The sequence below is a fragment of the Allobosea rubneri genome, assembly GCF_032464875.1.
GTDB classification, from domain to species: domain Bacteria; phylum Pseudomonadota; class Alphaproteobacteria; order Rhizobiales; family Beijerinckiaceae; genus Allobosea; species Allobosea rubneri.
In genome coordinates this window covers 1-56,444 of the sequence record NZ_JAWDID010000035.1, presented here as the reverse complement: position 1 = coordinate 56,444, position 56,444 = coordinate 1, and the positions used below count along the sequence as shown (strand labels likewise).

At 68.0% G+C, this 56,444-nt stretch carries 49 protein-coding genes; 35 read left to right on the top strand and 14 right to left on the bottom strand.

Features of this window, described 5'->3' with window-relative positions; translation table 11 throughout:
* Positions 1-198: 198 nt before the first annotated feature.
* Complete coding sequence (locus RKE40_RS20155) at positions 199-636, top strand: VOC family protein (protein ID WP_316020000.1); 438 nt, start codon at positions 199-201, stop codon at positions 634-636.
* A 9-nt stretch (positions 637-645) separates the two neighbouring features.
* On the opposite strand, the gene RKE40_RS20150 is transcribed toward RKE40_RS20155, so the two are convergent.
* Both RKE40_RS20150 and RKE40_RS20145 read right to left on the bottom strand, forming a co-directional pair.
* Entirely contained in the window at positions 646-1,770 is a 1,125-nt protein-coding gene (locus RKE40_RS20150) for an Mrp/NBP35 family ATP-binding protein (protein ID WP_316019999.1), read from the bottom strand.
* A 34-nt stretch (positions 1,771-1,804) separates the two neighbouring features.
* The gene (locus tag RKE40_RS20145) at positions 1,805-2,035 is read right to left on the bottom strand and encodes a sulfurtransferase TusA family protein (RefSeq protein ID WP_066467968.1); all 231 of its coding nucleotides are present in this window, start codon (positions 2,033-2,035) and stop codon (positions 1,805-1,807) included.
* 136 nt (positions 2,036-2,171) lie between these two features.
* Here RKE40_RS20145 and RKE40_RS20140 point away from each other — a divergent pair, with 136 nt between their 5' ends.
* Positions 2,172-3,449, top strand: coding sequence for a c-type cytochrome (locus RKE40_RS20140; protein WP_316019998.1), 1,278 nt, complete (start codon positions 2,172-2,174; stop codon positions 3,447-3,449).
* Positions 3,450-3,469: 20 nt separating this feature from the next.
* Here RKE40_RS20140 and minE read toward each other — a convergent pair whose 3' ends face one another.
* From minE to minC, 3 genes are read right to left on the bottom strand one after another with little or no spacing between them, the layout of a single operon-like run.
* A complete protein-coding gene (minE, locus tag RKE40_RS20135) occupies positions 3,470-3,733 on the bottom strand; it encodes a cell division topological specificity factor MinE (RefSeq protein ID WP_066467971.1) in 264 nt (87 codons plus the stop codon).
* Complete coding sequence (gene minD, locus RKE40_RS20130) at positions 3,730-4,545, bottom strand: septum site-determining protein MinD (protein WP_066467972.1); 816 nt, start codon at positions 4,543-4,545, stop codon at positions 3,730-3,732. Before minD ends, minE begins: the two co-directional genes overlap by 4 nt.
* A gap of 34 nt (positions 4,546-4,579) precedes the next feature.
* Positions 4,580-5,332 (bottom strand): septum site-determining protein MinC, encoded by a 753-nt coding sequence (gene minC / locus RKE40_RS20125; RefSeq protein WP_316019997.1) that lies wholly within the window; start codon positions 5,330-5,332, stop codon positions 4,580-4,582.
* A gap of 489 nt (positions 5,333-5,821) precedes the next feature.
* Here minC and RKE40_RS20120 point away from each other — a divergent pair, with 489 nt between their 5' ends.
* Entirely contained in the window at positions 5,822-6,565 is a 744-nt protein-coding gene (locus RKE40_RS20120; protein WP_316019996.1) for a nucleotidyltransferase domain-containing protein, read from the top strand.
* Positions 6,566-6,589: 24 nt separating this feature from the next.
* On the opposite strand, the gene RKE40_RS20115 is transcribed toward RKE40_RS20120, so the two are convergent.
* Positions 6,590-8,629: a 4Fe-4S dicluster domain-containing protein gene (locus tag RKE40_RS20115; RefSeq protein WP_316019995.1), complete on the bottom strand. Its 2,040-nt coding sequence runs from the start codon at positions 8,627-8,629 to the stop codon at positions 6,590-6,592.
* A 130-nt stretch (positions 8,630-8,759) separates the two neighbouring features.
* On the opposite strand from RKE40_RS20115, the gene RKE40_RS20110 reads away from it, so the two are divergent.
* The 12 genes from RKE40_RS20110 (at position 8,760) to RKE40_RS20055 (ending at position 20,122) form a co-directional block, all read left to right on the top strand.
* A complete protein-coding gene (locus tag RKE40_RS20110; protein ID WP_316019994.1) occupies positions 8,760-9,503 on the top strand; it encodes a biotin/lipoate--protein ligase family protein in 744 nt (247 codons plus the stop codon).
* Positions 9,504-9,621: 118 nt separating this feature from the next.
* The gene (locus RKE40_RS20105; RefSeq protein ID WP_316019993.1) at positions 9,622-10,173 is read left to right on the top strand and encodes a DUF6505 family protein; all 552 of its coding nucleotides are present in this window, start codon (positions 9,622-9,624) and stop codon (positions 10,171-10,173) included.
* Positions 10,170-11,180 carry a DUF6352 family protein gene (locus RKE40_RS20100; protein WP_316019992.1) on the top strand — a complete coding sequence of 337 codons (1,011 nt, stop codon included), beginning with the start codon at positions 10,170-10,172 and terminating at the stop codon, positions 11,178-11,180. The genes RKE40_RS20105 and RKE40_RS20100 overlap by 4 nt, the downstream gene beginning before the upstream one ends.
* A gap of 10 nt (positions 11,181-11,190) precedes the next feature.
* Entirely contained in the window at positions 11,191-11,703 is a 513-nt protein-coding gene (locus RKE40_RS20095) for a DUF3305 domain-containing protein (RefSeq protein ID WP_316019991.1), read from the top strand.
* Entirely contained in the window at positions 11,703-12,434 is a 732-nt protein-coding gene (locus RKE40_RS20090; RefSeq protein ID WP_316019990.1) for a DUF3306 domain-containing protein, read from the top strand. Before RKE40_RS20095 ends, RKE40_RS20090 begins: the two co-directional genes overlap by 1 nt.
* 102 nt (positions 12,435-12,536) lie before the next feature.
* Positions 12,537-13,328 (top strand): Cro/CI family transcriptional regulator, encoded by a 792-nt coding sequence (locus RKE40_RS20085; RefSeq protein WP_316019989.1) that lies wholly within the window; start codon positions 12,537-12,539, stop codon positions 13,326-13,328.
* 26 nt (positions 13,329-13,354) lie between these two features.
* Positions 13,355-13,549, top strand: a complete 195-nt coding sequence (locus tag RKE40_RS20080) for a hypothetical protein (RefSeq protein ID WP_066468738.1) — start codon at positions 13,355-13,357, stop codon at positions 13,547-13,549.
* A gap of 13 nt (positions 13,550-13,562) precedes the next feature.
* On the top strand, positions 13,563-16,541 hold the full coding sequence (locus RKE40_RS20075) for a formate dehydrogenase subunit alpha (protein WP_316019988.1): 2,979 nt from the start codon (positions 13,563-13,565) through the stop codon (positions 16,539-16,541).
* 14 nt (positions 16,542-16,555) lie between these two features.
* Complete coding sequence (fdh3B, locus tag RKE40_RS20070; protein ID WP_066467986.1) at positions 16,556-17,152, top strand: formate dehydrogenase FDH3 subunit beta; 597 nt, start codon at positions 16,556-16,558, stop codon at positions 17,150-17,152.
* An 86-nt stretch (positions 17,153-17,238) separates the two neighbouring features.
* The gene (locus tag RKE40_RS20065) at positions 17,239-18,246 is read left to right on the top strand and encodes a formate dehydrogenase subunit gamma (RefSeq protein WP_316019987.1); all 1,008 of its coding nucleotides are present in this window, start codon (positions 17,239-17,241) and stop codon (positions 18,244-18,246) included.
* Between the two features lie 90 nt (positions 18,247-18,336).
* Positions 18,337-18,867 (top strand): molybdopterin-guanine dinucleotide biosynthesis protein B, encoded by a 531-nt coding sequence (gene mobB / locus RKE40_RS20060; protein ID WP_316019986.1) that lies wholly within the window; start codon positions 18,337-18,339, stop codon positions 18,865-18,867.
* A gap of 1 nt (position 18,868) precedes the next feature.
* Complete coding sequence (locus RKE40_RS20055; RefSeq protein ID WP_316019985.1) at positions 18,869-20,122, top strand: molybdopterin molybdotransferase MoeA; 1,254 nt, start codon at positions 18,869-18,871, stop codon at positions 20,120-20,122.
* A gap of 59 nt (positions 20,123-20,181) precedes the next feature.
* Here RKE40_RS20055 and RKE40_RS20050 read toward each other — a convergent pair whose 3' ends face one another.
* The 3 genes from RKE40_RS20050 to RKE40_RS20040 form a co-directional block, all read right to left on the bottom strand.
* A complete protein-coding gene (locus tag RKE40_RS20050) occupies positions 20,182-20,952 on the bottom strand; it encodes a TIGR02186 family protein (protein WP_316019984.1) in 771 nt (256 codons plus the stop codon).
* A complete protein-coding gene (locus RKE40_RS20045) occupies positions 20,949-21,878 on the bottom strand; it encodes a sulfite exporter TauE/SafE family protein (protein WP_316019983.1) in 930 nt (309 codons plus the stop codon). Before RKE40_RS20045 ends, RKE40_RS20050 begins: the two co-directional genes overlap by 4 nt.
* Positions 21,879-22,015: 137 nt before the next feature.
* On the bottom strand, positions 22,016-25,519 hold the full coding sequence (locus RKE40_RS20040) for a hypothetical protein (RefSeq protein ID WP_316019982.1): 3,504 nt from the start codon (positions 25,517-25,519) through the stop codon (positions 22,016-22,018).
* A gap of 369 nt (positions 25,520-25,888) precedes the next feature.
* Here RKE40_RS20040 and RKE40_RS20035 point away from each other — a divergent pair, with 369 nt between their 5' ends.
* From RKE40_RS20035 to RKE40_RS20010, 6 genes are all read left to right on the top strand, one after another.
* A complete protein-coding gene (locus RKE40_RS20035; RefSeq protein ID WP_316019981.1) occupies positions 25,889-26,353 on the top strand; it encodes a MerR family transcriptional regulator in 465 nt (154 codons plus the stop codon).
* Between the two features lie 259 nt (positions 26,354-26,612).
* The gene (locus RKE40_RS20030) at positions 26,613-28,409 is read left to right on the top strand and encodes an acyl-CoA dehydrogenase C-terminal domain-containing protein (RefSeq protein WP_316019980.1); all 1,797 of its coding nucleotides are present in this window, start codon (positions 26,613-26,615) and stop codon (positions 28,407-28,409) included.
* A gap of 47 nt (positions 28,410-28,456) precedes the next feature.
* A complete protein-coding gene (locus tag RKE40_RS20025; RefSeq protein ID WP_316019979.1) occupies positions 28,457-28,933 on the top strand; it encodes a hypothetical protein in 477 nt (158 codons plus the stop codon).
* A 55-nt stretch (positions 28,934-28,988) separates the two neighbouring features.
* Positions 28,989-30,197, top strand: coding sequence for an acetyl-CoA C-acetyltransferase (locus tag RKE40_RS20020; protein WP_316019978.1), 1,209 nt, complete (start codon positions 28,989-28,991; stop codon positions 30,195-30,197).
* Positions 30,198-30,208: 11 nt separating this feature from the next.
* The gene (locus RKE40_RS20015; RefSeq protein WP_316019977.1) at positions 30,209-32,413 is read left to right on the top strand and encodes a 3-hydroxyacyl-CoA dehydrogenase NAD-binding domain-containing protein; all 2,205 of its coding nucleotides are present in this window, start codon (positions 30,209-30,211) and stop codon (positions 32,411-32,413) included.
* Positions 32,414-32,424: 11 nt separating this feature from the next.
* Entirely contained in the window at positions 32,425-33,198 is a 774-nt protein-coding gene (locus RKE40_RS20010; RefSeq protein ID WP_316019976.1) for a class I SAM-dependent methyltransferase, read from the top strand.
* Positions 33,199-33,226: 28 nt separating this feature from the next.
* On the opposite strand, the gene RKE40_RS20005 is transcribed toward RKE40_RS20010, so the two are convergent.
* Entirely contained in the window at positions 33,227-34,129 is a 903-nt protein-coding gene (locus RKE40_RS20005; RefSeq protein ID WP_316020003.1) for a LysR family transcriptional regulator, read from the bottom strand.
* A gap of 129 nt (positions 34,130-34,258) precedes the next feature.
* Between RKE40_RS20005 and RKE40_RS20000 the strand changes: the two genes are divergently transcribed.
* Together RKE40_RS20000 and RKE40_RS19995 are read left to right on the top strand one after the other, a co-directional pair.
* Positions 34,259-35,032 carry an SDR family oxidoreductase gene (locus tag RKE40_RS20000; RefSeq protein WP_316019975.1) on the top strand — a complete coding sequence of 258 codons (774 nt, stop codon included), beginning with the start codon at positions 34,259-34,261 and terminating at the stop codon, positions 35,030-35,032.
* Positions 35,033-35,186: 154 nt separating this feature from the next.
* Positions 35,187-35,681 (top strand): peptide deformylase, encoded by a 495-nt coding sequence (locus tag RKE40_RS19995; protein ID WP_316019974.1) that lies wholly within the window; start codon positions 35,187-35,189, stop codon positions 35,679-35,681.
* A gap of 12 nt (positions 35,682-35,693) precedes the next feature.
* Here RKE40_RS19995 and RKE40_RS19990 read toward each other — a convergent pair whose 3' ends face one another.
* The 3 genes from RKE40_RS19990 to aptA form a co-directional block, all read right to left on the bottom strand.
* Complete coding sequence (locus RKE40_RS19990) at positions 35,694-36,899, bottom strand: ABC transporter substrate-binding protein (protein ID WP_316019973.1); 1,206 nt, start codon at positions 36,897-36,899, stop codon at positions 35,694-35,696.
* A gap of 182 nt (positions 36,900-37,081) precedes the next feature.
* Positions 37,082-38,185 carry a serine hydrolase domain-containing protein gene (locus RKE40_RS19985; protein ID WP_316019972.1) on the bottom strand — a complete coding sequence of 368 codons (1,104 nt, stop codon included), beginning with the start codon at positions 38,183-38,185 and terminating at the stop codon, positions 37,082-37,084.
* Positions 38,186-38,198: 13 nt separating this feature from the next.
* Positions 38,199-39,539: an omega-aminotransferase AptA gene (gene aptA / locus RKE40_RS19980; protein ID WP_316019971.1), complete on the bottom strand. Its 1,341-nt coding sequence runs from the start codon at positions 39,537-39,539 to the stop codon at positions 38,199-38,201.
* Positions 39,540-39,715: 176 nt separating this feature from the next.
* Between aptA and RKE40_RS19975 the strand changes: the two genes are divergently transcribed.
* The 3 genes from RKE40_RS19975 (at position 39,716) to RKE40_RS19965 (ending at position 44,137) form a co-directional block, all read left to right on the top strand.
* Positions 39,716-41,539 carry a hypothetical protein gene (locus RKE40_RS19975; RefSeq protein ID WP_316019970.1) on the top strand — a complete coding sequence of 608 codons (1,824 nt, stop codon included), beginning with the start codon at positions 39,716-39,718 and terminating at the stop codon, positions 41,537-41,539.
* A 166-nt stretch (positions 41,540-41,705) separates the two neighbouring features.
* The gene (locus tag RKE40_RS19970; protein ID WP_316019969.1) at positions 41,706-43,148 is read left to right on the top strand and encodes an EAL domain-containing protein; all 1,443 of its coding nucleotides are present in this window, start codon (positions 41,706-41,708) and stop codon (positions 43,146-43,148) included.
* Positions 43,149-43,279: 131 nt separating this feature from the next.
* The gene (locus RKE40_RS19965) at positions 43,280-44,137 is read left to right on the top strand and encodes a TIGR01459 family HAD-type hydrolase (RefSeq protein ID WP_316019968.1); all 858 of its coding nucleotides are present in this window, start codon (positions 43,280-43,282) and stop codon (positions 44,135-44,137) included.
* A 198-nt stretch (positions 44,138-44,335) separates the two neighbouring features.
* On the opposite strand, the gene RKE40_RS19960 is transcribed toward RKE40_RS19965, so the two are convergent.
* The gene (locus tag RKE40_RS19960) at positions 44,336-44,719 is read right to left on the bottom strand and encodes a response regulator (protein ID WP_066468028.1); all 384 of its coding nucleotides are present in this window, start codon (positions 44,717-44,719) and stop codon (positions 44,336-44,338) included.
* 270 nt (positions 44,720-44,989) lie between these two features.
* On the opposite strand from RKE40_RS19960, the gene RKE40_RS19955 reads away from it, so the two are divergent.
* From RKE40_RS19955 to mutL, 9 genes are all read left to right on the top strand, one after another.
* Positions 44,990-45,436: a MaoC family dehydratase gene (locus RKE40_RS19955; protein WP_390893459.1), complete on the top strand. Its 447-nt coding sequence runs from the start codon at positions 44,990-44,992 to the stop codon at positions 45,434-45,436.
* An 81-nt stretch (positions 45,437-45,517) separates the two neighbouring features.
* Positions 45,518-46,501 carry a bifunctional riboflavin kinase/FAD synthetase gene (locus tag RKE40_RS19950; protein ID WP_316019967.1) on the top strand — a complete coding sequence of 328 codons (984 nt, stop codon included), beginning with the start codon at positions 45,518-45,520 and terminating at the stop codon, positions 46,499-46,501.
* Positions 46,502-46,707: 206 nt separating this feature from the next.
* Positions 46,708-49,716, top strand: coding sequence for an isoleucine--tRNA ligase (ileS, locus tag RKE40_RS19945; protein ID WP_316019966.1), 3,009 nt, complete (start codon positions 46,708-46,710; stop codon positions 49,714-49,716).
* 38 nt (positions 49,717-49,754) lie between these two features.
* Entirely contained in the window at positions 49,755-50,243 is a 489-nt protein-coding gene (gene lspA / locus RKE40_RS19940) for a signal peptidase II (protein WP_316020001.1), read from the top strand.
* A 71-nt stretch (positions 50,244-50,314) separates the two neighbouring features.
* Entirely contained in the window at positions 50,315-50,971 is a 657-nt protein-coding gene (locus RKE40_RS19935) for a hypothetical protein (protein WP_316019965.1), read from the top strand.
* Positions 50,972-51,136: 165 nt separating this feature from the next.
* Positions 51,137-52,429 carry a M16 family metallopeptidase gene (locus tag RKE40_RS19930; RefSeq protein ID WP_316019964.1) on the top strand — a complete coding sequence of 431 codons (1,293 nt, stop codon included), beginning with the start codon at positions 51,137-51,139 and terminating at the stop codon, positions 52,427-52,429.
* 44 nt (positions 52,430-52,473) lie between these two features.
* On the top strand, positions 52,474-53,766 hold the full coding sequence (locus tag RKE40_RS19925; protein WP_316019963.1) for a M16 family metallopeptidase: 1,293 nt from the start codon (positions 52,474-52,476) through the stop codon (positions 53,764-53,766).
* Between the two features lie 139 nt (positions 53,767-53,905).
* On the top strand, positions 53,906-55,222 hold the full coding sequence (locus RKE40_RS19920) for a glucose-6-phosphate isomerase (RefSeq protein WP_316019962.1): 1,317 nt from the start codon (positions 53,906-53,908) through the stop codon (positions 55,220-55,222).
* A gap of 169 nt (positions 55,223-55,391) precedes the next feature.
* The coding region (gene mutL / locus RKE40_RS19915) for a DNA mismatch repair endonuclease MutL (protein WP_316019961.1) at positions 55,392-56,444 on the top strand (1,053 nt) is incomplete at its 3' end.

The window sequence follows — 56,444 nt, the reverse complement described above, 5'->3', positions numbered from 1 at the left end:
GAGCGACAAAGTCCGCCTCGGCGCCGAAGGCCGCGGCGCTAGCGAGCCGATCGCCGCCAATGCCACCGCCGATGGCCGCGCCCGCAACCAGCGAGTCGAGGTGCTGGTGCCGCGTGCGCCATGAGGCAGGGCAGGCGTCAAGAAAGCGCCGGCTTTGTCGGCTCCCTCGTCAGCGCGACAGGATGAAGGGGATTCGCAATGGAGCAGGATGTCAGCCTCGGCTTGGCGATCTTCGTCGAGCACGGCCGGGAGCGGGAAGCGGCCGACTTCTACGGCAGCGCCTTTGGCGCGAGGCAGTTTCAAGCCCACCATATCGACGGGGCGTTGGCGGGCGTGGAAATGCGCCTCGGCGCGACCGTGATCGCCGTAGCCGGCGCCAATCCGCGGCGCGAAGCCGAGCCTTCCCGTGGCGGCCCCTTCTTTCCCAAGGTGGCTGGGGGCGTCAGCACGATCATCCAGCTGACCGTCCCCGACATTGATGGCTGTTTCGCGCAGGCGATCGCGGCCGGGGCGACGCTGCGCGACGAGGTCCAGACCGATGTCGCGGGGCGGCGGGTCGCTTCGCTGTTCGACCCTTTCGGCCACATCTGGGTACTGATCGAGCGGGACGCGTCGGCCGGTCGCCGCGCGGCGTGACGACCCCGTCTATTCGATGACGATGCGCGGCGCCGCGCGCACCGGGCCGCTCAGCCCGTCCCGGACCTGTCGCGCGATTGCGAGATAGGCCTTGGCGTGGGCGCTGTCCGGGTCGCTCGCGACGATCGGACGGCCGCCATCGGAGGTTTCGCGGATCGGCATCGCCAGCGGGATCTCGCCGAGGAAGGGCACGCCCTGGCGCTCAGCCTCGTGCCGCGCGCCGCCATGGGCGAAGATGTCCGAGCGGTGGCCGCATTCCGGGCAGACGAAATAGCTCATGTTCTCGACGATGCCGAGGATCGGCACCTCGACCTTCCTGAACATGGCGACGCCGCGGCGGGCATCGAGCAGAGCGAGGTCCTGCGGCGTCGAGACGATGACGGCGCCGGCGAGCGGGGTCTGCTGCGCCATGGTGAGCTGGGCATCGCCGGTGCCCGGCGGCATGTCGACGACCAGCACGTCGAGCTCGCCCCAGGCGACCTCGCGCAGCATCTGGGTGATCGCCGAGATCACCATCGGCCCGCGCCAGATCATCGGGGTTTCCTCGTCGATCAGGAAGCCGATCGACATGATCTTCAGCCCATAGGCCTCCATCGGCGCGAGCGTCCGGCCCGAGACCAGCCGTGGCTTGCCCGAGATGCCGAAGATCTTCGGCACCGAGGGGCCGTAGATGTCGGCGTCGAGCACACCGACCTTGAGGCCGAGCGTCGCCAGCGCCACCGCGAGATTGGCTGTCGTCGTCGACTTGCCGACGCCGCCCTTGCCGCTGGCGACGGCGATGATCTGCTTGACCCCGGGCACGCCGGCGGCCTTCGGCACGGCGCCGCCCGGCCCCGCCTGCGCCTGGCGGCGGGCCTGGGTCGCGGCCGATGCGGCAGCCGACGGTGCCTTGTCGGCGGTCAGCCCGACCAGCACCTGCCGCACGCCCGGCAGGCCGCTGACGGCGCTTTCGGCGGCCTTGCGCACCGGCTCCATTGCCGCCGCCTCGGTCGCGTCGATGCCGATGGCGAAGATCACCTTGCCGTCGTCGATCAGCACGTCGCCGATCCGGCCGGATGCTGCGAGCGATTGCCCGCTCGCCGGCAGCTTCACCAGTTCGAGCGCGCGCAGAATGTCGTTTCGGGAGAGGGCCACGGTTGCGGGCTCCGGTTGGTGCAGGCTGGCGGCGTCAGGCCGCGGCCTTGCGGATATGGAAGACGAGCAGGCCGTCCTCGGCGCTGCTTTGCTCGATGGTGTCGCCGGTCTCGCGCATCAGGTTCGGGATGTCGATCGCCGCCATCGGATCGGTGCATTCGACCAGGAAGAGCGCGCCGGGCTCGGCCCCTTTCAGCGCCTTGCGCACGCGCAAGGCGGGGAGGGGGCATTTGAGGCCCCGCAGGTTGAGCGGGATCGAGGTCATCGGCGCAGCCTGTCGAAAACGATGCATTTCATATGACGGCTTTTTGCGCGGGGGCAACTGCGGCGGTTTATCTCTCCGCTGTGGCTGCGTGCGGGCCATGCCTTGCCAAGGCCGCAAGCTGGGACATGATCGCGGCATGAGAACACTTTGGACCGCCCTTCTCGGACTGCTTGCCCTCCTGCCCGCCGGCGCCCCCGCGCAGGAATTGCGCGGCCATGGCGGCCCGGTGCGGGCTGTCGCCGTCTCGCCCGATGGCAGGCAGGCTCTGACCGGCTCCTTTGACCAGTCGGCGATTCTCTGGAACCTCGCCAGCGGCAGCGCCGAAAAGGTGCTGCGTTTCCATCAAGGCGCTATCAATGCCGCGGTGGCTATCGCAGGGCTCGGCTTTGCGACCGGCGGCGAGGACGGCAAGGTCGCGCTCTGGCAGGGCGCCGCCGCGGATCCGGCGAAGGTTTTCGACGGGCACAAGGGGCCGGTCGCGGCGCTGGCGCTTTCGCCCGACGGAGCACAGCTCGCCTCCGCCTCCTGGGACGAGACAGTGCGGATCACCTCGCTCGCCGATGGTGCAGTGCGGGTGCTCGAAGGCCACAAGGGCCCGGTCAACGGCGTTGCCTTCCTGCCGGGCGGCGGGCTCGTCTCCTCCGGCTATGACGCGACGCTGCGAATCTGGCCGGCCGATGGCGGTGTGCCTGTCGTCATGACCGTGCCGGCACCACTCAATGGCGTCGTCGTCGCACCAGATGGCGAGATCGCCGTCGCAGCCGGCGATGGCCGCCTGCGCCTGTTCGGGGCGGATGGAACTGGGCGGGCCGAGATCGTCATCGGCGAGACGCCGCTGATCGCGCTCGCCATCTCGGCCGATGGCACGACGATCGCGGTCGGCGGGCTGCGCGGCCAGGTCGCGCTGGTCGAGCGCCGGACGCGGACGATCCGCGCCACGCTGATTGGACCCGGCCTGCCGGTCTGGTCGCTTGCCTTCCTGCCCGATGGACGCGAGCTCCTCTCCGGCGGGGCCGACCGGCTGGTCAGGCGCTGGAACGCAGTGACCGGCGAGCATATCGGCACTGTCGTGCCGCGGGCCGGGGAGGACGCGCTCGCGGCCTTCAAGGGCGAGCGCGGGGCCGAGGTCTTCCGCGCCTGCGCCGCCTGCCACACGCTGACGCCGGCCGATGGCAACCGGGCGGGCCCGACTCTGCACGGTATCTTCGGCCGTCGCATCGCCACCGCCCCGGGCTACGCCTTCTCGGCGGCGCTGAAGGACATGGACATCGTCTGGACCAAGGAGACGGTGTCCAGGCTGTTCGAGGTCGGTCCCAATGCCTACACGCCGGGCACCAAGATGCCCGAGCAGACGATCGGCTCGGCCGCCGACCGGCAGGCGCTGGTCGACTGGCTGGAGAAGGTGACGCGCTGAGCCAAAAGAAAAGGCGGCCCTCAGGCCGCCTTCTTGCCCGCGTCGAACGGGATCTCGATGTCGACGGCGAGGGTCGAGACCTTGGCGCCGCGCTCCATCTTGACGGTGACCTTCTCGTCGTCGATCTGCACGTGCTTGGCGATGACCCGCAGGATCTCCTCGCGCAGCTTGGTGACGAGGTCCGAACCGCCGACCGTGGCGCGTTCATGGGCGAGCAGCACCTGCAGCCGATCGCGCGCGGCAGGGGCCGACTGGGAGCGGGAAAACAGGCGACGGAAGTTCATGCCGCTTTCCTTCCGAAGATCTTGCCGAAGAAGCTGCGCTTTTCGCCGGGAACGGCGATCGGCAGGGTCTCGCCCTTGAGACGACGGGCCGCCTCGAAATAGGCGATCGCCGGGGCGCTGCGGTTGTCGGCGAGGGTGACGGGCGAGCCGACATTGGAGGCGCGCAGCACATCCATGCTTTCCGGGATGATGCCGAGCAGCGGGATCGACAGGATCTCGAGGACGTCGTCGACCTTCAGCATGTCGCCGCGCTCGGCACGGACCGGGTCGTAGCGGGTGAGCAGGAGATGCTTCTCCATGCGCTCGCCATTCTCGGCCTTGAGCGTCTTGGAATCGAGCAGGCCGATGATCCGGTCGGAATCGCGGACCGAGGAGACTTCCGGATTGGTCACGACGATGGCGACGTCGGCATGGCGCATGGCGAGAGTCGCGCCGCGCTCGATGCCGGCCGGGCTGTCGCAGATCACCCAGTCGAAGGCGGATTTCAGAGCGGCGATGACCTTCTCGACGCCTTCCTGCGTGAGATTGTCCTTGTCGCGCGTCTGCGAGGCGGCGAGCAGATAGAGTGTCTCGACCCGCTTGTCGCGGATCAGCGCCTGCGCCAGCTTGGCTTCGCCCTGGATCACGTTGACGAGGTCGTAGACCACCCGCCGCTCGGCACCCATGACGAGGTCGAGATTGCGCAGGCCGACGTCGAAGTCGACGACCACGACCTTGTCGCCGTTCTGCGCGAGCGCGGCGCCGAGTGCGGCCGAGGAGGTCGTCTTCCCGACGCCGCCTTTGCCCGATGTGACTACGATGACCTTGCCCATTGACCTCTCCCGTTGATGTGGACGCGCCGTCATTTCAGGCGAGTGATCCGACCTTGAATGTCTCGCCTTCCAGCCAGAACTGGACGGTCTTGCCGTGGAGGTCGGCCTCCAGGTCCTCGGCCGTCTTGTAGTAGCCGTCGATCGCGACGAGTTCCGCCTCGAGCTTGCGGCAGAAGATGCGCGCCGAGGCGTTGCCCATCGTGCCGGCCATCGCTCGTCCGCGGAGCGTGCCGTAGATGTGGATCGAGCCGCCGGCGATGACTTCGGCGCCCGATGCGACCGAACCGACGATGGTCACGTCGCCTTCGGTGAAGATGATCGACTGCCCCGAGCGCACCGGCTGGGTGATGACGATCGAAGGCGTCGCCTTCACGGGCTGCGGCTCGGCGGGAATCGCGACCTCTGCGGGCTCCGCGCTTTCCGCGACCGCGGCTTCCTGGACCGGCTCGGCGGTCGGGGCCTCGAAATCCGAGGCCTCGCGCCCGCCCGACATCGCCGGCGGCAGGTCCGGGCTCAGCCAGGACGGCCGCGCACCCTCGATGCCCATGATCCGCACCTTGCGGGTCGAGAGCTGGGCGACCAGATCGCGCAGCTGCTGGCGGTCGATCTCGAGCCCTTCGAGATCGAGAACCACTGGCCGTCGCAGGAAGAAACCGGCGGAGCGGCCGGCGAGATCGTCGAGCCGCGCCAGCCAATCCTCGAAGGGCAGCTCCGGGTTCAGCGTCAGCGCGAGATAGGACCGCCCCTTGAGGCGTATCGGCCGAGATTGGGTTAACACGTTGGTCATCTTGGTTAATTTTGCGTTTCCCGGATGTAGCCAGGGAATGGTTAACAAGCGGTAAAGCTTTTCGAGCTGACCTATCGGGAGGCGGTCGCTAAAGATCTCGCCTCAGAGAAGAAAATTATTTCTTTTCAGAATGATAGACAGAATTTGCAGTCCTATTGAAACCCTCCGGGGCGCGTCCCCTGGGGCTTCATTGGGCCGCTGCTCAGTGACCATGCGATCGTGCTGCACGGGGCAAGCATTTGCAGCGGCTTGCGCGGGCTTCCGCCGATCTCGGTCGAGCTTGCTCGGTCCGAGATCGGCGTGAAGCGGCGCAGCCGAGGGCAGACTGGAATCGGCAGCAATCCCTCGAATCGCCTCGGTCGGCTACGGCATTTGACATCGCCGCTACCGATCCCGACCGGAGCGGGAGGTTCGCCACTTGCCGTCTCCGGCCGCAGGCGGACATTCGCGCGAACAGCGGCTATCACCGGGGCTCGATCGGAGTGAATGATGGTTTCGACTCGCCCCACGCCGTCCGAGGCACTGGCTGTCGCGGAAGCCGTGCTCGCCTCGCGCTATGCCGATGCTGCCTTCGCCTTTGCGGCGGGGTCGATCATGCGTGGCCAGGGAACCTGGCTTTCCGACATCGATCTCGTGGTGGTCTACGACCATCTCGAAGCCGCCCGGCGCGAATCCTTCATCGCAGGCGGCTTGCCGATCGAGGCGTTCGTGCACGATCCCGAGACGCTCGCCTGGTTCGTCAATGCGGATGTCGCGCGCGGTTGCCCGAGCATTCTCAACATGGTCGCAGAAGGCGTGATCCTGGGGAGAGCGCATGATCGCGCCGCAGCCCTGCAACGGGATGTCGCGAGGCGGCTCGCGGAGGGGCCGCCGCCACTGGCCCAGGCACAGCTGAACGTGCTGCGCTACGAGATCACCGATGCGATCGACGATCTACGCGGCGAACGCAGTCCCGGCGAGACCATGGCGATCGGCGCCGCGCTGCATCCCCGGCTGGCGGAACTCGCCTTGCGTGGGCGGGGGCGCTGGAACGGCACGGGAAAATGGGTGCCGCGACTGCTTCAGGCGGCCGATGCCGGCCTTGCCGACCGCTTCGAGGCGGCCTTTCGCGCCCTGTTCGCGGCGGGCGCTAGCGACCTCGTCATCGCGCTGGCCGAGCAGGAACTGGCGCCGCATGGCGGCCGGCTCTTCGATGGCGATTGCCGCGCAGCGTCCCCTGCCTGGCGCGCCTAGCGCGTCCCGGGCCGACCGATCCTGTTACTGCAGCGGGTCCTCGCCGCGTTCGGCGCGCTCGCGCAGATAGTCGTCGGTGGTCCGCACCGGCGGGCGCTGCGGCGCCAGATGCGGGTCGAAGCTCTCATTGACCACGACCTCGACCCGGCAATCCTCGCACATGCGCAGGATCGAGGCGCGCTTGGCGCCTTCGCCGGCGAACATCCAGTGCCGGTTCTCCAGCTTGGCGGCGATCTTCTCGATCGTGCTCTTGACGCCGAACGCCTTGCCGCAGGCGATGCAGTGGAACGGCTCCTCCTGCTTGAGCACCCTCCGGCCGGATTTCCAGGCATCGAAATCGATGCGCGGCTCCAGTGTGATCACCTTTTCCGGGCAGGTCGCGGCGCAAAGCCCGCATTGCACGCAGAGGTCTTCCTGGAAGCTCAGCGTCGGTCGCTCGGGATCGTCGCCGAGCGCGCCGACCGGGCAGGCGGAGACGCAGGCGAGACAGAGCGTGCAGCCATCGGCGTCGAGATTGACGGTGCCGAAGGGCGCGCGGGCCGGCATCGCCACGCTGCCGACCTGTTCCGGCGCTGCTGCATGAAGTTCGCCGACGACCTGGCGCAGCAGAGGGCGCCCGTCGCCCATCGGCCGGAAGCGCGCGGGGGTCGGCGCGGTCCGGCCCGGCGCGACCCGCGCGAGCGCCGCGGCGAGCGCCTCGGGATCGTCCGTCTCGATCAGCGCCGCGCGCGCCTCGCCGAAACCGAGCGCACCGGCGAGTGCGTTGGCATAGTCGAGATTGCGCGTGAGGCCGGAGAGATCGTGCTTCGGCTTTGCCCGCCCGAGCACGCGAACCGCCGCGGCGCCGAAGGCGAGCGCGGCCGCGAACGTCTCCATGCCGATCTGGGTGATCTCGTTGACGCGCAGCGGCAGGACGCGCGCCGGCAGGCCATCGCCATGGCGGGCGAGCGCGTCGATCAGCGGCTCGCCGTGATCGGCGTCATGCAGCAGCACGACGGGCTCGTGCCCGCCCGCCTCGGCATAGGTGACGAGCAAAGTACGCAGCTTCCGCAACAGCGCATCGGTAGGCGGCAAGGCGTAGGTCACCGCGCCCGTCGGGCAGACCGCGGCGCAGGCGCCGCAGCCGGCGCAGATCTCGGCGGAAATCGCGACATGGTCGCCGGCCGGAGTGATCGCGCCGGTCGGGCAGAGCTCGAGGCAGCGGGTGCAGCCCGTCCGGCTGGCGCGCGAATGGGCGCAGAGCCCCTCGCTCAGCGCGACATAGCGCGGCTTGTCGAATTCGCCGACGAGCTGGGTCGCCGCGAAGGCGAGGCGCTCGACCGCGGCGGGATCGCGCGGGTCGGCGCGCAGATAGCCGGCGCGCAGGTCTCCGGCGGGGAAGAGCGGGGTGCCGCCGCTGATGTCGATGACGACGTCGCAATGCGAGACCGCGCCGTTGCGCGGGGCTTCGAAGACCAGCTTCGCCCGGGAGGAAGGGGAGGGCGCGGCATAGTCGTCGACGCTGAGCTCGAAGGCGCCGAGCCAGCCGGTCGCGCGTCCGATCGTGCCTTTGAGCACCGGGAAATTGTCGAGCCGCGGCGGTGCGATCTCGCCCGGCCGCGTCAGCAGCACGGTGACGTCGAGATGCTCGGCGAGGCGCTGCGCCAGCGCGATCGCGCCGTCGTCGCGGCCATAGACCAGCGCCACGCCCTTGCTAGCGAGGGTGGTGAATGTGGCAGGCGGTAGCGGCTCGCTCGCGGCCGCGAGCAGCGCCGCCATTTTCGGGCCGGCGGATTTCGCCTCCCGCGACCAGCCCGCGGCTTCCCGGATGTTGGCGAAGACGAGGTCGCCGGCGTAGTCGAGATCGGCCGCCACTTCCTCGAACAATGGCGCTTCCTGGGTACAGGCGACGGTGATCGCCTCGCTCTTGGCGAGCATCTCCTGGAAGCGTTCGATCTGGCTGCGGCAAAGATGGCGGTGCTGGCTGATGCCGGCGCCCTTGCAGCCGCGCTGCAGGGCGGCGCCGTCGAGCGGCATCGTGTCCTCGCACGAGCAGACCATCAGCGTGCGTGCGACTTCGGTCATCGGGGCCGTATTCCTCGAAAGCTGGCGAGCGCGTCTTTCGTCGCCCTTGCGATAATCCATGCTTATATGGAATTGGAACGACTCCAAAGAAGCAAGTCCGCTTCGCACGGGTCGCAGGGATGCGGGAGAGATGGCGGCAGGGGTGGCTAGGTCGGACGATCTCAGGCGCGAACCGGTGTTGCCGCCGGGGTTTTCGCTGGTAACCCTGCGCGAATCCGGCGACGCCTTCGGCCATGCTCAGGCGATAGCGGCCGAGGCCGGCGCTGCGACCTTGGTCTGGGTGCGACGTTTCGACATCGTCGAATTCGCGGTCGTGCTGGAGCCGGACGCGATTCTCGCCGAGGCCCGGCTCGCCCATTATCTCGCGATGAATGCGCTTGCCGACGCGCTCGCGATCCATTCGCCGCCGGAGCGCCCGCTGCTGTTCCGCTGGCCCGATGCCCTGACCTATGATCTCGGCCTGATCGGCGGCGGCCGCCTGGCCTGGCCGGCGGATTGCCCCGAGAACCAGGTGCCGGACTGGCTTGTCTTCGGCGCCATGGTCCGCGCCACCACCATGTCACCCTTCCAGCCCGGGCAGACCGGCGTCGGCATGGCCGAGGAGGGCTTCGAAGAGGTCGATGCGGTCGATCTGATCGAGGCCTTCGCCCGCCATCTCATGCTCGGCGTCAGCCGCTGGCAGGAGGAGGGGGCCAAGCCGGCGGCGAGGCGCTGGCTCGACCGGCTGGAGAAGGTGACGGGCGTCCGCCATGGCATCGAGCCCAACGGCGATCTGGTCGCGACCTCGCAGCATGGCGTCGAGCGGAAGGGCCTCGTCGAGGCGCTGGCCAAGGTCGATTGGCTCGATCGCGAGAGTGGCGGGCCGAAGCTGTGAGCGCGATCGTCATTGCGAGGAACGAAGCGACGAAGCAATCCAAGGGCGGCAGAGCTCTATTCCTTCCTAGATTGCTTCGCTTCGCTCGCAATGACGGCCATTGCCGAGGCGTCGCGCCATGACGTCCCTCAAGCTTCCACGCGCCATCCGGCTCGACCCGTCCGACGGATTCGTCTTCCGTCGCGCGGCGGAGCCCGGCGAATGGCTGGTCAGCGGCTCCTTCCTGTTCGATCCGCAGCGCGTCGCGGAGTTCGATGCCAAGGGACGGGCCGCCTTCCGTTCCGGCTTCCTCGGGATCGACAGCTTCGGCTGGAGCACGCTCGCGGTCGTCACCGAAGCGACGGCGGAGGAATATGAGCAGGCCCTGCTGCTGCTCGCCGGGCGCTTCGTCGAGAAGCTCGGCGCTCCCGATCTTCCCACTGCACGGGCTGCGGCCGGCGAGGAACTCGCTTTCGCCGCCTCGCTCTGCGACCATCCCGCCCAGACCCTGCTCGCTTTGCATCGGACGCTGGAGGATGGCGAGATCCGCGAGCGCTTCCGGGTCCTGCTGCCGCGCGACGACCGGCCGAAGGACGCCTTCCGGGCCTTCGAATTCGTCGAGGTGGAGGGCGAGGACGAGGTCGTCGAGCGGGTCGATCTGATGAATCTCGGCAAGGGGAACGCGCCATGACGCATTTTTGGGCGAGCTCCGGCCATCTGCTGCTCGATCGTGAGCCGGGCGGCGGCCTCGTGGTCACCGATGATTTCCTGAAAGCCTATCTGGCGCGGCCGGAAGTGCTGCCGCCGGAAGAAGCTTGCGACGCCGAGCGAGCACTGCATGCCAGGCTGATGGCGTCGCCGCAGGCGGATGTCGGCGAGCGCGAGATCGCGGCGCTCGCCGATGCCGATGCGCGCGAGAACTGGCGCTTCCTGCTCGGCTGGCGCGACGGGCTGCTGGCGGCGCCGACGCTGGAAGCCGCCTATGCCGGCATCATCCGAAAGGGTGTCTCCGGCGTGCCGCCGCTGTTCCTCGACCAGCTCGTGCACGTCATCCTGCGCGCTGCGCTCGACGAAGAGGACGATCCTTTCGTTGTCCGCGCCGCCGAATGCCTGTTCCGGCCGCAGCGCGTCACCTTTCACGAGAACACCATCCTGCTGGCCGATGCCGAGATGATCGAGGGCCATGAGGCGGACCGACACGCCTCGCCGCTGCTCGCCATGCTGGGCGGGCCGGCTGCGACCGCGCTCGATCTCCTCAAGAGCGCCAATTCGGCGCAGTATTGGCAGCGCTCGGACGCCTTCGACATGGTGCTCGATCTCGGCGGCAAGCCTTCGGGTCGCGCCGCGCTCGGCCGGGCGCTGGCTCATTGGATTCGCCAGATGCACGGCTTCGACGTCGCGATCGAGGCGGTCGAGAGCGTCAAGGATGCCGACTGGCGTTGGTTCGTCGGGCTCGATGCGCAGGCGACCGCCGTGGGCAATGCACTCTGGCGCGGCGAGAGCCTGGAGCCGGAAGCCGCCTCGCGGCTGATCGCGCTCTACCGGCTCGACCTGCCGCCCGAGGTGCCGGTCGTGCCGGCGGCAAAGGGGCGGCCGGTCTATCTGCTGGCGGCGATGGGACAGGACAAGGTCCTGCGCCTGAAGCCGCAGAACCTCGTCGTCGGCCTGCCCCTGGCCGAGCACGAGATGGCGAACTGAGGAGGCTGCGATGACCCAGCTCTATCATGAGGTCGGCATCGTGGTGGAACGCCGCACCATCGACTCGCCCTGGGCCGACCATGCCTGGGCACCGATCGCGGTGCTTCCCGAACCGCCCGATCTCGCGCCCTGGGCGAAGCTCACCGGCACGCCGGAGCGCCAGCAATTCTATCTCGGCCCGGCGACCTTGACGCTGCATTCGGTCGACACTGCGCATTTCCGCGAGAACTTCGAGAGCGGGCAAGCCAAGCTCTGGGTCGCGGTCCGGCCGACCGGGATCGAGCCCGCGCTCGAAATGGTCGGCGTCACCGCCGACCCGTTCGAAGGCGAGGTCTTCTGCGAGAATGTCGACGATGTCGTCGAAGCCGTGCCGATGCCGGCCGCGGTCGCGCGGCTGGTGCTGGCCTTCTTCGAGGAGCACCATGTCGAGCGCGAATTCGTCAAGCGCAAGCGCTCCGAGCACGATCCGCGTAAGGGTGGCGGTCCCCGGCCGCGTCCCGGCCTCGAGCGCGGAGAGGGCTGATGGCCGCCCGCGGCGAGGGTGATGGGGACGACGGCTTCCTCGGCCGCTGGTCGCGCCGCAAGCGCGCAGCCGCCGCCGAGCAGGCCGCGCCGCCCGCTGCGCCCCTGCCGGTGCCGAGTTCCGCGCCGGAACCCGCCTTGCCGCCGGAGCCTGAGCCCGAAATGGTCGAGCCGCCCTCGCTCGATCTCGTCGACAAGGATTTCGACCTCGCGCACTGGCTGAAGCAGAACGTTCCCGAGAGCTGGAAGCGCGCCGCGCTGCGCCGGGCCTGGGAGAGCGATCCGGCGATCTCGGGCTATCTCGATCCGGCCCGCGACTATGCGCTCGACTGGAACACGCCGGGCGGCGCGCCGGGCTACGGACCTCTGAGCGCCTCGGACAATGTCGAGGAGATGATCGCCAACATCTTCGGCAAGCAGCCCGAGCCGGCTGCCGAATCGACCGTCGTCGATCCCGCGGCGGTGCGTGATGATGCCGCAGATGATCGACTTTCGTCTAACGAGGGCGTGGCCGGTGCCGTGGGTGCACCGCAGCAGGAGGACGCCGAGCCACCGCGGCAGCTGCCGTCACTTCGCCGCAGCGATGCGCCGGATGTAGCGAAAACTGTCGAAAATCCTTCTGAATTGCCGTCTCCGCCGGCCGCTGGCGCTGCTGCGGTGCGGGATGAGCCCTGGTCGCAGCCATCTATGGCCCGGCCGCGCCGGCGCGGTGGAGGGGCGACACCGCTCTAAGTTTCAGTTGAGAACAATTGAAATCTGCGGTGATAAGGGAGCATTATCACCGGCGCTCGAACGCGCCTGAAGACGCGGCAGCAGGGGGAGGTGGCATCGTCTATGCGGGACCAGGCTCTTGAACGGGCAATCGGAGCGGCAGGCGGGGTGAGGGCCCTGGCGCGTGCGCTTGGAGTCTCGCAGCCGGCGATCTCGAGCTGGAAGCGCGTTCCGGCCGACCGGGTGCTATCGGTCGAAGCCAGCACAGGCGTCCCGCGCGGCGAGCTTCGGCCCGATCTTTACCCGCAGGAGCCGATCATCGTTTCCTCGACGACGCCGGAGCTCGACGAGATCGACGCGGCCCGGGCCGATGAATGCGAGCTGATCGGTGCCCTGCTCTGGCGTGCGCCGACGGCCGAGACACTGGCGGCGCTGCAGGGCCTGCGCGGCGACGCGTCGCCGCTGGGCATGGCCCATCTCGCTCTGGCCGAAGCTGCGGCCGAGACGACGCCGGAGGCGGTGCGCGACGAGTTCTTCGAACTCTTCATCGGCGTCGGCCGCGGCGAGCTCCTGCCCTATGCCTCCTACTACATGACCGGCTTCCTGCATGAGCGCCCGCTGGCGCTGGTGCGCGAGGATATGGGCAAGCTCGGGCTTGCCCGCGACGAGCGTGCCGGCGAGCCGGAAGACCACATCGCCGTGCTGATGGACATCCAGGCCCAGCTGATCCGCGGCGAGGCCGCCGGCGAGGGCGTCGATGAGCGCTCCTTCTTCGAGCGCCACATCCAGCCCTGGGGCGAGCGCTTTTTCGCCGATCTCGAGGTTGCCCGGACGGCGCGTTTCTACCGCGCCGTCGGCCGGGTCGGCAGCCTCTACCTTTCGATCGAGATGCAGGCCGCGAGCCTGCCCGCATGATGAAGCCCGGCGCGGAGGAGACGACGATGTCGCAGAAGAGCAAGGAAACGGGGCTCGACCGCCGCAACTTCTTCAAGGCGCTCGGTGCTGGCGCCACTGCGGCTGTCGCGCCCGTTGCCGTGACGCCGGCCGCTGCCGTCGACCCGGGCAAGGAAGAGACGAAGTCCCGCTATCGCGAGACCGACCACGTCAAGAACTACTACCGCACCAACCGCTACTGAGGAGGCTGGCGTCATGCTGATCAAGCGCAAATCCGGCGATGTCCAGCGCGGCCGTCTCCAGTCCGCTCTCGGTGGGCTCGCCGCCGGGGTGATGGACCGCCGCTCCTTCCTGCGCCGCTCCGGCCTCGTTGCGGGCAGCGTCGCGGCTGCCAGTGCCCTGCAGATCGGCGCGGTCCGCAAGGCCGAGGCGGCGAGCCCCGGCCCGGCGACCGGAACCAAGATCGTTAAGAACGTCTGCACCCATTGCTCGGTCGGCTGCACCGTCAAGGCCGAGGTTGCCAACGGCGTCTGGGTCGGCCAGGAGCCTGCCTGGGAAAGCCCGATCAACCGCGGCACGCACTGCGCCAAGGGCGCCTCCGTGCGCGAGCTCGTCCATGGCGACCGCCGCATCAAGTACCCGATGAAGCTGGTCGACGGGAAGTGGCAGCGCCTGTCCTGGGATCAGGCGGTCAGCGAGATCGGCGACAAGATGATGGAGATCCGCGCCAAGTCCGGCGCCGATTCCGTCTATCTGCTCGGCTCCGCCAAGTTCTCCAATGAAGGCTCCTACCTCTTCCGCAAGTTCGCGGCATTCTGGGGCACCAACAACGTCGATCACCAGGCGCGCATCTGCCACTCGACCACGGTCGCGGGCGTTGCGAACACCTGGGGCTACGGCGCCATGACCAACTCCTACAACGACATCCGCAACTCGAAGACCGTGCTCTTCATGGGCTCGAATGCCGCCGAGGCGCATCCGGTCTCGATGCAGCACATTCTGGCGGGCAAGGAGACCCAGCGCGCCAACGTCATCGTCTTCGACCCGCGCTTCACCCGCACGGCGGCGCATGCGACCGACTATGTCCGCTTCCGCTCCGGCACCGACATCGCGGTGATCTGGGGGCTGATGTGGCACATCTTCCAGAACGGCTGGGAGGACAAGGCCTTCATCGCCAGCCGCGTGCACGGCATGGACGACGTCCGCAAGGAGGTCGAGAAATACGATCCCAAGACCGTCGAGGACATCACCGGCGTTCCCGCCGAGCAGATGAAGCGCGCCGCGCAGACCTTCGCCACGGTCAAGCCCGCCACCTTCGTCTGGTGCATGGGCGTCACCCAGCACTCGGTCGGCACGGCGAACGTCCGCGCCATCTGCAACCTCCTGCTCGCGACCGGCAATGTCGGCGCCCGCGGCACCGGTGCCAACATCTTCCGCGGCCACTGCAACGTGCAGGGCGCGACCGATTTCGGCCTCGATGTCTCGAACCTGCCTTGCTATTACGGGCTGGTCGAGGGCGCCTGGCGCCATTGGGCCCGGGTCTGGAACGTCGATTACGACTATTTCGTCTCGCGTTTCGACGAGGTTCCGGCCAAGGGCGGACGCCCCGCGCGCACGCGCAAGGCCAATATGGAGACCTCGGGCCACACCTCGACCCGCTGGTTCGACGCGGCCAATCTGCCGGCCGAGCAGGTCGACCAGATGGACACCCTCAAGGCCATGTTCGTCATGGGCCATGGCGGCAACACCATCCCGCGCATGCCCGATGCGGTGAAGGGGCTGGAGAAGCTCGATCTTCTCGTCGTCTGCGACCCGCACCCGACCAACTTCGTCTCGCTGGGCGGCCGCAAGAACGGCACCTATATCCTGCCGATCTGCACGCAGTTCGAGACCTCGGGCTCGCGCACCTGCTCGAACCGCTCGCTGCAATGGGGCGAGAAGGTCGTCGAGCCGATCTTCGAATCCGCCAGTGACTACGCGGTCATCTACAAGCTCTCGCAGAAGCTCGGCTTCGCCGAGGCGATGTTCAAGCCCTACGAGATGGTGCAGGGCAAGATCGGCCCCGAGCCGACCGCCGAGTCGATCCTCAAGGAGATCAACCGCGGTGGCTGGTCGACCGGCTACACCGGCCAGTCGCCGGAGCGGCTGAAGCTGCACATGGCCAACCAGGACAAGTTCGACCTGGTGACATTGCGCGGCGCCAAGGGCTCGCCGGTCGAGAATGATTTCTACGGCCTGCCCTGGCCGTGCTGGGGCACGCCGGAGTTCAAGCATCCCGGCACGCACATCCTCTACAACACCTCGCTCGAGGCCAGGGATGGCGGCGGCACCTTCCGCCCGCGCTTCGGCCTGACCCGCGAGCGCACCCTGCCCGATGGCAGCAAGGTCAACGACACCCTGCTGGCCGAGGGCGGCTCGTTCTCGCTCAACTCCGAGATCAAGGACGGCTACCCCGAGTTCACGATGGGCGTGCTGAAGAAGCTCGGCTGGGACAAGGACCTGACGCCGGCCGAGATGGAAGTCATCACCGGCATCGGCGGCAACAACATCGACGCGGTCTCCTGGTCGATCGACCTGTCCGGCGGCATCCAGCGCGTCGCGATGGAGCATGGCTGCGTGCCCTATGGCAACGGCAAGGCGAGAGCCAATGCCTGGAACCTGCCCGACCCGGTGCCGACCCATCGCGAGCCGATCTACTCGCCGCGCGTCGATCTGGTGGCGAAGTGGCCGGCCCGGCCCGACGAGCGCACCTTGCGCATTCCCAACCTGCACACCTCGATCCAGAAGGCGGCGGTCGAGAAGGGCATCGCCAAATCCTTCCCGATCGTCCTCACCTCGGGCCGCCTCGTCGAATACGAGGGTGGCGGCGAGGAGACGCGCTCGAACAAGTGGCTGGCCGAATTGCAGCAGGACATGTTCGTCGAGATCAATCCTGCCGATGCCAGCGAGCGCGGCATCCGCGACGGCGCCTTCGTCTGGGTCTCCGGTCCGGAGAATGGCTCGAAGGCGAGGGTCAAGGCCCTAGTCACCGACCGTGTCGGCAAGGGCGCGGCCTTCATGCCCTTCCATTTCGGTGGCGTCTTCCAGGGCGTCGACCAGCGCGGGAATTACCCCCCGGGGCTGGACCCGATCGTGCTCGGCGAGTCCGTCAACACGGTCACCACCTATGGCTACGACCCGGTGACGGGCATGCACGAAGGCAAGGTGACGCTTTGCCAGATCGCGGCGGCGTGAGGAGGCACTGAACCATGGCCCGGATGAAATTCCTCTGCGACGCCGATCGCTGCATCGAGTGCAACGCTTGCGTCACCGCCTGCAAGAACGAGAACGACGTGCCCTGGGGCATCAACCGCCGGCGCGTCGTCACCATCAATGACGGCAAGCCGGGTGAGCGATCGGTCTCGATGGCCTGCATGCATTGCACCGACGCACCTTGCGCCGCGGTCTGCCCCGTCGACTGCTTCTACACCACGGCGGATGCCGTGGTGCTGCACAACAAGGATCTCTGCATCGGCTGCGGCTATTGCTTCTACGCCTGCCCGTTCGGCGCGCCGCAATATCCGAAGCTCAGCAACTTCGGTTCGCGCGGCAAGATGGACAAGTGCACCTATTGCGCCGGCGGCCCGGAAGCCGATCTCTCGCCGGCCGAGTTCCAGAAATACGGCTCGAACCGTCTGGCCGAGGGCAAGCTGCCGCTCTGCGCCGAAATGTGCTCGACCAAGGCGCTGCTCGCCGGTGACGGCGAGATCATCGCGCAGATTTACAAGGAGCGTGTGGTCAAGCGCGGCTACGGTTCCGGCGCCTGGGGATGGCAGACCGCCTATCGGGAAACCATCGCCATCTGACTTCTGGGGGGAGGGGCGTGCCACGGCCGGAAAGGTCGGGTGCGTTCCCCCTCAGTTCTGCTCCGCCTTCGCGAAAGGACGCCGCAATGTCGTTCGGTGCTCATCTCCGCTTCCTGCTCAGCGGGCTTCTGCTCGCGTTGGCGCTCGCCGTCGCGGCTCCCGCCAGCGCCCAGCAGGTCAACCCGACCGCCAATTCCGTCCGGGAACAGCAGTTCCTCGACGCGCTGAAGCAGAATCCGTCCGCGGAACTGCGCGGCCGGATCACCATCCCGGACACCAGGGCCGCCACGCTGGAGCGTCCGGCCGGGCGTGACTGGCGTGCCTTCCATCAGGGCACCATGACCCGCATCGGCGCCGTTGCAGTGCTCGGCATGCTGGTCGTGCTGACCGCGTTCTACCTGTTCCGCGGCCGGATCAGGATCGAGGCCGGCCCTTCCGGCCAGACGATCACGCGCTTCAACGGCTTCGAGCGCTTCATGCACTGGCTCACCGCCGGCTGCTTCATCATCCTGGCGCTGTCGGGGCTGAACGTCACCTTCGGCAAGGCGCTGCTGCTGCCGCTGATCGGGCCGCAGGCCTTCACCAATCTCTCGGTGGCGGCCAAATGGTCGCATAATTTCCTGGCCTGGCCGTTCATGCTCGGCGTCGCGCTGATGTTCCTGGTCTGGATCAAGGACAACATCCCGAACCTCGGCGATCTGCGCTGGTTCGCGGCGGGCGGCGGCCTGATCGGCAAGGGCCATGCGCCGCCGGCGCGGCGCTTCAATGGCGGCCAGAAGGGGATCTTCTGGGCGGTGGTGCTCGGCGGCGCGGCGCTCTCGGTCTCCGGCATCTACCTGCTGTATCCGAGCTTCTCGGGCGGCGTGCTCGACATGCAGTTCTGGAACGTCGTCCATGGCGTCGTCTCCGTGCTGATGATCGCGGTGATGCTGGCGCACATCTATATCGGCTCGATCGGCATGGAAGGCGCGTTCGACGCGATGGGCTCGGGCGAGGTCGATCTCAACTGGGCGAAGGAGCATCATGCGCTCTGGGTCGCCGAGGAAATCGAGAAGGGCCGGGCGCCCGGCGCCACCCTGCAGCCGGCGGAGTGACAATCGGCGCGCTTGACCCGCAAGGGTGATCCGCAGGATGACAGCCGGGCGCGTTTCGCGCCCGGTTCTGTTTTGGGGATGTCGTTGTCGATGCGCGTGATCGGGCTGGCGGGCTGGAGCGGAGCCGGCAAGACGACCCTTCTCACCCGGCTGATCCCGGAATTCGCCAATCGCGGCATCGCCGTATCGACGATCAAGCACGCCCACCACGCCTTCGACCTCGACACGCCGGGCAAGGATTCCTGGGCCCATCGCGAGGCCGGCGCCTCGGAGGTCTTGATCTCCTCGGCAAGGCGCTGGGCGCTGCTCCACGAATTGCGGGACGAGCCGGAGGCCAAGCTGCCCGAATTGCTCGCCCGGCTCTCGCCGGTCGACCTCGTCATCGTCGAGGGCTTCAAGCGCGATCCGCACGCCAAGCTCGAAGTCTATCGGGTCGCGAACGGCAAGCCGCCGCTGCATCCGCAGGACGCCAGCATCGTCGCGGTGGCGAGCGACACGCCCTTCCCGCAGGCCGGCCGGCCCGTGCTCGGGCTCGACGATATCCCGGCGATCGCCGATCTTCTGTTCGCCCGCGCCCAGCCATTGGCTGAGGTGCTGGAGCGGGCGCGCGAGGAGGCCTGAGATGGCGCAGCTTAGCGAGGACGCCAAGGTCTTCGGGCCGTTGATGACGATCGAGCAGGCGGCCGCGCTCGCTGCTGAACGCATCAGCCCCGTCTCTGGGATCGAGACCGTTCCGCTCGAGCGGGCCGACGGCCGCGTGCTGGCCGCCGATGTCGCGGCGCCCCGCGACCTGCCGCCCTTCGCCAACTCTGCGGTCGATGGCTATGCGGTGCGCTTCGCCGATCTCGCTCCGTCCGGTGATACTCGGCTGCCGCTCTCGGGCCGGGTCGCGGCAGGAGCCGACGCCGCCGGTCTCATCGTCGCCGGCTTCGCGGTTCGCGTCTTCACCGGCGCGCCTATGCCCGCCGGCGCGGACACCGTCTTCATGCAGGAGGACGTCGCGGTGGAGGAGGGCTTCGTGCGCCTCCCAGCCGGGCTGAAGCTAGGCGCCAACGCCCGCCCGGCCGGCGAGGACGTCGCCACAGGCGCACCGGTTCTGGCTGCCGGCCGCCGGCTGCGCCCGCAGGATCTCGGCCTGCTCGCCGCTCTCGGCCTCACTGAGGTCGCGGTGCGCCGCCGTGTCCGGGTCGCGGTGTTTTCGACCGGCGACGAACTGAACGAGCCCGGCACCCCGCTACCGCCGGCCGGAATCTATGACGCCAATCGCAGCGTGCTGCGGGCGCTGGTGGCCCGAGCCGGGGCCGAGGTCATCGATCTCGGCATCCTCAGGGACGAGCCTTCGAGCCTCGGCCAGCGCTTGCGCGCCGCGGCGCGCGATTGCGACCTGATCTTGACCTCGGGCGGCGTCTCCACCGGCGAGGAGGACCACGTCAAGACGGCGGTCACGCAGGTTGGCGAACTCGCCTTCTGGCGCATCGGCATCAAGCCAGGCCGCCCGGTCGCAATGGGACTGATCGACGGCAAGCCTTTCCTCGGCCTGCCGGGTAACCCCGTCGCTGTCTTCGTCACCTTCGCCTTCGTCGCCCGGGCGGTCATCGCGCTGCTCGCCGGTACGACGCCAGCGCGCCCGCAAGCCCTGCCGGTCAGGCTGGACTTCCCCTATCGCAAGAAGGCCGGCCGGCGCGAATATGTCCGCGTCTCGCTGGCGCCGGGCGCCGACGGCATTGCGGTCGCCAGCAAGCACCCGCGCGATGGCGCCGGTATTTTGACCTCGCTGACCGAGACCGACGGTCTGGTGGAACTAGCCGAGGAACTGACCTCGTTGGCGCCGGGAGCGATAGCGCCTTTCTTCGCCTATGATCTCCTGACCGTTTGAGACTGGCCCGTCCTGCCGGCATGCCCGCGCCGCTGTGTGGCGCTGGCATGCGCACCGGCTCAGTCGCGGCGGAAGATCGTCGTCGCCAGCCAGCCGAAGAGCAAAGCGAGCGCGGCCGTCGCGAGACCGTAGAGCAGCGGCCGCTCATGCGCCGCCGAGGCCAGGCTCTGTTCCATCCCGGTCTTGACCACCTCGAAGTTGGTGGTCTGGCGCGCCAACGCCGCTCCGCCCGCATAGAGCACGATCTCGATCTCGTAGGAGCCGGTCGGCGCGGTGGCGGGCACGTTGATCGGGGCGCTGAACAGCGTCGGCGAGAGGAAGGTGACGCCGCGTTCGTTCTCGGCGTAGAGCCCCTTGTCCTCCATGATGCGGATCAGCGCATCGCGATACGGGCCGATCCCGAACTCGAACACGTTGGTGGCCGGCGTTCTCTGCGCGTTGGCAAGTCCGACACGCTCGCGCCGTGCGGCCTCTTCCGACAGGATTTCGGAGATCGGCCGGTTGGTCGAGACCGTCAGAAAGACCGGACGTTCGGGGAAACGGCGCTGCTGGCGGTTGACCCAGAGCGGACCGACCCTTTCCTTCTCGCGCACGATCAGCATTCGCGGCGGGCCGCGCACGGTGACGACGATGTCGTAGGGGTCGGCGCGGCCGGCGGTACGCCCCTCGCGCTCGACCAGGCCGAAGACCGTGAGCTGGTCGCCGGTATAGTTCGAGGTGATGGCGATCTGGTGTGTCGACAGCGCCGCGATCAGCGTCTCTGCCTTTGCCGGCTGACCGGCGGCGAGCGCGAGCCCCGCCGCGAGCAGCGCGTTGCGGAGCCAGCTCATCGCGCGCTCTCCGGTATGACCACCGAGAAGGGCTCGGTCGGCGGCAGGAAGAGCTCGATGGCGAAGCGCAGCCCGACCGAGAGGATCAGCAGGGCCAGCAGCAGCCGGAACGAACCGACATTGAGGTTGCGCGCTGCCCGTCCGCCGAATTGTGCGCCGATCACGCCGCCGATCAGCAGCAGGATCGCCAGCACGATGTCGACCGACTGGTTGGTGACGGCATGCAGCACCGTGGCGCCGGTCATTGTGATGAGGATCTGGAACAGCGAGGTGCCGACCACGACGGCGGGCGGCACCCGGAAGAAATAGAGCAGCGCCGGGACCAGGATGAAGCCGCCGCCGACGCCGAGCACGGCGCCGATGAAGCCGATCACGATCGCCAGCCCCGCGATCGGGATTACGCTGGCATAGAGCTGCGAGCGGTAGAAGCGCATGCGCCATGGCAGGCCCATCCAGGCCGGGTGCATGCCGGCCCGCCTGCGCAGGCGGGCGGGCTTGCCCTGCCGGTCACGCAGTGCGGCACGCACCGCATCGAACAGCATCAGGCCGCCGATGCAGGTGAAGAGCGTGACATAGGCCAGGGTGATGACGAGCTCGAGCTGGCCGAGGCGGCGCATCGAGTTGAAGAACAGAACGCCGAGAATCGTGCCGACGATACCACCGCCGACTAGGACGCTGCCTAGCTTCAGATCGAGCGCGTTTCGTCGCCAATAGGTCAGCACACCGGTCATCGACGATCCGGCGACCTGGGCCGCCACAGTCGCGACCGCCACGGCCGGCGGGATGTCGAGAAAGATCAGCAGCGGTGTCAGCAGGAAGCCGCCGCCGACGCCGAACAACCCGGAAATGAAGCCAACCGCGCCGCTCAGGCCCAGAACGAGCAGGATACTGATCGGCAACTCTGCGATCGGAAGATAAATCTGCACCCTTCTCAACCCTGTCAGCCGGCGCGACGCTTCCCATGCGAAGGCGTCGAAACGGTGACGCTAGAGCAAAATCCCTTTCAGATTGCTTTGCTCTGAGAAGATTTCGCTCGCCGAGCCGCGCTTCTTTTGCGCGCGCATCAGCCGCGTGTCGGCTTGGCCGGCTTCCTGGCTGCTGCTGCCGGGGTGTCTTCCCAGCCCTTGGCGGGGGCTGCGACCTCGTTGGCGAGCGCCTCCAGAGGCTTCGGCTTCCAGGCCTCGACCGCTGCCTTGGCGGTGGCAAGGTCGGCTGCGGACAGGCGGCCGGCGACTTCGTCGCGCTTGCGGCCGGCATCCTCGTCGCCCTGCGCCGCCGCGATTGCGAACCAGCGATAGGACAGGCCGAGATCGGCCGGAGCGCCGAGCCCGCGCCCGAGCAGGACTGCGAGGTTGTACTGGCTGTCGCGGACCCCGAACTCGGCGGCACGGCGGAACCACTCCGTCGCGGTCGCATAATCGGGCTTGCCGTTGGCGCCCTCGGCATAGAGCACGGCGAGATTGTGCATCGCCTTGGCGTTGCCGCGCTCGGCGGCACGCGAATACCAGAGCCGGGCGAGCGAGGCGTCGCGGCTCGTGCCGATGCCCTTCTCGAACATGTTGCCGAGGCGGAACTGTGCCGGAGCCAGCCCCGCGACCGCGGCCCGCTCGAACAGGTGCAGCGCGAGCTTCGGGTCGCGGCCGGCGCCGGGCTTGTCGACCGCCAGGGCCGCGAGCTCGTAGACGGCCCGGGCATCGCCGGACTGTGCCGCCTTGCGCATGCCGCTCGTTCCGAGCGTGGCCGGGATCTCGTTGAGGCCGGTCACGCTCTCGGGCGGCTCGGCGGCGGTGGCGGGCGGCAGTGCCGCGACCATCGGTGCGGGCGCGGCGCTGGCTTCCGCCTGCGGAGCCGGGCCCGTCTGCGGCGCGGCCAGAGCCTGGGTGGTGCCGAGCTGGATCGGCGCCAGGATGGCGTTCTGGTCCTTGCTCGGCGCCGCCGATGCGGTCGTCTCGACGCTGTCCTTTTCTGCAGCCGCGGGGGGCGGCGTGATCTGCGCAGACGCGTTGGCGACCTGCTTCTTGGCATCGCTCGCCGGCGGGCCGGACAGGACATGGGCGGCGCCCATGGCGAGGATGACTGCGGCCAGACCGAGCAGCAGAGGCCGGCGGCGCTTCTCCATGATCTCCTTGAGGCGCCCGCCCGTCGGGGCGGACTTGCCGGGCTTGGCCGGCTCGGGCGTCACGACGGGGGCGGCGTTTGCCGCTTCCGAGGCAGCCTTGGCCGAGCGCCGTGCCGCCGCGATCAGGCTCTGGCGGACCGATTGCTGGTCGCTCGGAGCCGTGCTCGCCTCGACACGCGGGCGACCGGAGCCCGGCTCGAGCGGCACGTCGAAGGCGGCTGCAGGCCCGCGCGAGGCGACGAGCCGCTCTTCGGTCTTGGCGCCGAGCTGGGTGGCAGGCGGCATGGTCGCCGTGTCGATGGTCCGGGCGCGCGGCGGCAGCGGCGGCACGCTGCGCGCGCCCTGGCCACGTTCGCCGCCGAGCTCGGCTTCGAGGCTCGCCAGCCTGGCGATCACCGTCTCAAGGGTCTGATGGACGGCGCCGATCGCATCCTGGGTCTGGCGGCCCGAGGAAACATGCGTGTCGCGCAGGCCCGTGACCAGGTTGCTGAGCTCAGCGAAGCCAGCCCCGCGCGTCGGCGCGATGTCCGCCATCGCTGCTCGGGCAGCGCGCTCCGCGGCGGCGGCGGTGTCCTCGCGCATCGACTGCAGATGGACCACGAGGTCCTGCAGGGTCCGCTCGATGCCGGTCTCGGCCGAGCGGGTCGCAGCCGCCTCGTCGAGCCGGTGGGCCAGACCCGCGATCTGCTGCTCGAGCGCATCGAAGGAGTCCGAACCGGCGCCGGGGCGTCCGGCTTCGTCGATCTTGCCGGCGAGCTGACGCAGCATGTCCTCGACCGGCCGCATGTCGACCTGGGCCACCGGCACGCCGCCATCGTCGACGATGCGGGCGAGGCTGCTGGACGCCGCGAGCGCGTCGATCCGGCCGGCGAGGGCCTCGATCTGCTTCTCGACATTGGACGGGCCCTGGCGGGCGATGGTCTCGAGCTGGTGCTGAAGCGCGTCGATACGCTCGTCGAGCGGATTCGCGGAGCGATCCGCGAGGCTCTCCAGCCGGATCACCAGCGCTTCGATGCGGCCCGAGAGCTCGTTCGAAGCCGGACGGCCCATGGCATCGAGCTCGTCGAGTCGGGCGATGAGCTGGTTGACCTGGCCGTCGATGACCGAGGCCTTCATCGAGGGCAGCGTCTCGATCTTCTGCGCCAGCGACTCGACCTGGCGCGAGAGCGCGAGCAGGGGCGCATTGTCGCCGGACCGCTCACGCGAGCGGTCGCTCAGCAGGGTGTCGCGCACATCCTCGATGGCGAGCGAGAGATTGCGGAGTTCGCGCCCGTCCGGCTGCGCGTCGCGCAGGCGGCCGATCTCGGAGGAGAGGGAGGAGAGCTGTTGCGAGAGGTCGTCGAGGCGCCGGCCGTCGGTGCCGGCGGACATCAGGTCGCGCAGCTCAGCGATCTCGCGCAGCACAGGCGCGATCGCGGCGCGATCGCCGCCGCGGGCGACGAGAGCGTCGACCTTTGCGGCGAGATGCGCGATCTCGAGCTCGAAGCGGCTGAGGCCGTCCTGCGAGCGGTTGTCCGACAGGCGCGTGATCTCCGCCTCGATCCGCGCCAGCGGCTTCAGGACGGGGGCGAGCCGGTCGCGGCCGTCGAGCCGCTCGAGGCGCGAGCCGAGATCGCCGATCGCACGTTCGAGCGGCTGGAAGGCGGCGCGCTGCTCCTCGATTCGGGCGGCAGGCGAGACGACGGGCTGGGCCGGCGCGATGCGGGCGCTGAGATGGCGCAGATCCTCGCGCAGGCCGGCGAGCGTCTGCGCCGCATTGCCGCGGTCATGATTGCTGCGCTCATGGGTCGCAGGCGCGTCCGGTTCGCCGTCGAGCGTGCGCTGGCGAGAGCGGATGTCGGAAACAGCCGCTGCCAGCCCGTCGCGGGTGAGGAAGGGGCGCGCCTGGGCAGCCGGCGGCGGCGTCGGAGCGGCGGCCTTGCGGCTAGCTTCCGCCGTCTTGCGTTCGATCTCCGCGATGCGCTCGCCCATCGTCTTGATCGCGTCGGCGATGACGTTGGTGGCGCGCTCCTGTCGTTCGGCGGTGGCGCGCTCGCCCATCGACAGCCGGTTTTCGGTCTTCTCGATCCATTTGGCGATCGAATCGAGGGCGCCGGCGGTCTTGGTGCCGGTGTCGCGCGTCAGGCGCTCGGCCATCGCGGCCTGGGTGATGAAGGCGTCGATCCGCTCGCGCGACAGCTCGGGTGCTGCTTTCGGCGCGGGAGCGGGCGCGGGCGTGCTGGCGGTCTGCATCTCGCCCTGCGAGAGCCTGGCGAGGCGCTCCGAGAGCGCGGCAATGTCGAGCTGTTCGGTCTGGGGCGGCGGGGCTGCGTCGCTCTCGGCCTCGTCCCGGATCTTGTTGTCGAGCCATTCGCCGAGCGTCATGCCCGCGCGGCGCGCAGCGGCCTTTGCCGCGTCGCGGGTACGCGGGTCAACGCCCTTCACGCTCCAGGGCAGGCTAGTCGCCATTGTCACGCTCGCCTACGGGGCCGGTCCTCACTCCGGGATGCGCAGCCCCCTGCGCCGCAGCTTCCCTTCGCGACACCATGAAACGTGAATGTCCGGTTGCCGCGGGCATTCGTCATGGTCGCGCTACCGACTTTTCGCAGTCACGGTAAACGGACGGTTAAGAAACCGGCCACGGAGGTTAATTTTCTGGAAACAGCCCCCGAAAAAGGCCGCCTGGGCGGTCTACGTAACGGTAACTTACCTACGGAGAGGGGGAAATTACCTGACGTAAGGGAGTGTTGCGCCTTATGTCCCGCCGCAATACGGATCGCTGCAGCCATCGCAGCCGCCTCAGCGCCGTTGCCCCAAAACGTCCTTCGAGGATCACATATGTCGCGCCAAAGCTCCGCTCTGGCGGCCGCTTCAGTTCATGACGGCCGTAACCCGATTCCCGCCAACGAGGCGTCCAACGACGCTGCCGGCGGCTTCACCATCAGCGACCTCGCCCGCGATTTCGGCGTAACCCTGCGCACGCTGCGCTTCTATGAATCGCGTGGCCTGCTCTCGCCGGCCCGCTCCGGCATGACCCGGATCTATTCCGGCCGCGATCGCGCCCGCCTCGCTTTGATTCTCAAGGGCAAGCAGCTCGGCTTCACCCTCGTCGAGATTCGCGCCATGCTCGCCAATGAGGAGAGCAAGGGCAGCGAGGGCGAGGAGAAGTCGGCCTCCGTCGGCGGCCTGCAGCTCACCCGCACCCAGATCGCCGAGCAGCTCGAGCTGCTGCGCACCCAGCGCACCGAGATCGAGGCTGCGATCGCGGAGCTCGAAGGCACGCTCGCCCGCCTCGGCGCCTGATCTGCCGCGCTGCGGCCATTGGCCGCCAGCCATCGTTGTGACGCCTCGGACCCCAGGGTCCGGGGCGTTTTTCGTTTGCCGGTCGTGTGAAGCTGGATAGCCTGCGCCCTGCGAGCTAGCCTTCGGCCTAAAAATCCCGGGCTCCCCCTTGGCAAGGGACGGCATAATAGTTTATATATGAACTATCTCGGGGCGCCGCCGCCATCTTGAGCCGGCAGGCTGCCTCGCCAGAATGCGACCATCTTGCAGGGAGGATGAGATGCCGGTCTACAAGGCCCCCGTTGAGGACACGCTGTTCCTCCTGAACGACGTCTTCCAGTTCGAGCGCTACAACAATCTGCCGGGCTTCGCCGACGCGACGCCGGACCTGGTCGAGGCCGTGCTCGGCGAAGGTGCCAAGCTCTGCGAGGAGGTGCTCCAGCCGCTGAACCATTCCGGCGACCAGGAAGGCTGCAAGCGCAACGCCGATGGTTCGGTGACGACGCCGAAGGGCTTCAAGGAAGCCTATCGCGCCTATTCCGAGGGCGGCTGGATCGGCCTCGCCATGGATCCGGAATATGGTGGGCAGGGCCTGCCGTACACGCTCGGCGCGGTGATGAACGAGTACGCCTCGGCCGCCAACATGGCCTTCGCCATGTATCCTGGCCTGACCATGGGCGCGATCGCGGCGCTCTATGTCCATGGCTCCGACGAGCAGAAGCGCGCCTATCTGCCGAAGATGATCGAGGGCGCCTGGTCGGGCACGATGAACCTGACCGAGCCGCATTGCGGCACCGATCTCGGCCTGATCAAGGCCAAGGCCGTGCCGAATGGCGACGGTTCCTACGCGATCACCGGCACCAAGATTTTCATCTCGGCCGGCGAGCAGGACATCACCGAGAACATCATCCACCTCGTGCTCGCCCGGATCGAGGGCGCGCCGGCCGGCGTCAAGGGCATCTCGCTCTTCGTCGTGCCGCGCAATGCGATCGGCGCGGACGGCAAGGTCGGGGAGAACAACAAGGTCTCCTGCGGCTCGATCGAGCACAAGATGGGCATCCACGCCAATTCGACCTGCGTGATGAACTATGACGGCGCGCAGGGCTGGCTGATCGGCACCGAGAACAAGGGCCTCAACGCCATGTTCGTGATGATGAACGAGGCCCGCCTCGGCGTCGCGATCCAGGGCCTGGCCCAGTCCGAGGTCGCCTATCAGAACGCCGTCGCCTACGCCAAGGACCGCCTGCAGGGCCGCTCCCTGACCGGCGTCAAGAACCCCGACAAGGCCGCCGATCCGATCATCGTCCATCCGGACGTGCGCCGCACGCTAATGTCGATCAAGGCCTTCAATGAGGCCGCTCGCGCCTTCGTGCTCTGGAACGCGATCAAGTCGGACGTCGCCCACCGCTCGACCGATGCCGCCGAGCGCCAGGCGGCCGACGACCAGCTCGGCCTGATGACCCCGGTGCTGAAGGGCGTGCTCACCGATATCGGCTTCGACAACGCCGTGAAGGCCCAGCAGATGTATGGCGGCCACGGCTACATCGCCGAGCACGGCATGGAGCAGTTCGTGCGCGATGCCCGCATCGCCATGATCTATGAAGGCGCCAACGGCGTTCAGGCCATGGACCTCGTCGGCCGCAAGCTCGGCCGCGACGGGGGGCGCGCCATCATGGCCTTCTTCAACGAGGTCGGCGCCTTCGTGAAGGAGAACGAGGGCGACGAGGCGCTGAAGCCGCTGCTCGCCCCGCTTGCCGCCTCGCTCGGCCATCTTCAGCAGGCCACGATGTGGTTCATGAACAACGCGCTCGCCAAGCCCGACAATGCCGGCGCCGGAGCGCATGACTACATGCACCTGCTCGGCCTGGTCTGCCTCGGCTATATGTGGGCGAAGATGGCCAAGGTCGCGCAGGACAAGCTCAGGGCCGGCGCCAATGGTGCGACCGAGCTCATGAACGCCAAGCTCGTCACCGCCCGCTTCTTCATGGAGCGCTCGCTGCCGGAGACCGCGGCGCACCTCGCCCGCATCACCTCCGGCTCCGACGCCACAATGGCGCTGAGCGCCGAGCAGTTCTGATTGCAGGGTGTGCTATGGCCATGCCCACTAAGGATCGGCCTGCCGCGTTGAAGCTGGTCTTGTCTGGGGAGGATTGCGGCACGGTGAGCAGCCCGAACCTAGACGATACCTTGTATCTGCTTTTCGAGCTCGATCCCGCCGATGGGACTGGCTTCGCTTGCCTCGCCGAGATCGGGGACTTCGGTGATTACGTGCAAGTGGTGGGCGGTTACGATCCCGAGGCTAACGATAAGAGGTACTGTGTCGAGCGTAGGATTTACGCGAGATCGCATGACGACCGAGTCGTATCGCCTTATGATTATGACCATCTCATTGCAGGTCATCGCCATGACGGCGCCGCTACCGAGACCTCCGTCAAGACGAACGGGTTCAAGGTGGATTGTAGGACCAACGAGGTACTTTTCCTGGAAGACGTGATCGATATCTTCCAGGCCTTTATGCAGGCAAGAGATTTGCCGAGGGACTACGAATGGCGGTCGAACCGGGCGGAGGTCGACCTAATCGGCAAGTCCCACGCAAACTAGCGTCGTGGACGTTCTTGAATATGCCTTGGCGCGACCTTGGCTCTGGAGGAATGAAATGGCTGATGCTTTCATCTACGATCACGTCCGGACGCCGCGCGGCAAGGGCAAGGCCGACGGTTCGCTCCATGAAGTGACCGCGATCGAGCTCGGCACGCAGACCCTGCGCGCCATCAAGGAGCGCAACAAGCTCGATCCGAAGCTGGTCGAGGACGTCGTCTTCGGCTGCGTCGACCCGGTCGGCGAGGCCGGCGCCGACATCGCACGCACGGTTGCGCTGAAGGCCGGCTACGGCAAGGAAGTGCCGGGCGTGCAGATCAACCGCTTCTGCGCCTCGGGCCTCGACGCGGTGAACCTCGCCGCGGCGCAGGTCATGTCCGGCCAGAAGGAGATGGCGATCGGCGGCGGCGTCGAGAGCATGTCCCGCATCGGCATGGGCGCCTCGGGCTTCGGCATCGCGGTCGACCCCTCCGTCGCCATCGACACCTATTTCATGCCGCAGGGCGTCTCGGCCGATCTGATCGCGACCAAGTACGGCTTCTCGCGAGACGATGTCGACGCCTACGCCGTGCGCTCGCACAAGCGCGCCGCAAAGGCCTGGGAGGAGGGGCGCTTCAAGAATTCGGTGATCCCGGTCACCGACGTCAACGGCCTCGTCATCCTCGACCGCGACGAGACCATCCGCCCGAACACCGACATGCAGGCGCTCGCCGCGCTGAAGGCCTCCTTCGTCCAGATGGGCGAGATGGGCGGCTTCGACGCGGTTGCGACTGCAGCGCATCCGGATGTCGAGTTCGTCAACCACGTCCACCATGCCGGCAACTCCTCGGGCATCGTCGACGGCGCCGCTGCCGTGCTGGTCGGCTCGAAGCGGGCGGGCAAGTCCGCTGGCCTGAAGCCCCGCGCCCGCATCAAGGCTTTCGCCACCACCGGCTCCGACCTCGCGCTGATGCTGACCGGTCCGGTCGACGTCACCGAGCTCGTCCTGAAGAAGGCCGGCATGACGCCGAAGGACATCGACCTGTTCGAGCTGAACGAGGCCTTCTCCTCGGTCGTGCTGCGCTATCAGCAGGCCTTCGACATCGACGACGCCGTGCTCAACGTCAATGGCGGCGCCATCGCCATGGGTCATCCGCTCGGCGCCACCGGCGCGATGATCCTCGGAACCGTGCTCGACGAGCTCGAGCGCACCGACAAGCAGACCGCCCTGGTCACGCTCTGCGTCGCCGTCGGCATGGGCGTCGCCACCATCATCGAGCGCGTTTGAGGAGAGAAGCGATGAACCTCACCAATTTCCGCTTCGAGAGCGACGCCGATGGCATCGCCACCCTGACCTGGGACATGCCCGAGCGCTCGATGAACGTCATCACGCCCCAGGTGATGGAAGAACTGAACCAGGTCGTCGACAAGGTCGCTTCCGACGAGGCGATCAAGGGTTGCGTCATCGTCTCCGGCAAGGAGAGCTTCTCCGGCGGCGCCGACCTCACCATGCTGCAGGGCCTGCGCGACCTCTATGTCGGTCTGGCGAAGGAGCAGGGCGAGCAGATCGCGATGCAGCGCTTCTTCGATGAGAGCCGCAAGCTCAGCCAACTCTACCGCAAGCTCGAAACCTGCGGGAAGCCGTTCGCGGCGGCGGTCCATGGCGTCTGCCTCGGCGGCGCCTTCGAGCTCGCGCTGTCCTGCCAGCTCCGCGTCGTCTCGGACGATGCCTCGACCCGCGTCGGCCTGCCCGAGATCAAGGTCGGCCTGTTCCCGGGCGCCGGCGGCACCCAGCGCGTCGCGCGCCTGATGCAGACCGGCGACGCGCTGCAGATGATGTTCAAGGGCGAGCAGATCAAGGCGCTCCCGGCCCGCAATATGGGCCTCGTCCATGCCGTGCTGCCGCGCGCCGAGATCGTCTCGGCCGCCAAGGAATGGCTGAAGGCCAATCCGCAGGCGAAGCAGCCCTGGGAAGACCCCAAGTTCAAGCTGCCCTCCAACAAGGTCCACTCGCCGGCCGGCATGCAGATCTGGCCGCCGGCCAACGCGATCTATCGCCGCGAGACCAACGACAACTACCCGGCTGCCCGCGCCATCCTGGGCGCGGTCTATGAGGGCCTGCAGCTGCCGATGGATCTCGCCCTCAAGGTCGAGAGCCGCTACTTCGCGAAAATCCTGCGGACGAAGGAGGCGGCCTCGATGATCCGCTCGCTCTTCGTTTCGATGCAGGAGCTGAACAAGGGTGCCCGTCGCCCGGCTGAGGTCCCGCCGAGCAAGCTGAAGAAGGTCGGCATCGTCGGCGCGGGATTCATGGGCGCCGGCGTTGCCTATGTCACAGCGCTCGCCGGCCTCGATGTCGTGCTCGTCGACCGGGACATGGAAGCGGCCGAGAAGGGCAAGGCCTACTCGCATAAGCTGGTCTCCGACCAGATCATGAAGGGCCGGGCCAAGACCGCCGATCGCGACGCGCTGCTCGGGCGCATCAAACCCTCGGCCGACTATGCCGACCTCAAGGGCTGCGACCTCGTCATCGAGGCGGTGTTCGAGGACCCGAAGGTCAAGGCCGAGGTGATCGCCAAGGTCGAGGCCGTGGTCGGTCCGAAGACGATCTTCGGCTCCAACACCTCGACCTTGCCCATTACGGGCCTGGCGTCCCATTCCCAACGCCCGAAGAATTTCGTCGGCATCCACTTCTTCTCGCCGGTCGAGAAGATGCTGCTGGTCGAGATCATCAAGGCCAAGAAGACCGGCGACAAGGCGCTCGCCATGGCGCTCGACTATGTCCGGGCGATCAAGAAGACGCCGATCGTCGTCAACGACACCCGCGGCTTCTACGCCAATCGCTGCGTCGGCAATTACATCCGCGAGGGGCACCTCATGCTGATGGAAGGCGTGCCGCCGGCGATGATCGAGGCCGCCGGCAAGCAGGCCGGCATGCCGGTCGGCCCGCTCTCGCTGAATGACGAGGTCGCGGTCGATCTCGCCTGGAAGGTGCTGAAGGCGACGAAGGCGCAGCTCGGCGACGCCTCCGTCGATCCGGCGCAGGAAAAGCTGCTTTCCGACATCGTCGAGAAGCATGGCCGCCTCGGCCGCAAGAACAAGAAGGGCTTCTACGACTATCCGGAAGCCGGCCCGAAGCGGCTCTGGCCCGGCCTTGCCGAGCTGACCGCGAACCGGCTCGAGCCCGAGCTGATCGATATGGAGGAGCTGAAGCATCGCCTCCTGGTCACCCAGGCGCTCGAAGCGGCCAAGACCTACGAGGAAGGCGTCGTCACCGATCCGCGCGAGGCCGATGTCGGCTCGATCATCGGCTTCGGCTTCGCGCCCTATAGCGGCGGCACGCTGAGCTATATCGACAATATGGGCGCGGTCGCCTTCGTGAAGCTCTGCGAGAGCCTCGCCAAGAAGCATGGCGAGCGCTTCAAGCCGAACCGGCTCCTGAAGCGCATGGCCAAGACCGGCGAGAGCTTCTACGGCTCGGCGGAGAAGAAGGCCGCCGCCTGATCGGAGAAACCGTGGTCGCCGACAGCAAGACCCGCTTCAACGCCGTCGCGGACGATTACGCGGCGGCGCGCCCCGATTACCCGCCGGCGCTGCTGCGCTGGTTCTGCGACGCGTTGCGTCCTGGCGAAGGGGAGATCGTGGTCGATGTCGGCAGCGGCACCGGCATCTTCAGCCGCCAGCTCAGCCAGGCGCTGCCGGCCGCGATTGAACTGATCGGCGTCGAGCCCGCCGCGGAGATGCGCGCGCAGGCGAAGCAGGCCATCCTTGTCGGCGAGAAGCTGGATTATCGCGAGGGGACGGCCGAGAGGCTGCCTCTGCCGGATGGCGTTGCCTGCGCCGTCTTCGCCGCGACCGCCGCGCACTGGTTCGACCGTCCGGCCTTCTTTGCCGAGGCTGCGCGCGTGCTCGTTCCCGGTGGGCTGATCGGCATCGCCGACTATGTCCGTGACGAGACGAACCCGGCGGTTGCCGCCGCGACCGCCTTCCTGCGCCGTCATGGCGGGCCGCGCGTCTATGAGCGCCCCGACTACGCTGCCGAACTGGCGCAGGCGCCCGGCTTCGAGGGAGCGGAGGCCTGCCGCGAGCATGCGGTCTTCCTGCTCGATCCCGAGCGCTATGTCCGGCTCGTCCTTTCCTCCTCGCATGCGGTGCCGGCGATCGCCGCGCTCGGCGCGGACAGGGCGCGCGAAATCCTGCTAGGGACGGCGACCAAACTGGCGCAGGCCGACGGCCTGATACCCTATGCCTACGCGTTTCGCGGCTTTCGCGCCCGGCGAGCCGCTTAGGGCAGATGGCTCGGCGCTGGGCGGTGCCTCAAAGCAGCAGCCGCTCCCTCAGCAGCGGTTCCAGCCAGTCGATGAAGACCCGCAGCCGGCGCGAGAGATGCTGTCGGTGCGGGTAGAGCAGCGCGACCGGCATCGGCTCGGCCCGGTGCTCGGGCATGACTTCGACCAGTGTACCGCCCGCAATCTCGGCCGCGACGTCATAGGCCGGGATCTGGATCAGGCCGAGCCCGGCTAGGCAGCAGGCGATATAGGCTTCGGCGCTGTTGACGGTGACGCGCCCGGGCATGGCGAGACCGTGCACGCGTCCCCCTTCCAGCCATTGCCAGTCCTCGACCGCGCCGGTCGACGGCGAGGCATAGTGAACTGCCTCGTGCCGTGAGAGGTCTTCGGGGCGCTCGGGCACGCCGCGCCGGTCGAGATAGGCCGGGCTCGCGACGTTGATCAGCCGGAGCTCGCCGAGATTGCGGGCGATCAGGCTGGAATCGCTGAGCGGCCCGACGCGGAGCACGCAGTCGACGCTGTCCTCGACGAGATTGACCGCCCGGTCGGTGACACCGAGCTCGATCGCGATGTCCGGATAGCGGGCGAGGAAGTCGGGCAGGGCAGGGGCGATGATCAGCCGGCCGATGCGGCCGGGCACGTCGACCCGGAGCTTGCCGGCCGGCCCGTCGACGGTATTGCGGAACAGCGCCTCGGCCTCCTCGACCTCGGCGATCAGTCGCAGGCAGCGCTCATAGAAGGCGAGCCCGTCCTGCGTCGGTGCGACATGGCGGGTCGTGCGGTGGAGCAGGCGCGTGCCCAGCCTGTCCTCCAGCAGGCGGATCGCCGCCGAGACCGAGGACCGCGGCTGGCCGAGCGTCGCAGCGGCCCGTGTGAAGCTGGCGCATTCGACGACGCGGGCGAAGGTGGCGAAGAGATCGATCCGGTCCATCGCCGGGACGATGCGATTGTTCGCCGGGTCTGACAAGTGATGTCAGCTTATCCCGCTTTATCGAAACAATCGGCCGCGTACCTTGCTGAGAGGGCGAGCAAGCTCGCAATGACGGCAGGAGACGAGGCCATGGCCGACCACAGCATCAAGGGTAAGACAGTCATCATCGCCGGTGGCGCCAAGAACCTCGGCGGGCTCATCGCCCGCGATCTTGCCGCGCACGGCGCCGGGGCGGTCGCGATCCACTACAACAGCGCAGCAACCAAGGCCGATGCCGACGCGACCGTCGCCGCGGTGAAGGCGGCGGGGGCCGAGGCCGTCGCCTTCCAGGCCGATCTGACCAGCGCGTGCGCGGTCGAGAAGCTCTTCGCCGATGCCGTCGCTGCGGTCGGTCGTCCGGATATCGCGATCAACACCGTCGGCAAGGTGCTGAAGAAACCGATGGCCGAGATCAGCGAGGCGGAATACGACGAGATGGCCGCGGTGAATTCGAAGTCGGCCTTCTTCTTCCTCAAGGAAGCCGGCAAGGCGCTGAACGACAACGGCAAGGTCACCACGGTCGTGACCTCGCTGCTCGGCGCCTTCACCCCGTTCTATGCGGCCTATGCCGGCATGAAGGCGCCGGTCGAACACTTCACCCGCGCTGCCTCCAAGGAGTTCGGCGAGCGTGGCATCTCGGTTACCGCGATCGGCCCGGGCCCGATGGACACGCCGTTCTTCTACCCGGCCGAGGGAGCGGACGCGGTCGCCTATCACAAGACCGCTGCAGCCCTGTCGAAGTTCTCGCCGACGGGCCTGACCCATATCGAGGACATCGTCCCCTTCATCCGCTTCCTCGTCTCCGAGGGGTGGTGGATGACCGGCCAGACCATTCTGGTGAACGGCGGCTACACCACCAAGTGAGCGCCTCGCGCGGCGCGGCTTCTGGCCAGATCGCGATATCGTCATTGAGCAGACCGGGGCGTAGCGGCCCCGGGCGCGTAGAGCGCTGCAGTTCGGCTTGCTACGCTACGTCCCCCCAAGGGCGTCTCATCCAGGGAAAGCACCAAAATACGGCATGCCTATCCGACCGATCCTGAGCTTTCCCGATCCGCGCCTGCGGCTGACTGCAGCCCCCGTCCTGCGTTTCGACGCCGATCTGCGCGCGCTCGCCGACGATCTGCTCGAGACGATGCGGGCGGCGCCCGGCATCGGCATCACCGCGCCGCATGTCGGCGTGCTCTCCCGGCTCGTCGTGCTCGAGCTCGCGCCCGGCGAGGTCCGCATTTATGTCAATCCGGAGCTGGACCAGGTCTCGCGCGAGACCATCCGCCACACCGAAGGCAGCGTCTCGATGCCCGGGGTGACCGACGAGCTCGAACGCCATGCCCGAATCCGTGTGCGCTATCAGGACCTCGACGGGAAGGAGCGGAACGAGGAGGCCGACGGCCTGCTCTCAGTCTGCCATCAGCACGAGATCGACCAGCTCGACGGCATCTTCTGGATCGACCGCCTGTCCCGTCTCAAGCGCGACAGGCTGATCGTCCGTTACAACAAGCTGCGACGGGCTTAGGATCCGGCAGCTTTACTTCTTGATGAGCGGGCACTCGCCCTCGGCCAGCGGGCGGAAGGCCTGGTCGCCCGGAATGGTGCGGATCAGCTTGAGATAATCCCAGGGGTATTTGGATTCCTCGGGCTTCTTGACCTCGAGCACATAGAGGTCGTGCACCATGCGGCCGTCCTCGCGGATCACGCCGTTCCTGGCGAAGAAGTCGTTGACCGGCGTCGCCTTCATCTGCGCAGCGACCTTCTCGGTCTCCGCCGTGCCGGCGGCCTTCACCGCCTTGAGATAGTGCAGGATCGAGGAATAGGTGCCGGCCTGGCCCATGGTCGGCATCGCCTTGTGGCGCTCGAAGAAGCGCTTCGACCAGGCGCGGGTTTCCTCATTCAGGTCCCAGTAGAAGGCCTGGGTCAGGATCAGCCCCTGCGCGTCCTGCAGGCCGATCGCATGGATGTCGGTGATGTGCAGATAGAGGCCTGCGAGCTTGACGCCGCTTTGCGGCAGGCCGAACTCGGTCGCCTGCTTGATGGTGGCGATCTGGTCGGAACCGGAGCTGGCGATGCCAACCATCTTGGCGCCGGAACTCTGGGCCTGCAGCAGATAGGAGGAGAAGTCGGTCGTCCCCTGTGGATGCTTGACGCCGCCGATGATCTTGCCGCCGGCCTTCTTCACCGCGTCCGAGGTGTCGCGCTCGAGCGCATGGCCGAAGGCGTAGTCGGCCGTGATGAAATACCAGGGCCCGTCCTTGGCCAGCGGCAGGCCGGTGCCGACCGCCAGCGCATAGGTGTCGTAGGTCCAGTGGATGCCGGTCGGGGCGCAGAACTTGCCGGTGAAGTCGGAGGAGCCGCCGGTCGAGGCGAGCACGAGCTTGTTCTTGCGCCGGCCGATCTCCTGGATGCCGAGCAGCACCGAGGAAGTCGGGATGTCGGCGATCACGTCCACGCCGTCTTCGTCGATCCAGCGATTGACCAGCGCCGAGCCGATATCGGGCTTGTTCTGGTGGTCGCCGGCGAGGATCTCGATCGGTCGGCCGAGAACCGTGCCGCCGAAATCCTCGACCGCCATCTGGGCGGCGATCACCGAACCGGGCCCGGCCATGTCGGCATAGATGCCGGCCATGTCGTTGAGCACGCCGATGCGCAGCGGCTTCGGCGTCTGGGCTAGCGCGGGAACGAGCAGGAGAGGCGTGAGAAGGGCGGCCAGTCCGGCCGAAATGCTGCGAAGCGACATCGTCGATCCCAAGAGAAACTGCGAGGATTTGCAGAGCCTTAGGTTTCGCTCGGTTAGGCGGTCAATACCGCGGTGCACAAATAAGAACGAGCCGCTGAACAACCGGTTTCAAAGAGATGGTGCTGGTCGTCAGGGCAACAGGAGGGGAAAATTTCTTCTCCCCGACTAGCCGCAGGCGGTGGTCACTGCGCCAGGGCGCCGAAGATGAACTCGTTCGCGAGCTTGGCTGACATCCGCTCGCCGCCCGGCTTGTTGTAGTTCCCAGCGGTGATGGCGATGACGAGCTGCTGCCTGGGCGTGACGACAAGGCGCTGGCCGCCATTGCCGAAGGCGCCGAACCAGGGCTCGCCGGCGCGGTTGCGGCCGAGATACCACTGATAGCCGTAGCCGAGCCCGTCCTTGGTCTGCGTCTGCGCCGTCAGACACTGCTCCAGCCAGCCGGCGGGCACGATCTGCCGGCCGGCATGGCTGCCCTTGTCGAGCAGCAATTGCCCGATTGCCGCGAGATCGCGCGGACGCAGGCGCAGGCCCGATGCGGCGGCCTCCCGGCCGTCGAGGCCGTTGGTCCAGGCAAAGCGATCGATGCCGAGCGGTGCGAACAGGCGCTCGTGCGCGAACTCGCCGAGCCGCTTGCCGCTGCCCTTGGCGATGAGGTGCCCGAGCAACGCCGTCGCGCCGCCGCTATAGGTCCAGGCCTCGCCCGGCGGGCGTGCGATCGGTCGGTCGAGCACGAAGCGATAGCGATCCGGAGCATACTCCATCGCGATCTCGCTGTTGCGCGGATCGCTGTAGGGCAGCGACTCGTCCCAGACGAGGCCCATGGTCATGGTCAGGACATGCGCGACCTTGAGCCGCTGCCGTTCCGGGTCGGCGGCGAGGTCGGGATAGTCGGGAAAGCTCGCCAGGAGCGGCGCTTCGGGTTTCGGAACCAGCCCGTCGGCGAGGGCGATGCCATAGACGAGGCCGACGATGCTCTTCGACACCGAGCGCAGATCGTGAAGCTCGTCGGCGTTGAAGGCGATGACGCCCCGGCTATCGCCCCAGATCTCGTCCGCTCCGGCAAAATAGCGTTCCAGGGCGATCTTGCCGTGCCGGAGCACGACAAGCCCGTGCAGGCCGTTCAACTCGCCATTGGCGAAGGCCCTGTCGATGCGCTCGCCCGCATCAGGCCGGAAGCCGGCTTCGGCGAGCGAGACCTCCTGCCACTGGCGCGCCCGGGCCTGCACCACGGCAGGGCGCGCCAGCAGCGCGGCTCCTGTCGCAGCGAGGAAGGCGCGCCGGTCCACGGCTTCGAGCCGCTCAGTTCGCCACGGCCCGGATCGCCCGGCGCAGCTTGCCGATCAACTCCTCGACCTGGTTTTCGGTGATGATCAGCGGCGGCGAGAAGGCGATCGTGTCGGCGGCGGTGCGGACCATCAGCCCTTCCTCGCGGAACAGGCGGTCCATCGCCTCGAAGGCGCGCTTGCCGACACCATCGGCGCGCGGCGCGAGATCGACGGCGCCGACCAGGCCGACCGTGCGGATATCGACGACGTTGGGCTCGCCCTTCAGGCTCATCACCGCATCCGCCCACATCGGTTCCATGGCGCGGGCGCGCTCGAACAGGCCCTCCTCGCGATAGATGTCGAGCGTGGCGAGGCAGGCAGCCGCTGCCAGCGGGTGGCCGGAATAGGTGTAGCCGTGGAACAGCTCAATGACGTTGTCCGGCCCGTTCATGAAAGCGTCGTAGATGTGCTTGCGCACGATCACGCCGCCCATCGGCACCGTGCCCGAGGTCACGCCCTTGGCGAAGGTGATCATGTCGGGGACGACGCCGTAGCGCTCGGCGGCGAAGGCGAAGCCGAGACGGCCGAAGCCGGTGATGACCTCGTCGAAGATCAGCAGGATGCCGTGCTTGTCGCAGAGCTCGCGCAGGCGCTTGAGATAGCCCTTCGGCGCCGGCAGCCCGCCGGTCGAGCCGGCCATCGGCTCGACGATCACCGCCGCGATGGTCGAGGCGTCGTGCAGCGCGACGACGCGCTCGAGATCATCGGCGAAATGCGCGCCGTATTCCGGCTCGCCCTTGCTGAAAGCCTGCTTCTCGCGGTCATAGGTGTGCGAGATGTGGTCGGTGCCGGTGAGCAGCCCGCCGAAGAACTTGCGGTTGTTGACCATGCCGCCGACCGAGATGCCGCCGAAGCCGACGCCGTGATAGCCGCGCTCGCGGCCGATCAGCCGGGTCTTCGAGCCTCTGCCCGAGACATTCCAGTAGGCGAGGGCGATCTTCAGGGCCGAGTCCGCCGCTTCCGAGCCGGAGCCGGCGAAGAAGACATGGTCGAGATCGCCGGGCGCCAGTGCCGCGATGCGGGCGGCCGCGGCGAAGACCTTGGGATGGCCGTACTGGAAGGAGGGGGCGTAATCGAGCTCGCGCGCCTGCGCTTGGATCGCGTGGATGATTGGCTCGCGGGCGTGGCCGGCATTGCAGCACCAGAGCCCGGCGGTGCCGTCCATCACCGGCTTGCCCTCGGGGGTGTAGTAGAACATGCCCTCGGCCCGGGCGACCATGCGCGGGTTCTGCTTGAACGACCGGTTCGCCGTGAACGGCATCCAGTAGGCTTCAAGGTCGTTCGGCGTGGCGATGGCGCCCGTCGCGGAAGTCATGATCCGATCCCTTTAGTTTTTTAAAACGTCCTCAGCCTAGCAGCGTGCTACGGGCTGTAAATCCGCGGTCGGGCGGGGCATCCCTGCGTTGCGCGAGCGACAGGCGGCGCCTGCGCGGATGACGTAACGTCGTTTCCGGCGTAGTTTGAAGGAGGGGAACACTGGACCACGCCCCAATGGTCGTTCGCGCCTCAGCTCTGGACAGAGACGATGGGCTCTCGCCGGATGAGATCCGCGCGCAGCTCGAGCGCGTGCTCGCCTCCGATATCTTCCGGGCCGCCCCGCAGCTGACGGCGTTCCTGGGCTACATCGTCGAGCAGACGCTCGCGGGGCGTGCTGCAGAGCTGAAGGGCTACACGATCGCGGTCGAGGCCTTCGGCCGCTCGCCCGATTTCGATCCGCAGACGGATCCTATCGTCCGCGTCGAGGCCGGGCGCCTGCGCAAGGCGTTGAATCTCTATTTCGCCGCCGATGGCGTCGCCGATCCCGTGCGTATCACCGTTCCCGTCGGGGCCTATGTCCCGGCCTTCGAGCGCGTCGCGCCGCTGGGGCTTCCGGCGGAGGAGGAGGTTCCCGCTCAGGACGCGTTCGGGGCGCAAGAAGCACAAGGGGAGAGGGCGGCGCCGGTCGAGAACGGCGCGGCTGCTGCGCGGCCTTCGCGCTACTGGCTCTATGTCGCCGGCCTTGGGCTGTTGCTGGCCTGTGCCGCGATTGCGTTCTGGTATTGGCGCGCGCAGGGGCCAGGAAGGACGGCGGCGCAGTTGCCGGACATCGCCTCGCAATTGCCGCCGCCACCCGCCGCGCCGCGCTCGGCTCCGCTGCCGACGGTCCAGGCGGTGGTACCGGTCAAGGCGCGCCTCCCGGTCGTCTCGGTCGAGGTTGCGGAAACGGTGACCGACCCTTCACTTGACGACATCACCCGCAATTTCGTTCGCCAGGTCGCGGACACGATGGCGCGCTTTGACGATCTCCTGGTCGTCAAGCTGCCGGAGCCAATGACACGCTCGGGAGACGGCGCAGACTATGTCCTGACGGTCAGCTTCTCGCGGGTCGGCGACGCGATCGAGGGCCATGCGCGGCTCAGCACTGCCAAGGGCGGCCGCGTCGTCTGGACCACCTCGCGCGAGCGCAGCATTGGCGACTTCAGCGACGCGGCCAGGCTGCGCGACACGGCCCAGCAACTGGCGATCCGGCTGGCCCAGCCCTTCGGCGTGCTGCATGCCGATGCCCGTCTGGCGCCGCCGACGCCGGAGGCCGGCTGTCTCTTCCTTGCGGTGAACCTGCGTCGCACGATGAGGGCGGAGGATCATCTGGCGGCTCGCACCTGCCTGGAGGGTATCGTTGCCCGCGATCCGGAATTCCACCCGGCCTGGTCGCAGCTCGCGCTGCTGACCCTCGACGAGTACTCCTCGGACTTCAACGCCCGGCCGGGCTCGGCGCTCGACCGGGCGCTCGCCGCCGCGGTCACCGCGGTCAGGCTTGCCCCCGCTAGCGCCCGGGCGCATCAGGTGATGATGGATGCCCTGTTCCTGCGCGGCGCGATCGAGGATGCGCTGAAATCCGGGCAGGAGGCCCTGGCCCGCAATCCCTACGATCCCGACGTGCTTGCTTCCGTCGGCGCACGCTATGTCCAGCTCAATCGACCGGCGGAGGGGCTGCCTCTGCTCGAGCGGGCTGTCGCGCTCTCCAATGGCCGGCCGCCCTGGTATGATTTCTACCTGTATCTCGCCGCCTATCTCACCGGAGCGACCAAGCTGGCGGACGCGCATGCGGCCCTGATCAACGCCGAGGAGACGCCTCTCGGCCTCATCGGCCGCGCCATGGCAGCTGCGGCGAGCGGTGACAGCTTCGCGCTGGACCATGCGCTTCAAACCTTGCGGCAGAAGGTGCCACTCTTCGATCTCGATGCGCGGCTCTATCTCGCCCGGCGGGGCTTCTCCACGGAGGTCGCGGAGCGGATCCTGGCGGTGATCAACTCCGGAGGGCTGCGACCGCGCTAGCGAGGCGCAAGTCGTTGGCCGCCGGCGCTCGATTTTTGCGCTTCGCATGCGGCCCGCGACGTGCCGGCCCTCGCAGCAGCGGCCGCCGGCGGCTATCTTGCGGGTGCGGCAGGGTGATTCGCCGCTTTCGCGTTTCCCTCAACCTTCTTTTTGCGTGATCCTGCCCTTGGCTCGCATCCGCCTCAGCGCACTCCCGCCGGCCGCCAGCGGTGTTGCCGGTTTTTCGCTGGGCGCCGCCGCCATGCTGTTGCTGCCGGGCGGGCTCGCCAATGCGGTCGGCCTGCTTTCTGCCGGGCTCGGCCTCGCTGGTTCGGCGGCGCTGGTTCGCCGCAACTGGGCGGCGGAGCGCGAGCAACTCCTGGCTGGGCTCGGCGAGGTCAAGGTCCGGCTGGCGACGAATGCAATCCGCCTCGACGCGATGGGCAAGCGCATCGACCAGCTGCCGATGAGCGAGGTCGATGCTGCTCCGGCCCGCGCGATGCTGAACGAGCTCACCGCCGAGGTCGGGCTGCTCGGCGATCTCCTGCAGCAGGTCGCGACGACACTCGGCGACCATGACGATCAATTGCGGTTGGTGCAGGACAAGCTCGCCGCGCCGCCGCAAGCGCCGGTACGGGCTGTGGTGGCGGAGCGCGCTCCCTTGCGTGCACCTGAGCCGCTGGTCGCTATTCGGCAGTCGCCGGCGGAGATGGCCCAGGCACGGGCGCTGGAGGAGCGCGTCGCTCTGATCAGCGAGGCTCTTGCCAACGGCCAGGTCGAGGTTCATCTCCAGCCGATGGTCCAGCTGCCGCAGCGCCGGACCCGCGGCTATGAGGCGCTGGTGCGCCTGCGTCTCGACGAGAAGACCCTGCTGCTTCCGGAAGAATTCATGGAGACGATCGAGCAGCGCGGTTTCGGGCCCACGCTGGATGCGCTCGTCCTGACCCGTGCACTGGCGATCGCCCGCCATCTCGGGACCAAGGAGGGCGGGCTCTTCGTCTCCTGCAATTTCAGCGGCGCGACCTGGGGTTCTTCGCGCGCTCTGGCGGCGCTCGCCCGCATCCTCGAAAAGTACCACGCCCATATCGGCAATCTCGTCATCGAGATGCCGCAGCGGGTCTTCCGCACGCTCGAGCCGGCGAGCCTCGGGCTGCTCGGGGCGATGTCGGCCAATGGGGTGCGCTTCGCGCTCGACCATGTCGCCGATCTCAGGCTCGATCCCGCATCGCTGCACGATCGCGGCGTCCGCTTCGTCAAGGTCCCGGCCTCGTTGCTGCTGGCCGAGGCGAGGGGGGCTGCGGTCGCCGACATCGCCGCGGGCGACCTTGCCGCGCACCTCGCTCGCGGCGCGATCCAGCTCGTCGCCGAAGAGGTCGAGGACGATCCGATGGTCGCCGACATGCTCGATCTCGGCGTCGGCTACGGCCAGGGCGACGTCTTCTCGCCGCCGCGCCCGGTGCGTCCGGAGGTCTTCGCGGAGCCCGAGGCGGCGGCGCCCGTGTCGGCTCCGGCACCTGCGCCGCTCCCGCCGGCAGCAGAGATCGTCAATTACCCGCCTCCGGCCCCAGCCGCACCGCCGGCGCCGACGCGCGTACCCTTCCGTGACGTCCTGCGGCGCGCGACCGCCTGAACCAGCCTGCAAGCCGGCGCGTTATGCCGTGAGCGGGCTGGCCGGCCGGCCATCGGCGGCGTATTGAGCCCGCATGCTGAGCCGCTGGATCGTGGCGCCAGCCGCCGCTCACTTCAAGCCGGAGCCCGCCCGTGCCGACTTCAACCCGCCTGCTGTCCGGTGTTGCGCCGATCATCGGTCAGTACGAGCTCTGCCTCTGCGACATCTGGGGCGTCGTCCATAACGGCGTCGCGCCCTATGCCGAGGCCTGCGCCGCCTTGGCCAAGATGCGGGCCGGCGGCGTCACCGTCGTGCTGGTCTCGAACGCACCGCGCCCGCGCTCGGAGATCGCGATCCAGCTCGGCCGCCTCGGGGTGCCGGGCGACGCCTTCGACGCGATCGTTACCTCTGGCGATGTCGCCCGCGACCTGATCGCCCATCGCGCCGGCGAGCCGCTCTATCATCTCGGCCCCGATCGCGACCTACCGCTGCTCGCCGGGCTCGACGCGCCGCGCGTCCCGGCCGCCGAGGGCCGCTATGTCGTCTGCACCGGCCTGTTCGACGACGAGACCGAGACGGCGGAAACCTATGCCGAGCAGCTTGCCGATTTCGCCCGTCGCGACCTCACCCTGATCTGCGCCAATCCCGATCTGGTGGTCGACCGCGGCGGCCGCATGGTGCCCTGCGCCGGCTCGATCGCACTTGCCTATGAGCAAATCGGCGGCCGCGCGATCTATGCCGGCAAGCCGCATGCCCCGATCTACGAACTGGCGATCCGCCAGGGCCAGGAGCTGCGCGGCGAGAATGTCGAGAGGTCGCGCATCCTCGCCATCGGCGACGCGATCCGCACCGATATCGCCGGCGCCGTGCACTGCGGGCTGGGATCGTTGATGTGCCTGGGCGGCATCCATGCCGAGGAGACCGGCGAACTCTCGCCGGCGGAATTGCAGGACTGGTTCGCCCGTCAGAGCCACCGCCCCGACTACGCGATGCAGCAGCTCGCCTGGTAAGCGGCCTATTCCGGAGGTGGACCGCGTCCGGCGTTTTGAGCTTCGTTGAGAACTGCCGGTCTCATCCCGAGGAGTGCCGCAGGCGCGTCTCGAAGGATGGTCCAGATATCCCGGAAGCCTGCTGAAGCATCCTCCGCGACGCCGTTCCCAACGGAGCGGCTCCTCAGGATGAGGGCTCAGGTCGGCTCGTGGCCGGCCTCAGGCGGCGCAGACCGATTCGATCTTGGATTTCAGCGTCTGCGCATTGAACGGCTTGACGATGTAGTTGTTTACGCCGGCCTTCTTGGCGGCGATGACGTTCTCGGTCTTCGACTCCGCGGTGACCATGATGAATGGCGTCGCGGCGATCTCTTCCTCGTTGCGGACCTGGCGCAGCAGCTCGAAGCCGGTCATCGGCTCCATGTTCCAGTCCGAGATCACCAGCCCGTATTTCTTGTCGCGCATCTTGGCGATGGCGCTGCTGCCGTCCGAGGCATCGTCGACATTCTCGAAGCCGAGCTGCTTCAGGAGGTTGCGGATGATCCGCACCATGGTCTGGTAATCGTCCACCACCAGGATCGGCATCGACGGGTCAAGGGCCATGGTGGAACTCCGAGCATGCGAGCGCGCACCGGGCAATACCGATGCGCTGGCCGCTCTCTCAGAGCGGCAATCATGGGGCAATCCTGATAGCCGAGCGGTGTTTCAAAGCGGTTAATTCGATCGAAAACTGACGCAGCGTCATCATCCGAAAGGCGACCTCGCCCAGGCACGAAAGTTCTATGGTGCAATGCAGCGAATTGTGAAACGCTGACATCCCCTGTCTCATGTGGCAGCGGCTTTTCCACCGTTGCTGCGCATGCGAAACGACCGATGATGACCAGCACGCTCTATCAGGTTCATGCCTTCGAGGATCTGGCGATCGGCCAGCGCGAAAGCCTGATGCGCACCGTGATGGAGCGTGACATCTCGCTCTTCGCCGACCTCTCCGGCGACGCCAACCCGATCCATCTCTGCGACCGCTACGCTGCCGGCACGAAGTTCGGCCAGCGCATCGCCCATGGCATGCTCACCGCCAGCCTGGTCTCGGCCCTGCTCGGCACCCGCCTGCCTGGGCCGGGCGCGGTCTATCTCTCACAGACCCTGAACTTCCTCGCCCCGGTCAAGATCGGCGACGTCGTCACCGCCAGGGTCGAGGTGGTCGAGCTCGTCGCCGAGCGCCGACGCGCCCGGCTGTTCTGCGAATGCCTGGTCGACGGCAAGGCTGTTCTCGAAGGCGAGGCCTGGGTGGCGCTGCCGCGCGCGGAGGCGAAAGCCTGAAGCCGAAGCCTTGACGCTTCCGCCGGCTTGAGGCCAAACACGGCCCGCCGGAGCTTCCCGGCGCTCGGACGCTTGCGCTCCATGACCTCATCAGCCGAAGCGCCGCGATCCGATTTGCCGGCGGCCTTCATCCTCGAACCGGGAAAGCCCGTGCCGGACGCCCTGCGCGGGCGGGTGCTGGCGCTCGGCAATTTCGACGGCGTCCATCGTGGTCATGCCGAGCTGGCGCGGGTGGCGAACGAGATGGCGGCAGGCCAGGGCGGACAGGCGGCGGCGCTGACCTTCGAGCCGCATCCGCGCTCGGTCTTCCGGCCGGACCAGCCGGTGTTCCGGCTGACGCCGGCGGCGCTCAAGGTCGAGTTGCTCGCCGGCGAGGGGCTCGCGCCGAGCTTCATCCTGCCCTTCGACCGCGAGATCGCCGCGGTCGCCGCCGAGGCCTTCATCGACGAATTGCTGCTCGGCCGGCTCGGCGCCGCCGGTCTGGTCTGCGGCTATGATTTCCATTTCGGCGCAGGCCGCACCGGCTCGCCGGAGATGCTGCAGGCGCGGGCCGGAGCCGCTGGCGTGCCGGTGACTGTCGTCGCGCCGTATTCTTGGCAGGGCGAGCCGGTCTCCTCGACTTTGATCCGTGCTGCGCTGGAGCAGGGCGATGTCGCCCGTGCCGCCGAGTTCCTCGGCCGGCCCTGGTTCGTGCGTGGCGTGGTCGCCCATGGCGACAAGCGCGGGCGCGACCTCGGCTATCCCACCGCCAATATGCATCTGCCCCGCGACTGCCGGCTGCGTTACGGCGTCTATGCCGTCCGCATGCGCGTCGACGGCATCTGGCGCGACGGCGTCGCCAGCTTCGGCAGCCGCCCGACCTTCGACGATGGCGCGCCGCGGCTCGAGACCTTCCTGTTCGATTTCTCGGGCGATCTCTACGGCAAGACCGTCGATGTCGCCCTCGTCGCCTGGCTGCGCGGCGAAGCGAAGTTCGAGGCACTGCCGCCGCTGATCGCGCAGATGGACGACGACAGCCGGCAGGCGCGCGACATTCTTCGCCGGACGCCGCCCTTTCTTCCCTAGGCAACGCCTGCTAGAAGCCGCTCATGCCCGCTTTCCGCGCCACGATCATCGCACTGTCCCGGCGAATTACGAGCCCGGCTGCCGCCCTGCGCTGACGCGCGGGCGCCTGCGCAGTCCGGGATTTCGACCGCTTTCCCAGTTTTCGCGGACAAGAGCGCAGCGCCAGACCGATCTGGCCCGCCTGTCCGAACCGCCAGAGCCGGATCATGAACGACAAGACCGCCGAGAAGCCCGCCGCCCAGGACGCCAAGGGCCAGGACTATTCGCAGACCCTGTTCCTGCCGCAGACCGAATTCCCGATGCGGGCCGGCCTGCCGCAGCGCGAGCCGGAGCTGCTCGCCCGCTGGGCCAAGATGGACCTCTACCGCAAGCTGCGCGAGACCGCGAAGGGCCGTGACCGCTTCGTCCTGCACGATGGCCCTCCCTATGCCAACGGCAACATCCATATCGGCCACGCGCTCAACAAGGTCCTGAAGGACCTCGTCACGCGTTCGCAGCAGATGCTCGGTCATGATTCCAACTACGTGCCGGGCTGGGACTGCCACGGCCTGCCGATCGAGTGGAAGATCGAGGAGCAGTACCGCGCCAAGGGGCTGAACAAGGACGATGTCCCGGTCGTCGAATTCCGCAAGGAGTGCCGCGCCTTCGCCGAGCACTGGGTCGATGTCCAGCGCACCGAGTTCAAGCGCCTCGGCGTCGAGGGCGACTGGGCCGATCCCTATCTCACCATGGCCTATCCGGCCGAAGCGCAGATCGCCCGCGAGATCATGAAGTTCGCCGAGAACGGCATGCTCTATCGCGGATCCAAGCCGGTGATGTGGTCGGTGGTTGAAAAGACCGCGCTCGCCGAAGCCGAGGTCGAGTACGAGGAGCACACCAGCGACACGATCCATGTCGCGTTCCCGGTTCTCGGCTCGGGTCCGCTGGCAGAGGCCTCGGTGGTGATCTGGACCACGACCCCCTGGACGATCCCCGGCAACCGGGCGATCTCATTCCACCACAAGGTCGCCTACGGGCTTTACCGCGTCACCGCGGCACCGGAGAACAACTGGGCCAAGACGGGCGCCGCCTACATCCTGGCGAAGAACCTGGCCGAATCCGTCTTCAAGGCGGCGAAGGTCGAAGCCTACGAGCTGGTGGCCGATGTGTCTGCCGAGCAACTCGCGGGTCTGAGCTGCGCCCACCCGCTGCGCGGTCAGGGCTACGATTTCGACGTGCCGCTGCTCGATGGCGACCATGTCACCGACGATGCGGGCACCGGCTTCGTCCACACCGCGCCGAGCCATGGCCGCGAGGACTTCGACGTCTGGATGGCGAATGGCCGGATGCTGGCCGAGCGCGGCATCGAGACTAGGATCCCCTACACCGTCGATGCCGACGGCCGCTTCACCAAGGAGGCGCCGGGCTTCGAAGGGGCGCAGGTCATCACCGACAAGGGCGAGAAGGGCAACGCCAACGACGTCGTCATCAAGGCCCTGGCGGCGAGCGGCCATCTCGTCGCGCGCGGCCGGCTGAAGCACCAGTACCCGCATTCGTGGCGCTCGAAGAAGCCGGTGATCTTCCGCAACACGCCGCAATGGTTCATCGCCATGGACAAGCCCTATGGCGATGCCGGCGCGCCCGATCCGGCGGCTCCCGCGCCGACGGCGGGCGGCAATGCCGACACGCTGCGCAACCGGGCGCTGAAGGCGATCCGGGATACCGAATGGGTTCCTGCCGCCGGCGAGAACCGGATCAACGGCATGATCGCCAACCGGCCCGACTGGGTGGTCTCGCGCCAGCGCGCCTGGGGCGTGCCGATCACCGTCTTCGTCGAGAAGGAGACCAAGGAGGTCCTGGTCGACGCCAAGGTCAATGCCGCAATCGCCGAGGCTTTCGAGCAGGAAGGCGCCGATGCCTGGTTCACCGACACCGACGGCGCCCGCTTCCTGAAGCCCTTCGGCTACGACCCGGCGCTGTACGAACGCGTGACCGACGTGCTCGACGTCTGGTTCGATTCCGGCTCGACCCATGCCTTCACGCTGGAGAAGCGCGCCGATCTCAAGACGCATCGCGTCGTCGATGGCGGCAAGGACAAGGTGATGTATCTCGAAGGCTCGGATCAGCATCGCGGCTGGTTCCATTCGAGCCTGCTCGAAAGCTGCGGCACGCGCGGCCGGGCGCCCTATGACGTCGTCCTGACCCACGGCTTCTGCCTCGACGAGAAGGGCGAGAAGATGTCGAAGTCGAAGGGCAACGTCACGGCGCCGCAGGATGTGATCAAGGACAGCGGCGCCGACATCCTGCGTCTCTGGGTCGCTGCGGCCGACTATTCCGACGATCTGCGCATCGGCAAGGAGATCCTCAAGACCTTCGTCGAGACCTATCGCAAGCTGCGCAACACCATGCGCTGGATGCTCGGCACGCTCGCCCATTTCAGCGAGGAAATCCGCGTCACCGAGCCGGCTTCGATGCCGGAGCTGGAGCGGCTGATGCTGCACCGTCTCGCCGAGCTCGGTCCGCAGGTCGAGGAAGCCTACCGGACCTATGACTACAAGAAGGTCGTGAACCTGCTCTCGCAGTTCATGAACACCGAGCTCTCGGCCTTCTATTTCGACGTCCGCAAGGACGCGCTCTATTGCGATCCGCGCTCCAGCCATGTCCGCAGGAGTGCGCTCACCGTCGTCGACCATCTCTTCCGCTGCCTGACGACCTGGCTGGCGCCGATCCTGGTCTTCACTGCCGAGGAGGCCTGGCTCGAGCGTTATCCGCAGGCGAAGGCCGGCGAGGGCTCGGTCCATCTCGAGCTCTTCGCCGCGGTCGAGCAGAACTGGTTCGATCCCGAGCTCGCCGAGCGCTGGGCCAAGGTCCGCCGCGTTCGCCGCGTCGTCACCGGCGCGCTGGAGCTCGAGCGCGCTGCCAAGCGCATCGGCTCCTCGCTGGAAGCGGCGCCGATCGTCCATATCGCCGATCCCGACCTGCGCGCTGCCGTCAGCGGGCTCGATCTCGCCGAGATCTGCATCACCTCCGGCGCCAGGATCAGCGATGTGGAGGGGCCGGAAGGGGCCTTCCGTCTCGCCGACGTGCCCGGCGTGTCTGTCGTTCCGGTCCGGGCGTCCGGGGTGAAATGCGCCCGCTCCTGGAAGTATTTCGACCCGGCGACGGCCGAGGCCGATTATCCCGACGTCACCCCGCGTGACGCCAAGGCGCTGCGCGAACTCAGCCGCGCGGCATGAGCCAGCCGGAGCCGAACCAGCCGCCGGCCGGCACCGGCATGACGCCGTTGCGCCGGTTCGGCGTCGTCCTCGCCGTGGTCGTGCTGCTGCTCGACCAGGCGAGCAAGCTCTGGCTGCTCTTCGGCGCGCGCCTCGCCGAGGAAGGGCCGTTCCAGATCACCTCGTTCATGGAGTTCGTGCTCGCCTGGAACCGTGGCATTTCCTACGGCCTCTTCCAGCAGAGCACGGATATCGGCCGCTGGCTCTTGGTGGCGGTCTCCTTCCTGGCGCCGATCTGGCTCGGCCGCTGGATGTGGCGCTCGCAGGACAGGCTGACGGTCGCGAGCCTCGCCCTGATCATCGGCGGCGCGCTCGGCAATGGCATCGACCGGGCCGTCTTCGGCGCCGTGGTCGACTTCGTTCATCTCCATTTCGGGAGCTTCAGCTGGTACATCTTCAACGTTGCCGATGCGGCAATCGTTGTCGGAGTGGCCGGGCTTCTGTATGAGTCCTTCCGGCCCGGCGCCGGCAAGGCGGTCTCGCACTGAGATTGCTTGCCATGGTTTTGCCGCGGCGATCGATCATGACGGGGCATTCTGCCCCGGGACGGAGAATGGACATGGCTTATCGGATCCGCGCCTCGCGCATGCTGCTCGCCGGCGGCCTGCTGCTGGCTGCGACCCCTGCCTTTGCCCAGGAAGGCATGCTCTTCCAGAATCTGATGAAAGGCACGGGGCTTTTCGGCAGCGACAACAACGACATCGATTATAGGCAGCGTGCCCCGCTGGTCGTGCCGCCGTCCTCGACCCTGCCGAAGCCGCAGGAGCCGGGCGCGACGCGCACCGCCGCCTGGCCGGATGATCCGGACGTCGCCCGCCGCAAGGCCGATCGCGACGGCACCCGCGCCCCCTTCGCCAGCACCGAGGCCTATCGCGCCAACAACCGGCCCGAGATGACCCAGGAGGAGTTGCGCCGTGGGCGCGTCGTCGGCCGCGCCAACGGCCCGGACGGGATCGTTCCCGACCACAACAACTACAACAACCAGATTGCGCCGATCCGGATCGGCCGCGAGATGGCGGCGCGTCAGGCCCAGACCGACACCAGCAACCTGACCTATGGCAGCGAGCCGGAGCGGAAATACCTCGTCGACCCGCCGGTCGGCTATCGCCGGCCTGCCGGGACGGCGCCGCTCGGCCCGGGCCTCGCCGGCCCGCAGGAAGACAAGCATGCCGTCGGGCAGCGCGAGTTCCTGATGGGCACCAAGCCGATGCAGTAACGGCTTGGGGCGCGCCAACCCGGCGCGCCTTTGCCGGCGAAGCCGCGCGGGCTGGTTTCCGGCGATGCGCAGGCCTATCTTCCGGTGGAGCCCATCTCCGGCTCGGGCCGCCAGGCGGCTCGGGTCGATATCTTGTCCCGTTGCCGCAGGAGTCCGACCAGCCCCATGACGGTCCATACGCCGCCCAGCAGCGTCGCCAGCACGGTCGAATCCTTCCGGCTCGCCAATGGCCTGGAGATCGTGGTCGCTCCCGACCACCGGGCTCCGGTCGTGACCCACATGGTCTGGTATCGCAACGGCTCGGGGGATGATCCGGCCGGCAAGTCCGGCATCGCCCATTTCCTCGAGCATCTGATGTTCAAAGGCACGGCGAAATGGCCGGCCGGCGAGTTCTCCAAGATCGTTGCCGGTTATGGCGGCCAGGAGAACGCCTTCACCTCCTTCGACTACACCGCCTATTTCCAGCGCGTGCCGAAAGAGCATCTGCGCGCGATGATGGACTACGAGGCCGACCGGATGACCGGCCTTGCCTTCGACGAGAGCGTCGTCGGGCCGGAGCGCGACGTGGTGCTCGAGGAGCGGCGCATGCGGGTCGATGCCGATCCGGCCGCCCAGCTCGGCGAGGAATTCTCCAGCGCGCTCTACGTCCACCATCCCTATGGCACGCCGATCATCGGCTGGGAGCATGAGATCGAGGGGCTCTCCCGCGACGATGCCTTCGCCTATTATCAGCGCTTCTACACGCCGGAGAACGCGATCCTCGTCGTCGCCGGCGATGTCGAGCCGGCCGAGGTGCTGCGCCTGGCGCAGGACACCTATGGCGCAATCCCTGCGCGCGGCGAGCCGCCGCGCCGCAACCGGCCGGTCGAGCCCGATCCGCGCGCCGCGCGCCGGGTCTCGCTGTCCGATCCGCGCGTGCAGCAGCCCTCCCTGCGCCGCGCCTGGCTGACCCCGACCTATCTCTCCGAGCAGCGCGACCATGCCTTCGCGCTCGAGCTCGCGGCCGAGATCCTCGGCGGCGGCACCACTTCGCGGCTCTACCGGCAGCTCTGCGTCGAGCAGGAGCTGGCGGCAGGCGCCGGCGCCTATTTCATGGGTTCGATGGTCGACCGCTCGGCCTTCCAGGTTTCGGTGAGCCCGCGTCCCGGCGTCGAGATGGCGACGCTGGAGGCCGGGCTCGACGCGGCGCTGGCCGCCTTCATCGCCGATGGGCCGACCGAGCTCGAACTTGCCCGTGCGCGCACGCGCCTCGTCGCCGAGACGATCTTCGCCCGCGACAGCCAGTCCTCGCTGGCGCGCATCTTCGGCGCTTCGCTTGCCGTGGGCGAGACCGTCGAGGACGTGCAGCTCTGGCCGCAGCGCATCGAAGCGGTCAGCCGCGAGCAGGTCGTCGAGGCGGTGCGCCTCTATCTCAGGCCCGACCGCTCGGTCACCGGCCTGCTCCTGCCCGCCGCCTGATCACCAGCAGGCGGGCGTCAGGCGTCACGCCGTCAGGGAATGCCATGAACGCGCCGATCATACCTGCCCTTGCCGCACCCGGCCCTGCACTGTCCGTGCAGCGCGTCACCGCATCCTGCGGCGTCGAGGCCTGGCTCGTCGAGGAGCACAGCCTTCCCCTGCTTGCGCTCGATTTCGCCTTCGATGGCGGCGCCAACCGCGACCCCACCGATGCCGCCGGCAGCGTCAACCTGATCTCCGGCCTGCTCGACGAAGGCGCCGGCGATCTCGACGCCGAGGCCTTCCAGGGCCGCATGGCCGATCATGCGATCAGCCTCTCCTTCGATGCCCGCCGCGACGATTTCCACGGCCAGGTGCAGACCCTGTCGCGCCATCGCGACGTCGCCTTCGAATTGCTCGGCCTCTCCGTCAACGCGCCGCGCTTCGACGCCGACGCCGTTTCGCGTGTCAAGGCGCAGGTCATCGCCGGGCTGCAGCGCCAGGCCCAGAATCCCGATACGCTCTGCCGCAACGCGCTCTTCTCCGCCGCCTTTCCCGGCCACGCCTACGGCCGGCCGGAGCGCGGCGACGTCGCCAGCGTCGGCGCCTTGCAGCCGCAGGCGCTGAAGACCCTCTCGCGCGACCTGCTGAGCCGGGGCGGACTGAAGTTCGTCGCTGTCGGCGACATCACTGCCGCCGAGCTCTCCGATCGGCTCGATGCGCTGTTCGCAGGCTTGCCGGCCGGGCAGCCGCGCGTCCTGCCCGAGGCCGCCCTGCCGATCGCCAGCCTCGGCGAAACCCGCATCGTCGATCTCGACGTGCCGCAGACCGTGCTGCGCTTCATCGGCCCCGGCCTGATGCGGCACGATCCCGATTTCTTCGCCGGCACCGTGCTGAACCACATCCTCGGCGGCTCCGCCTTCACCTCGCGCCTGTTCATGGAAGTGCGCGAGAAGCGCGGCCTCGCCTATGGCGTCTCCTCCAGCCTGATGCCGCTGCGCCAGAGCGGCTTCCTGATCGGCGGCACCTCGACCCGCAATGACCGCGTCGCCGAATCGATGACGGTCATCCGCGACGAGATCGCCAAGCTCGCCGCCGAGGGGCCGAGCGAGCATGAGGTCGAGGAAGCCAAGCGCTACATCATCGGCTCCTACCCGCTGCGCTTCGACACCTCGCCCAAGATCGCCGCCGAACTGCTCGGGCTCGCGGTCGTCGGCTTCGAGCCGGAATTCCTGGCCGAGCGCAACCGGCATTTCGCCGAGGTGACGCTCGCAGACGTCCGGCGCGTCGCGGCGCGCCTCTTCGGCGAGGGCCGCCTGCTGGTCCAGGCCGTCGGCCGCCCGGTCGGGCTCGCCTGAGCCTGGAGCGCTTCCGCGTTTCGCTGAATCGCGGAAATGCTCCACCCCTTGTCCTGTCGCATTTTCTTGACGCGAACCGGTGTCCACTTCGCTTGAAAATGCTCTAGCCTTCCTTCCTCCAGACGTCCGGATCAGCTCCATGCTCCAGCAAAGCCTCGACCTCGCGCTCGTCTCCGGTGTCGGCGAAGGCGGGATTCCCGACGCGGCCTTCGACCAGGCCGTGGCCGATCTCGCTCCCGCTCTGGCGCGGCTCGCGGGGGAGGCCAAGACCTTGCCGCTGCTCGGCCTGCCCGCCGAGACCGCCGATCTCGAACCCGTACGCGTGGCGGCCGCTCGCCTGCGCGACGGCGCCAGCGACATCCTCGTGCTCGGCACCGGCGGCTCCAGCCTCGGCGGCCAGACCCTGGCGCAGCTCACCGGCTATGGTACCGCTGGCCTCTCCGCCTTCCTGCCGGAGCCGCGCGTCCACTTCATCGACAATCTCGACCCGCTGACCTTCGCCGCGCTGCTGAAGACGCTGCCGCTGAAGACGACCAAGTTCGTCTCGATCTCGAAGTCCGGCGGCACCGGCGAGACCCTGCTGCAGACCATTGCCGCGATCACCGCACTGCGCGGCGCGGGCATCGCCGAGGACAAGATCGGCTGGCATTTCCAGGGCCTGTCCGAGCCGGCAAAGCCCGGCAAGCTGCACGCGCTGCGGGCGTTGCTCGAGCCGTTCGGCGTGCCCTTCCTCGAACACCATACCGGCGTCGGCGGGCGCTATTCGGTGCTGACCAATTGCGGCCTGCTGCCGGCGGCGGTGCTCGGCCTCGACATCGTCGCGCTGCGCCAGGGCGCCGCCAAGGCGCTCGCCCCGGTCCTTGCCGGCAAGGGCGTCAAGGAGACCCCGGCGGCGCTCGGCGCCGCGCTCAACCTCGCGGCGATGCGCAACGGGAAGAACATCGCCGTGCTGATGCCCTATGCCGACAAGCTCGCTTTGCTGACCCGCTGGTGGATGCAGCTCTGGGCCGAGAGCCTCGGCAAGGACGGGCAGGGCACCCAGCCGGTCGGGGCGCTCGGCCCGGTCGATCAGCACTCCCAGCAGCAGCTCTATCTCGCCGGTCCCAAGGACAGGCTCTTCACCGTGCTGACCGTCGCCAACAAGGGCAAGGGCCCGGCGATCGACGCGGCCTTGGCCAAGCAGATCGGCGAGGGCGATTTCGCGGATAAGACGATCGGCGACCTCGTCGCGGCGCAGGGCCTCGCCATGATCGACACCTTCGCCAAGAACGGCAGGGCGGTGCGCAAGCTCCATGTCGACGTGGTCGACGAGGCGAGCCATGGCGAGATCCTGATGCATTTCATGCTGGAGACGGTTCTCACCGGCTACGCCATGGGCGTCGATCCGTTCGACCAGCCGGCGGTGGAGGAGGCGAAGATCCTCGCCAAGCGCTATCTTGCCGAAGGGCGCGGCTGAACGATTCGGCCGGGCCGCTGGTTTCACCCAAGACGTCATCCCGGGGGAAGCGAAGCGCAGACCCGGGATTCATCATAGGGCGCGGCGCTCTACGATGGATCCCGGCGCAAGGCCGGGATGACGCGGTCTGGAGCTCTCGTTGAGTTCCGTTTTTTCTTATGCCGTGCCCATGACCGTCCGCCGCCTCGACCCCGTCCTCGTCGACCGCATCGCCGCCGGCGAGGTGATCGAGCGGCCGGCGGCTGCCGCGAAGGAACTGGTCGAGAACGCCCTCGATGCCGGCGCCCGCTCGATCGCGGTGACCATCGCCGCCGGTGGGCGCGAATTGATCCGCGTCGTCGACGACGGCGCCGGCATGACGCCGGAAGACCTCGCGCTCTCGGTCGAGCGTCACGCCACCTCAAAGCTTCCCGATGGCGACCTCTTCGCCATCCGCTCGCTCGGCTTCCGCGGCGAGGCCCTGCCGTCCATCGGTTCGGTGGCGAGGCTCTCGATCACGACGCGCCGGCGCGACGCGGCGCAGGGCGTGGGCCTGGTGGTCGAGGCGGGCGTCAAGGGGCCGGTGCGGCCGGCGGCTGCCGCCCTCGGCACCCGCATCGAGGTCAGCGACCTCTTCATCTTCACCCCGGCGCGGCTGAAATTCCTGAAGAGCGACCGCGCCGAGGCGCAGGCCGTCTCCGACATGCTGCGCCGCCTCGCCATCGCCCATCCCGAGGTGCGCTTCTCGCTCGAGGGCGAGCATGTCAGCGCCTTCGACTGGCCGGCCGAGCCGATCGGCGAGGAGGGCCGCCTGCGCCGTCTCAGCCGGGCGCTCGGGCGCGACTTCCCGGAGAATGCGCTGCCCGTCGAGGCCGAGCGCGAGGGCGTCAGGCTCTCGGGCTTCGCCGGCCTGCCGACCTTCCATCGCGGCACTTCGGCCGGTGTGCACATGGCGGTGAACGGGCGCCCGGTGCGCGACAAGCTGCTGCTCTCGGCGGTGCGCGGCGCCTATGCCGACGTCGTGCCCTCCGACCGGCACCCGGTGCTCTATCTCGACGTGCTCTGCGATCCGTCTCTGGTCGACGTCAACGTCCACCCCGCCAAGAGCGAGGTGCGCTTCCGCGATCCGGCGCTGGTGCGCGGCCTCGTCGTCTCCAGCCTCAAGGCGGCGCTGGCGAGTGCCGGCCACCGCGCGACCTCGACCGGCGGCGCCCGTACGCTTGAAGCCTTCCGCGCCGTCTTC

Bases quoted from the DNA above. Each gene is read 5' to 3' on its own strand.
- RKE40_RS19990 (WP_316019973.1), bottom strand. From the start codon at position 36,899: ATGTCGCTTCGCAGCATTTCGGCCGGACTGGCCGCCCTTCTCACGCCT.
- RKE40_RS19925 (WP_316019963.1), top strand. From the start codon at position 52,474: ATGAACGCGCCGATCATACCTGCCCTTGCCGCACCCGGCCCTGCACTG.
- RKE40_RS19975 (WP_316019970.1), top strand. From the start codon at position 39,716: ATGGTCGTTCGCGCCTCAGCTCTGGACAGAGACGATGGGCTCTCGCCG.
- RKE40_RS19930 (WP_316019964.1), top strand. From the start codon at position 51,137: ATGACGGTCCATACGCCGCCCAGCAGCGTCGCCAGCACGGTCGAATCC.
- RKE40_RS20000 (WP_316019975.1), top strand. From the start codon at position 34,259: ATGGCCGACCACAGCATCAAGGGTAAGACAGTCATCATCGCCGGTGGC.
- RKE40_RS20065 (WP_316019987.1), top strand. From the start codon at position 17,239: ATGTCGTTCGGTGCTCATCTCCGCTTCCTGCTCAGCGGGCTTCTGCTC.
- lspA (WP_316020001.1), top strand. From the start codon at position 49,755: ATGACGCCGTTGCGCCGGTTCGGCGTCGTCCTCGCCGTGGTCGTGCTG.
- RKE40_RS19995 (WP_316019974.1), top strand. From the start codon at position 35,187: ATGCCTATCCGACCGATCCTGAGCTTTCCCGATCCGCGCCTGCGGCTG.
- RKE40_RS20115 (WP_316019995.1), bottom strand. From the start codon at position 8,629: ATGACCGAAGTCGCACGCACGCTGATGGTCTGCTCGTGCGAGGACACG.
- RKE40_RS19950 (WP_316019967.1), top strand. From the start codon at position 45,518: ATGACCTCATCAGCCGAAGCGCCGCGATCCGATTTGCCGGCGGCCTTC.
- RKE40_RS20050 (WP_316019984.1), bottom strand. From the start codon at position 20,952: ATGAGCTGGCTCCGCAACGCGCTGCTCGCGGCGGGGCTCGCGCTCGCC.
- RKE40_RS20030 (WP_316019980.1), top strand. From the start codon at position 26,613: ATGCCGGTCTACAAGGCCCCCGTTGAGGACACGCTGTTCCTCCTGAAC.
- mobB (WP_316019986.1), top strand. From the start codon at position 18,337: ATGCGCGTGATCGGGCTGGCGGGCTGGAGCGGAGCCGGCAAGACGACC.
- minE (WP_066467971.1), bottom strand. From the start codon at position 3,733: ATGAACTTCCGTCGCCTGTTTTCCCGCTCCCAGTCGGCCCCTGCCGCG.
- RKE40_RS20020 (WP_316019978.1), top strand. From the start codon at position 28,989: ATGGCTGATGCTTTCATCTACGATCACGTCCGGACGCCGCGCGGCAAG.
- RKE40_RS19920 (WP_316019962.1), top strand. From the start codon at position 53,906: ATGCTCCAGCAAAGCCTCGACCTCGCGCTCGTCTCCGGTGTCGGCGAA.
- RKE40_RS20140 (WP_316019998.1), top strand. From the start codon at position 2,172: ATGAGAACACTTTGGACCGCCCTTCTCGGACTGCTTGCCCTCCTGCCC.
- RKE40_RS19955 (WP_390893459.1), top strand. From the start codon at position 44,990: ATGATGACCAGCACGCTCTATCAGGTTCATGCCTTCGAGGATCTGGCG.
- RKE40_RS20080 (WP_066468738.1), top strand. From the start codon at position 13,355: ATGTCGCAGAAGAGCAAGGAAACGGGGCTCGACCGCCGCAACTTCTTC.
- fdh3B (WP_066467986.1), top strand. From the start codon at position 16,556: ATGGCCCGGATGAAATTCCTCTGCGACGCCGATCGCTGCATCGAGTGC.
- RKE40_RS20075 (WP_316019988.1), top strand. From the start codon at position 13,563: ATGCTGATCAAGCGCAAATCCGGCGATGTCCAGCGCGGCCGTCTCCAG.
- RKE40_RS20035 (WP_316019981.1), top strand. From the start codon at position 25,889: ATGTCGCGCCAAAGCTCCGCTCTGGCGGCCGCTTCAGTTCATGACGGC.
- RKE40_RS20085 (WP_316019989.1), top strand. From the start codon at position 12,537: ATGCGGGACCAGGCTCTTGAACGGGCAATCGGAGCGGCAGGCGGGGTG.
- RKE40_RS20005 (WP_316020003.1), bottom strand. From the start codon at position 34,129: ATGGACCGGATCGATCTCTTCGCCACCTTCGCCCGCGTCGTCGAATGC.
- ileS (WP_316019966.1), top strand. From the start codon at position 46,708: ATGAACGACAAGACCGCCGAGAAGCCCGCCGCCCAGGACGCCAAGGGC.
- RKE40_RS20100 (WP_316019992.1), top strand. From the start codon at position 10,170: ATGACGCATTTTTGGGCGAGCTCCGGCCATCTGCTGCTCGATCGTGAG.
- RKE40_RS20095 (WP_316019991.1), top strand. From the start codon at position 11,191: ATGACCCAGCTCTATCATGAGGTCGGCATCGTGGTGGAACGCCGCACC.
- RKE40_RS20055 (WP_316019985.1), top strand. From the start codon at position 18,869: ATGGCGCAGCTTAGCGAGGACGCCAAGGTCTTCGGGCCGTTGATGACG.
- RKE40_RS19960 (WP_066468028.1), bottom strand. From the start codon at position 44,719: ATGGCCCTTGACCCGTCGATGCCGATCCTGGTGGTGGACGATTACCAG.
- RKE40_RS20120 (WP_316019996.1), top strand. From the start codon at position 5,822: ATGGTTTCGACTCGCCCCACGCCGTCCGAGGCACTGGCTGTCGCGGAA.
- RKE40_RS20110 (WP_316019994.1), top strand. From the start codon at position 8,760: ATGGCGGCAGGGGTGGCTAGGTCGGACGATCTCAGGCGCGAACCGGTG.
- RKE40_RS19935 (WP_316019965.1), top strand. From the start codon at position 50,315: ATGGCTTATCGGATCCGCGCCTCGCGCATGCTGCTCGCCGGCGGCCTG.
- RKE40_RS20015 (WP_316019977.1), top strand. From the start codon at position 30,209: ATGAACCTCACCAATTTCCGCTTCGAGAGCGACGCCGATGGCATCGCC.
- RKE40_RS20155 (WP_316020000.1), top strand. From the start codon at position 199: ATGGAGCAGGATGTCAGCCTCGGCTTGGCGATCTTCGTCGAGCACGGC.
- aptA (WP_316019971.1), bottom strand. From the start codon at position 39,539: ATGACTTCCGCGACGGGCGCCATCGCCACGCCGAACGACCTTGAAGCC.
- RKE40_RS20090 (WP_316019990.1), top strand. From the start codon at position 11,703: ATGGCCGCCCGCGGCGAGGGTGATGGGGACGACGGCTTCCTCGGCCGC.
- RKE40_RS20040 (WP_316019982.1), bottom strand. From the start codon at position 25,519: ATGGCGACTAGCCTGCCCTGGAGCGTGAAGGGCGTTGACCCGCGTACC.
- minD (WP_066467972.1), bottom strand. From the start codon at position 4,545: ATGGGCAAGGTCATCGTAGTCACATCGGGCAAAGGCGGCGTCGGGAAG.
- RKE40_RS20145 (WP_066467968.1), bottom strand. From the start codon at position 2,035: ATGACCTCGATCCCGCTCAACCTGCGGGGCCTCAAATGCCCCCTCCCC.
- RKE40_RS20105 (WP_316019993.1), top strand. From the start codon at position 9,622: ATGACGTCCCTCAAGCTTCCACGCGCCATCCGGCTCGACCCGTCCGAC.
- minC (WP_316019997.1), bottom strand. From the start codon at position 5,332: ATGACCAACGTGTTAACCCAATCTCGGCCGATACGCCTCAAGGGGCGG.